The 57671-nt window shown below is 58.0% G+C and carries 51 protein-coding genes and 1 tRNA gene (2 of these 52 cut by a window edge); 28 read left to right on the plus strand and 24 right to left on the minus strand.

Translation table 11 applies throughout. The features are described 5' to 3' along the window. From L1A08_RS01885 to L1A08_RS01925, 9 genes are all read left to right on the plus strand, one after another. On the plus strand, positions 1-678 hold the 3' portion of the coding sequence (locus L1A08_RS01885) for a hypothetical protein (RefSeq protein ID WP_238753579.1). 63 nt of this gene lie to the left of the window's left edge; the window shows 678 of its 741 coding nt (coding positions 64-741); the start codon falls outside the window, past its left edge; its stop codon occupies positions 676-678. An 87-nt stretch (positions 679-765) separates the two neighbouring features. Beyond that, on the plus strand, positions 766-2325 hold the full coding sequence (locus L1A08_RS01890) for a bifunctional GNAT family N-acetyltransferase/carbon-nitrogen hydrolase family protein (protein WP_238753582.1): 1560 nt from the start codon (positions 766-768) through the stop codon (positions 2323-2325). Between the two features lie 12 nt (positions 2326-2337). Beyond that, on the plus strand, positions 2338-2823 hold the full coding sequence (locus L1A08_RS01895; protein ID WP_238753584.1) for a putative molybdenum carrier protein: 486 nt from the start codon (positions 2338-2340) through the stop codon (positions 2821-2823). Positions 2824-3085: 262 nt separating this feature from the next. Further along, positions 3086-4759 carry an energy-dependent translational throttle protein EttA gene (ettA, locus tag L1A08_RS01900; RefSeq protein WP_238753586.1) on the plus strand — a complete coding sequence of 558 codons (1674 nt, stop codon included), beginning with the start codon at positions 3086-3088 and terminating at the stop codon, positions 4757-4759. 122 nt (positions 4760-4881) lie between these two features. Beyond that, positions 4882-6273: a threonine synthase gene (thrC, locus tag L1A08_RS01905; RefSeq protein ID WP_238753589.1), complete on the plus strand. Its 1392-nt coding sequence runs from the start codon at positions 4882-4884 to the stop codon at positions 6271-6273. A gap of 150 nt (positions 6274-6423) precedes the next feature. Continuing rightward, positions 6424-6924: a hypothetical protein gene (locus L1A08_RS01910; RefSeq protein WP_238753591.1), complete on the plus strand. Its 501-nt coding sequence runs from the start codon at positions 6424-6426 to the stop codon at positions 6922-6924. A gap of 89 nt (positions 6925-7013) precedes the next feature. Further along, complete coding sequence (locus L1A08_RS01915) at positions 7014-8336, plus strand: alkaline phosphatase family protein (RefSeq protein ID WP_238753593.1); 1323 nt, start codon at positions 7014-7016, stop codon at positions 8334-8336. Between the two features lie 4 nt (positions 8337-8340). Continuing rightward, complete coding sequence (locus tag L1A08_RS01920; RefSeq protein ID WP_238753596.1) at positions 8341-8964, plus strand: hypothetical protein; 624 nt, start codon at positions 8341-8343, stop codon at positions 8962-8964. 178 nt (positions 8965-9142) lie between these two features. After that, positions 9143-9580, plus strand: a complete 438-nt coding sequence (locus L1A08_RS01925) for a hypothetical protein (RefSeq protein WP_238753599.1) — start codon at positions 9143-9145, stop codon at positions 9578-9580. Between the two features lie 19 nt (positions 9581-9599). Here the strand turns inward: L1A08_RS01925 and L1A08_RS01930 are convergent, their stop codons facing one another. Then, positions 9600-9944, minus strand: a complete 345-nt coding sequence (locus tag L1A08_RS01930; protein WP_238753601.1) for a YkgJ family cysteine cluster protein — start codon at positions 9942-9944, stop codon at positions 9600-9602. 162 nt (positions 9945-10106) lie between these two features. Between L1A08_RS01930 and L1A08_RS01935 the strand changes: the two genes are divergently transcribed. The 3 genes from L1A08_RS01935 to L1A08_RS01945 all read left to right on the plus strand — a co-directional run bounded on the left by L1A08_RS01935 (position 10107) and on the right by L1A08_RS01945 (position 13912). Then, a complete protein-coding gene (locus tag L1A08_RS01935) occupies positions 10107-11375 on the plus strand; it encodes a glutamate-5-semialdehyde dehydrogenase (protein ID WP_238753603.1) in 1269 nt (422 codons plus the stop codon). 90 nt (positions 11376-11465) lie between these two features. Then, on the plus strand, positions 11466-12572 hold the full coding sequence (gene fliM, locus L1A08_RS01940) for a flagellar motor switch protein FliM (RefSeq protein ID WP_238753605.1): 1107 nt from the start codon (positions 11466-11468) through the stop codon (positions 12570-12572). A 323-nt stretch (positions 12573-12895) separates the two neighbouring features. Continuing rightward, positions 12896-13912, plus strand: coding sequence for an RluA family pseudouridine synthase (locus tag L1A08_RS01945; protein WP_238753607.1), 1017 nt, complete (start codon positions 12896-12898; stop codon positions 13910-13912). Between the two features lie 53 nt (positions 13913-13965). On the opposite strand, the gene L1A08_RS01950 is transcribed toward L1A08_RS01945, so the two are convergent. Continuing rightward, a complete protein-coding gene (locus L1A08_RS01950) occupies positions 13966-14154 on the minus strand; it encodes a hypothetical protein (RefSeq protein WP_238753609.1) in 189 nt (62 codons plus the stop codon). 128 nt (positions 14155-14282) lie between these two features. Continuing rightward, a complete protein-coding gene (locus L1A08_RS01955) occupies positions 14283-14735 on the minus strand; it encodes a hypothetical protein (protein ID WP_238753611.1) in 453 nt (150 codons plus the stop codon). A gap of 375 nt (positions 14736-15110) precedes the next feature. Between L1A08_RS01955 and rpmF the strand changes: the two genes are divergently transcribed. The 7 genes from rpmF (at position 15111) to L1A08_RS01990 (ending at position 20553) form a co-directional block, all read left to right on the plus strand. Next, on the plus strand, positions 15111-15290 hold the full coding sequence (rpmF, locus tag L1A08_RS01960) for a 50S ribosomal protein L32 (protein ID WP_238753613.1): 180 nt from the start codon (positions 15111-15113) through the stop codon (positions 15288-15290). Between the two features lie 204 nt (positions 15291-15494). Then, positions 15495-16505: a phosphate acyltransferase PlsX gene (gene plsX / locus L1A08_RS01965; RefSeq protein ID WP_238753615.1), complete on the plus strand. Its 1011-nt coding sequence runs from the start codon at positions 15495-15497 to the stop codon at positions 16503-16505. Positions 16506-16575: 70 nt separating this feature from the next. After that, on the plus strand, positions 16576-17493 hold the full coding sequence (gene fabD / locus L1A08_RS01970) for an ACP S-malonyltransferase (protein WP_238753617.1): 918 nt from the start codon (positions 16576-16578) through the stop codon (positions 17491-17493). A gap of 278 nt (positions 17494-17771) precedes the next feature. Then, positions 17772-18002, plus strand: coding sequence for an acyl carrier protein (gene acpP, locus L1A08_RS01975; protein WP_238753619.1), 231 nt, complete (start codon positions 17772-17774; stop codon positions 18000-18002). 3 nt (positions 18003-18005) lie between these two features. Further along, entirely contained in the window at positions 18006-19253 is a 1248-nt protein-coding gene (gene fabF, locus L1A08_RS01980) for a beta-ketoacyl-ACP synthase II (protein WP_238753621.1), read from the plus strand. A 128-nt stretch (positions 19254-19381) separates the two neighbouring features. Continuing rightward, on the plus strand, positions 19382-19891 hold the full coding sequence (locus L1A08_RS01985; RefSeq protein ID WP_238753624.1) for a hypothetical protein: 510 nt from the start codon (positions 19382-19384) through the stop codon (positions 19889-19891). A 182-nt stretch (positions 19892-20073) separates the two neighbouring features. Continuing rightward, the gene (locus L1A08_RS01990; protein ID WP_238753625.1) at positions 20074-20553 is read left to right on the plus strand and encodes a hypothetical protein; all 480 of its coding nucleotides are present in this window, start codon (positions 20074-20076) and stop codon (positions 20551-20553) included. A gap of 13 nt (positions 20554-20566) precedes the next feature. Here the strand turns inward: L1A08_RS01990 and L1A08_RS01995 are convergent, their stop codons facing one another. From L1A08_RS01995 to L1A08_RS02010, 4 genes are all read right to left on the minus strand, one after another. Further along, complete coding sequence (locus L1A08_RS01995) at positions 20567-21877, minus strand: PQQ-binding-like beta-propeller repeat protein (RefSeq protein WP_238753626.1); 1311 nt, start codon at positions 21875-21877, stop codon at positions 20567-20569. 111 nt (positions 21878-21988) lie between these two features. Beyond that, positions 21989-23632 (minus strand): Kelch repeat-containing protein, encoded by a 1644-nt coding sequence (locus L1A08_RS02000; protein ID WP_238753627.1) that lies wholly within the window; start codon positions 23630-23632, stop codon positions 21989-21991. Between the two features lie 53 nt (positions 23633-23685). Then, positions 23686-24147 (minus strand): hypothetical protein, encoded by a 462-nt coding sequence (locus L1A08_RS02005; RefSeq protein WP_238753628.1) that lies wholly within the window; start codon positions 24145-24147, stop codon positions 23686-23688. Between the two features lie 127 nt (positions 24148-24274). Next, a complete protein-coding gene (locus tag L1A08_RS02010; RefSeq protein WP_238753629.1) occupies positions 24275-25141 on the minus strand; it encodes a DUF1559 domain-containing protein in 867 nt (288 codons plus the stop codon). Between the two features lie 283 nt (positions 25142-25424). On the opposite strand from L1A08_RS02010, the gene hemP reads away from it, so the two are divergent. Continuing rightward, positions 25425-25601 carry a hemin uptake protein HemP gene (gene hemP, locus L1A08_RS02015; protein WP_238753630.1) on the plus strand — a complete coding sequence of 59 codons (177 nt, stop codon included), beginning with the start codon at positions 25425-25427 and terminating at the stop codon, positions 25599-25601. A gap of 1 nt (position 25602) precedes the next feature. Here hemP and pdxA read toward each other — a convergent pair whose 3' ends face one another. Then, entirely contained in the window at positions 25603-26664 is a 1062-nt protein-coding gene (pdxA, locus tag L1A08_RS02020) for a 4-hydroxythreonine-4-phosphate dehydrogenase PdxA (protein ID WP_238753631.1), read from the minus strand. Positions 26665-26996: 332 nt separating this feature from the next. On the opposite strand from pdxA, the gene L1A08_RS02025 reads away from it, so the two are divergent. Next, positions 26997-28526, plus strand: a complete 1530-nt coding sequence (locus L1A08_RS02025) for a PP2C family protein-serine/threonine phosphatase (protein ID WP_238753632.1) — start codon at positions 26997-26999, stop codon at positions 28524-28526. A gap of 60 nt (positions 28527-28586) precedes the next feature. Here the strand turns inward: L1A08_RS02025 and L1A08_RS02030 are convergent, their stop codons facing one another. Next, a complete protein-coding gene (locus tag L1A08_RS02030; protein ID WP_238753633.1) occupies positions 28587-29150 on the minus strand; it encodes a response regulator in 564 nt (187 codons plus the stop codon). Between the two features lie 840 nt (positions 29151-29990). On the opposite strand from L1A08_RS02030, the gene gyrA reads away from it, so the two are divergent. Next, positions 29991-32834 (plus strand): DNA gyrase subunit A, encoded by a 2844-nt coding sequence (gene gyrA, locus L1A08_RS02035; protein ID WP_238753634.1) that lies wholly within the window; start codon positions 29991-29993, stop codon positions 32832-32834. A 76-nt stretch (positions 32835-32910) separates the two neighbouring features. Here gyrA and L1A08_RS02040 read toward each other — a convergent pair whose 3' ends face one another. From L1A08_RS02040 to L1A08_RS02055, 4 genes are all read right to left on the minus strand, one after another. Continuing rightward, positions 32911-33942: a DUF1559 domain-containing protein gene (locus L1A08_RS02040; RefSeq protein ID WP_238753635.1), complete on the minus strand. Its 1032-nt coding sequence runs from the start codon at positions 33940-33942 to the stop codon at positions 32911-32913. Between the two features lie 383 nt (positions 33943-34325). Then, a complete protein-coding gene (locus L1A08_RS02045) occupies positions 34326-35369 on the minus strand; it encodes a DUF1559 domain-containing protein (protein ID WP_238753636.1) in 1044 nt (347 codons plus the stop codon). A gap of 289 nt (positions 35370-35658) precedes the next feature. Further along, complete coding sequence (locus tag L1A08_RS02050; RefSeq protein WP_238753637.1) at positions 35659-36657, minus strand: DUF1559 domain-containing protein; 999 nt, start codon at positions 36655-36657, stop codon at positions 35659-35661. 501 nt (positions 36658-37158) lie between these two features. Beyond that, a tRNA-Cys gene (locus L1A08_RS02055) sits at positions 37159-37232 on the minus strand. 467 nt (positions 37233-37699) lie between these two features. On the opposite strand from L1A08_RS02055, the gene L1A08_RS02060 reads away from it, so the two are divergent. After that, positions 37700-38506 carry a hypothetical protein gene (locus tag L1A08_RS02060; RefSeq protein ID WP_238753638.1) on the plus strand — a complete coding sequence of 269 codons (807 nt, stop codon included), beginning with the start codon at positions 37700-37702 and terminating at the stop codon, positions 38504-38506. A 155-nt stretch (positions 38507-38661) separates the two neighbouring features. Then, on the plus strand, positions 38662-39831 hold the full coding sequence (locus L1A08_RS02065) for a S1C family serine protease (RefSeq protein ID WP_238753639.1): 1170 nt from the start codon (positions 38662-38664) through the stop codon (positions 39829-39831). 308 nt (positions 39832-40139) lie between these two features. Here L1A08_RS02065 and L1A08_RS02070 read toward each other — a convergent pair whose 3' ends face one another. Together L1A08_RS02070 and L1A08_RS02075 are read right to left on the minus strand one after the other, a co-directional pair. Then, positions 40140-40301 carry a hypothetical protein gene (locus L1A08_RS02070; protein WP_238753640.1) on the minus strand — a complete coding sequence of 54 codons (162 nt, stop codon included), beginning with the start codon at positions 40299-40301 and terminating at the stop codon, positions 40140-40142. Positions 40302-40756: 455 nt separating this feature from the next. Then, entirely contained in the window at positions 40757-42025 is a 1269-nt protein-coding gene (locus tag L1A08_RS02075) for a serine hydroxymethyltransferase (protein WP_238753641.1), read from the minus strand. Positions 42026-42333: 308 nt separating this feature from the next. On the opposite strand from L1A08_RS02075, the gene L1A08_RS02080 reads away from it, so the two are divergent. Continuing rightward, entirely contained in the window at positions 42334-43599 is a 1266-nt protein-coding gene (locus L1A08_RS02080) for a tetratricopeptide repeat protein (protein ID WP_238753653.1), read from the plus strand. 33 nt (positions 43600-43632) lie between these two features. Here L1A08_RS02080 and L1A08_RS02085 read toward each other — a convergent pair whose 3' ends face one another. After that, positions 43633-44487: a serine/threonine protein kinase gene (locus L1A08_RS02085; protein ID WP_315860535.1), complete on the minus strand. Its 855-nt coding sequence runs from the start codon at positions 44485-44487 to the stop codon at positions 43633-43635. Between the two features lie 469 nt (positions 44488-44956). Here L1A08_RS02085 and L1A08_RS02090 point away from each other — a divergent pair, with 469 nt between their 5' ends. From L1A08_RS02090 to L1A08_RS02100, 3 genes are all read left to right on the plus strand, one after another. Further along, on the plus strand, positions 44957-46276 hold the full coding sequence (locus L1A08_RS02090) for a sulfatase family protein (RefSeq protein WP_238753655.1): 1320 nt from the start codon (positions 44957-44959) through the stop codon (positions 46274-46276). A gap of 339 nt (positions 46277-46615) precedes the next feature. Further along, positions 46616-47509, plus strand: a complete 894-nt coding sequence (locus L1A08_RS02095; protein ID WP_238753657.1) for a carbon-nitrogen hydrolase — start codon at positions 46616-46618, stop codon at positions 47507-47509. Then, positions 47502-48542 (plus strand): agmatine deiminase family protein, encoded by a 1041-nt coding sequence (locus L1A08_RS02100; protein WP_238753659.1) that lies wholly within the window; start codon positions 47502-47504, stop codon positions 48540-48542. The genes L1A08_RS02095 and L1A08_RS02100 overlap by 8 nt, the downstream gene beginning before the upstream one ends. Before the next feature lie 136 nt (positions 48543-48678). Here the strand turns inward: L1A08_RS02100 and L1A08_RS02105 are convergent, their stop codons facing one another. The 8 genes from L1A08_RS02105 to L1A08_RS02140 all read right to left on the minus strand — a co-directional run. Then, positions 48679-49869, minus strand: coding sequence for a CvpA family protein (locus L1A08_RS02105; protein WP_238753661.1), 1191 nt, complete (start codon positions 49867-49869; stop codon positions 48679-48681). Positions 49870-49983: 114 nt separating this feature from the next. After that, positions 49984-51114 (minus strand): efflux RND transporter periplasmic adaptor subunit, encoded by a 1131-nt coding sequence (locus L1A08_RS02110; protein ID WP_238753663.1) that lies wholly within the window; start codon positions 51112-51114, stop codon positions 49984-49986. 186 nt (positions 51115-51300) lie between these two features. Further along, positions 51301-52461, minus strand: coding sequence for an aminotransferase class V-fold PLP-dependent enzyme (locus tag L1A08_RS02115; protein ID WP_238753665.1), 1161 nt, complete (start codon positions 52459-52461; stop codon positions 51301-51303). 103 nt (positions 52462-52564) lie between these two features. After that, positions 52565-52882, minus strand: a complete 318-nt coding sequence (locus L1A08_RS02120; protein WP_238753667.1) for a hypothetical protein — start codon at positions 52880-52882, stop codon at positions 52565-52567. A 652-nt stretch (positions 52883-53534) separates the two neighbouring features. Then, complete coding sequence (argC, locus tag L1A08_RS02125; protein ID WP_238753669.1) at positions 53535-54566, minus strand: N-acetyl-gamma-glutamyl-phosphate reductase; 1032 nt, start codon at positions 54564-54566, stop codon at positions 53535-53537. 103 nt (positions 54567-54669) lie between these two features. Next, entirely contained in the window at positions 54670-55323 is a 654-nt protein-coding gene (locus L1A08_RS02130) for a hypothetical protein (protein WP_238753671.1), read from the minus strand. 426 nt (positions 55324-55749) lie between these two features. After that, entirely contained in the window at positions 55750-56043 is a 294-nt protein-coding gene (locus L1A08_RS02135; RefSeq protein ID WP_238753673.1) for a hypothetical protein, read from the minus strand. Between the two features lie 134 nt (positions 56044-56177). Then, a protein-coding gene (locus L1A08_RS02140) for a hypothetical protein (RefSeq protein ID WP_238753675.1) crosses the window boundary here: on the minus strand, positions 56178-57671 show its 3' portion. It continues 210 nt past the right edge of the window; the window shows 1494 of its 1704 coding nt (coding positions 211-1704); its start codon lies beyond the right edge, outside the window; the stop codon is at positions 56178-56180.

The raw sequence follows: 57671 nt of genomic DNA on the forward strand, positions 1-57671 counted from the left end.
CATGCGGCGAACCGCAAAGCCTATATGAAGTGGCTCGCGCAGCGGCTCGGCTACAGAAAACTCCAGGACTGGTATCAGATCTCCAAACAGGATTTTCACGTCAACGCCGGCGGAGGGCTGCTCGCTAATTACTACCAGGATTCGCCGCAGAAAGCGGTGATGGCCCACTTCCCGGAATATCCGTGGCGACCGTGGTTGTTTCGCAGCACCTCTCAGGGGTACTGGCAGGACAAGAAGAACCGGCTCGCGTATGTCGACTGGCTGGGGGAAGAACTCGGGCTCGCCTCGCTGGACGACTGGTACCGGGTGAGTCGGTCTCATTTTCATACCAACCGTGGCGGTGGCATGCTGGCCAATTACTACGGTGATTCGGTATTTCGACTGCTCAAGGAATACGCTCCGCGAAAGAAATGGCTGCCCTGGTGCTTCCCGACGGTACCGCAGCGGTTCTGGCAGGATCAGAAGAATCGCCAGGCCTACATGCGATGGCTCGGCAAGGAGCTCGGTTTCGAGAAAATGACGGATTGGTACAAGCTCACCCGGCAGGATTTCGCCGAGCATCATGGCGAGGCGTTGTTTGCCACCTACTACAAGGGTTCAGTCCTGAGGGCCTTGAAAGATTTCCGTCCCTCGCATAAATGGAGCGCGGAACGCTTGCGACAGGCCAGACGCGAGTAAAATAGACACTCCCGTGTGGGCTTCTCCTCAGCTTCACGGCAACGCCAGCGGGGTTTGAGGACCTTTCAGAAAGAAAAATGACCGACTATGCCGGCTCTCGACCTCAGCGAATTTGAGTGGAAAACCATCCTGCGTCCTCTGCGCAAGGACGATTACGATGCGATTGTCGAGATGCAGAAGGTATGCTTCCCGGGGATGCATCCCTGGATGCGCGAGCAGATTGAGAGTCAGATCAACATCTTTCCCGAAGGACAGATCGCGGTCGAAATCGACGGTCAACTCGTCGCGACGTCCAGCAGTCTGATTCTGCAGTACGACCCGGATATGGCCTGGTACGACTGGAAGAAGGTTGCCGACGATGGCTACATCCGCAATCACAATATTCGCGGCGATACCCTGTACGGGATCGAGATCATGGTCCATCCCGATTTTCGGGGCATGAAGCTCGCCCGGCGCCTGTACGACGCCCGCAAGGAGCTTTGCCGCGAGCTGAATCTGCGTCGCATGATCATTGGCGGACGAATCCCCGGTTATGGCAAGCACGCCGAGCAGATGTCGGCCCGGCAGTACGTCGATCAGGTTTGTGCTAAACAGAAGTTCGACCCGGTGCTGACCGCTCAGATCGCCAATGGCTTCGCGCTGCAGGGGCTGCTGCCGAATTACTTTCCCAGCGATGAAGCCTCCCGCGGTTACGCCACCTTCCTGGAATGGCGAAACCTCGACTATATGCCGACGACGAAACGTCGCTCGAGCCATGTGATTGAGCCGATCCGCCTGGCCGTCGTTCAGTATGCCCTGCGGACAATTACGGGCTTCGACGAGTTTGCCCGGCAGTGTGAGTTCTTCATCGACACGGCTTCAGAATATCACAGCGACTTCGTCCTGTTTCCGGAGCTGTTCACGACTCAATTGCTTTCCTGCACGAACGTGACCCGCCCGGGGCATGCCGCCCGGCACCTCGCCGAATACACGCCGCAGTATCTCGATCTGTTCACGGAAATGGCCGTCCGCTACGACATTAATGTCATCGGCGGATCTCAATTCGTGGTGGAGAACGGGACCCTCTTCAACGTGTCGTATCTGTTCCGCCGCGATGGAACTCTCGGCAAGCAGTATAAAATTCACGTCACGCCGAGTGAGCGGAAATGGTGGGGCGTGGCTCCCGGCAGCAAGGTCGAAGTGTTCGACACCGACTGCGGCCGAGTCGCAATTCTCATCTGCTACGACATCGAATTCCCGGAACTCGTCCGCATCGCGGCCAACAAGGGAGCTCAGATTATTTTCGTGCCCTTCAATACCGATACCCGGCACGGATACCTGCGGATCCGTCACTGCTCGCTGGCCCGTTGCGTTGAAAATCACATGTACGTGGCGGTTTCGGGCTGTACCGGCAACCTGCCGTTCGTGGAGAACTCCGACATTCACTACGCCCAGTCGGCGATCTTTACACCGGCTGATGCCGAGTTCGCCCGCGATGCGATTGCCGCTGAGACGAACGCCAACATCGAAACGATGATCATTCACGACGTCGATCTGGAGCAGTCCCGTCGGCACAAGCTGATGGGAAGCGTGCAGAACTTCAACGACCGTCGTACGGACCTGTACAAGGTCGTCTACCAGGAAGACGGCGAGGAGCACAAGATCTGACGTGGGAGCGGCATGACTTCAACGTTCCCCCTGCAGAGGATTGTTTCCGGCGGTCAGACGGGTGTCGACCGGGCGGCTCTCGATGTTGCACTGGAACTCGGAATCCCCTGTGGCGGCTGGTGTCCTGCCGGCCGCCGTGCGGAAGACGGGGCAATTCCCGATCGCTATCCGCTGCAATGCACGGAAGAATGGCGGTACGATGTCCGGACGGAAGCCAATATCCGCGATACCGACGGGACGCTGATTATCGCCGCCTCTCCGCTGACTGGCGGCACGAAACTGACGCGCGACCTGGCTCGGAGGATGGATAAGCCGTTGCTGATCCTTCCGGCAAAGACATTATTCGCTGCGGAGATGATTGAACCGTGGCTGAAAGACCATAAAATCTCCCTGTTAAATGTTGCCGGGCCCCGCGAATCGACCTGTCCCGGCATCTACCGGCAGACAGTTCAGCTTCTGTTGCAGTGGCTTACACCCCGAAGTGATCAGGTCCGTTGAGGGCCTGACGCCGGAAGAGAGGGCTGCTGCGGACCTGCCCGGCAATGCCTGACGCAAGAGGCGTCGCGGAATGGGTAGCGGGTCTTCGGTCGAAGTCGTTGTGACCCTCGGTCAGCGCTGTCCTGCCGGAGAGTGGCTGGCTCCATTGGCGACGACATCAGGTTTACGAGTACGATGAGGTCCCGGATCGCGTTGAATCCGAGGAAAAGCAGACGATCCCCCCGCCTTCTGAAGGCGAAACCATTCACCACCGAACGGATCTATGGCACAGCAATACATCTTTCAGATTGAGAATCTGACCCGTATCTACGACGAAAAGGCCGTTCTCGAGAACATCTGGCTGGCCTTCTATCCTGGAGCGAAAATCGGCGTGCTTGGCCGAAACGGTTCCGGGAAAAGTACGCTGCTTCGCATTATGGCAGGCCGCGATAAGGACTACATGGGAACAGCCGAGCCCGCCAAGGGCATCAAAATCGGCTACTTCGAGCAGGAACCGCCGCTCGATCCCGAGAAAACGGTGGGCGAATGCGTGGAAGACGGCGTCGCCGAATCGCGGGCGATTCTCGACCGCTACAACGAAATCAACATGAAATTCGGCGAAGAGATGACGCCGGAAGAAATGGAAGCTCTTATCGAGGAGCAGGCCAAGGTTCAGGACAAGATCGACGCCGCAAACCTGTGGGAACTCGATCGTCAGCTCGAAATCGCAGCCGATGCTCTGCGTCTGCCGCCGGCAGAGGCGATGGTGAAGACTCTCTCCGGGGGGGAAAAACGCCGGGTGGCTCTCTGCCAGCTGTTGCTGCAGAACCCGGACATTCTCCTGCTGGACGAACCGACTAACCACCTCGACGCTGAGTCGGTTGCCTGGCTGGAACTGTTCCTCGACAAGTTCCCCGGGACTGTCGTCGCGGTGACCCACGATCGGTACTTCCTCGACAACGTGGCAGGCTGGATTCTCGAACTCGACCGCGGTCGCGGTCTTCCCTACGAGGGGAACTACTCGTCCTGGCTGGAGCAGAAACAGAAACGGCTCGCCGTCGAAGAGAAACGGGAGTCGCGTCGCCAGAAGGAGCTGAAGCAGGAACTCGAATGGGCGAAGATGTCGCCCAAGGCCCGGGCCACCAAGAACAAGGCTCGTCTGCAGCGTCTCGACGAACTGCAGAGTCAAGGTTACGACGAGCACGAAGGTGCAGCCGATATCCAGATCCCGATCACCAAACCGCTCGGCGATCTGGTCGTCAACTTCAAGGGTGTCTCGAAGGCCTTTGGCGATCGCGTGCTGTTCGAAGACCTCGAATTCAACCTGCCTCGCGGGGGAATTGTCGGCGTGATCGGCCCGAACGGAGCCGGCAAGACGACGCTGTTCAAGTTGATCAATGGCACCGAACAGCCGACGACCGGCGAGATTCGCATTGGCGAAACAGTCGACCTGGCTTATGTCGATCAGTCCCGCGATGCCCTCGAAGGCAAGAAGACCGTCTACGAAGAAATCAGCGGCGGTCACGATACGATCGATATCGGCAGAGCGAAGATCCACGCCCGCGCCTACTGCGGCCGCTTCAACTTCAAGGGAAGTGATCAGCAGAAGTTCGTTGGCGACCTGTCCGGCGGGGAACGCAACCGGGTTCACCTCGCCAAGCTGCTTCGTTCAGGTGGAAATCTCCTGCTGCTGGATGAACCGACTAACGATCTCGATGTCGAAACATTGCGGTCTCTCGAAGAAGGCCTCAGCAGTTTTGCCGGCTGTGCCATGGTCACCAGCCACGACCGCTGGTTCCTGGACCGGATCGCGACCCACATCCTGGCTTTCGAAGGCGACGGCAAGGTTTACTGGTTCGAAGGCAACTACAAGATGTACGAGATCCAGCGTAACGAACGCCTCGGCGAACAGACTGAAAAGCCGGCAAGAACCCAGTTCAAGCCGATTACGCGATAACCGCACGGGTGCCATGCCCACGCTTGCGTGGGCATGTTGTCAGGGACGTCGGTTGAGAAGAACCGGCCCGACGAGAATCCACTTTCCTCACGAATTCCGCAGGAGCCAGAGACATTTCCAGCTTGCAAGACTACTCCGAGGCAGCCTTTCAGGCATGTCTGCTCCCCGAGAATACCGAAACCTATTCCCTCTCCGAGGCTCGCACGAGCAGCGAGTCGGGCGATCTGCTCGATATCCGCTACGACTGGAACAAAATCCCGGTCCCCTCGAGCCTGAAGGAGTTCGAAAAGCGGTGGTCGACCCGGCAGAATCCGCTCGATTACAGCGGCGTCTGGCGATTCCGCGAGCTCTTTCCGTTCGCTCCCGAATCGCAGATCGTGACCATCGGAGAAGGGCAGACCGTTCTGCAGAAGAACGATGGCGTCGCCAAATACGCCGGCATCAACGCGGGTGGGCTCTTTCTGCAGTATGAGGGAATGAACCCGTCCGGCAGCTTCAAAGACAACGGCATGACGGCCGCTTCAACGCATGCCCGGATGATCGGTGCGAAGATCACCGCCTGTGCCTCAACTGGCAACACGAGTGCTTCGCTCGCCATCTACGGCGGCGTTACCGGTTTGTTTCAGGTGCTCGTCTTTGTCGGCTCCGGCAAGATTGCCTATGGGAAACTCTCCCAAGCCCTCGATTACGGGGCGCTCACGCTGCAGATCGAAGGGGACTTCGACGACGCTCTCAAACAGGTTCGCAGGGTCTGCGAAGAAGCCGGAATTTACCTGTGCAACAGCGTCAACCCGTTCCGTCTGGAAGGGCAGAAGTCGATCATGTATCGCGTCCTGGAAGGGCTCAACTGGGAAGTGCCCGACTGGATTGTTGTGCCCGGCGGCAATCTGGGGAATTCGAGTGCATTCGGCAAGGCGTTCATGGAACTGAAGGAACTCGGCCTGATCGACCGGATGCCGCGTCTGGCGGTTATCAACGCAGCCGGGGCTTCGACGCTGACACGCATGTACAACGACGAAGGTCTCCGCTGGAACAACGGACAGCCGGACAAACAGCTGATCTCGGAATACTTCCGCCGGATGGATGAACAGGATGGGCGTGCGGTGACCCTGGCTTCAGCAATCGAGATCAACCGCCCGGTCAACCTGACGAAATGTCTGCGGGCTCTCGACGCCTGCGATGGGGTTGTCCGCGATGTCTCCGATGAACAGATTCTGGACGGCAAGGCCCAGGTTGGCCGCCACGGATTCGGCTGCGAGCCGGCCAGTGGAGCCAGTGTCGCCGGAGCCAAACTGCTGCGGGAACAAGGCGTCATCGCGCCGAGTGATCGCGTCGTCTGCATTCTGACCGGGCATCAGCTCAAAGATCCCAATGCCACGGTCGCCTACCACTCCGGCGACAAGCAGTCGCTGGCCAGACATGCCGCCGTGGAGCCGCACTTCGGAAATGCTCCGATCGCCGTGCCCAATGATTTCTCGAAGATCATGGACGCAATCCGGCAGTATTCGAGCTAAGCGGTCGCTGATCATTGCCCCGTTCTGTTCGGGCGGCATAAAATTCGTCCATCGAGACCACGGAGGGTCCGGTCAACGAGCTGCAGGATGCAACGGGATGTTGCTCGCATGTTCTTCTGACTTGTCAGTTAAAGAGATCGGATCGCAGGGATGAACAATCCTTTTGAAGATTTGGAGTATCTGGCCGAGTTCCTTCCGGAGGAAGGTGAATCGGTCATCGTGAGTCGTCGTCGTGGTCGCCTGGTGTGTGAATCATACGCCGAGCCGGCGTCGACAACTCAGCCCACCGGGATCATCAACCGGGAGTTTTACGGGCGGCTGGTGTCAATCAACGCCAAGCTGCAGCAGTTCTGGGCTCTGCCGTTCGTGATTGCAGTCACGGCGTTTTTCGTGGCCAGCTTTCTGCTGCAGGAACTCATCGGGTTGGGTTGGGCCGACTGGGGAGTCTTCCTCGCCCTCGGCACGATTCTGGTGACGCTGCCCGTGTTCTATGTCCATTGGCGTCAGCGCCAGTTTTTCCGCACGGCAGTCTGTCCGACGTTGCAGCAGTTGATGAACGATCATCAGATCGACAAGTACTCGCTCATCGCCTACCTGTCGACTCAACGACAGTTGAGAGGGATCTATCAGGCCCTGACCCGCTGGACCTGATGTTCCGCCTGTTCTAAACACAATCGGCCGTTGCACGGAGTTGAATCCGGTCAGCGGCTTCTTTTTTGCCGATAAAGAAAGCCTCCCCGATGTCACACCGTCATGCCGCTCTCGTGTCGCTCCCCGGACTGCGGCCGCAGGATATCGCTTCCATGCCGAACCTGTCCCGCATCGCCGGGCAGGGGACGCAGACTCCACTCGTTCCGAGCTATCCTCCGGTGACGTGCCCGGTGCAGATTTCTCTCTCAACCGGAGTGGATGCCTCTCAGCACGGCGTCATCGCGAACGGCTTCTACTGGCGCGACAAGCACGAAGTCGAAATGTGGACCGCCTGGAACGAAGTCATCGAAGCTCCCCGCATCTGGGACCGGCTGCATGAGCACGATCCTGAACTGACCAGCGCCGTCTGGTTCCCGCTGCTGACCAAAGGGACAACGTCGGAATACGCCTGCACGTTCGCCCCGATTCACAACCCGGACGGTTCCGAATCGCTCTGGTGCTACACCAAGCCGACCGAACTGTATGGCGAATTGCGGGATACTCTCGGTCATTTCCCGCTGAAGCACTTCTGGGGACCGCTGTCGAACATCAAATCGAGTGAATGGATTATCAACTCAGCCATCATCGCGGCTGAGAAGTTCGCTCCCCGGTTTTACTTCATCTATCTGCCGCATCTCGATTACGCCGCACAGAAGTTCGGGCCCGACAGCCCGGAAGCTCAGCAGGCTCTCGCTGATATCGATGAACACATCGGCCGCCTGATCGACGGATTCAGCAAAGCCGGTCTTGAGGATGTCCTCTGGCTGTTCGCCGGCGAGTACGCCATCACTCCAGTGGACTCAGTGGCTTATCCGAACCGGCTGCTTCGGGAGGCCGATCTGCTGCAGGTCGAGAATCGTGAAGATGGCGAATGGATCGATTTCGCCAATACGCCGGTCTGGGCGATGGTCGATCACCAGCTGGCTCACGTTTTCGTCCGCGATCAGGAGCGGATCGAGGAAGTCGCCGATCTGTTCCGGAAGGATCCGCTGATTGAGAAGGTCCTCGTCGGTTCCGAACGCGGGCCATATAATCTCGACCATCCCCGCAGCGGCGAAGTTGTGCTGATCTCGAAACCGAACGCCTGGTTCGCCTATTACTACTGGCTCGACGATGCCAACGCTCCCGGTTTCGCCCGCACAATCGACATTCACCGCAAACCGGGCTACGACCCCTGCGAGATGTACATCAATATGCCGAGCATGCAGACCCCGCTCGACCCGACTTTGGTGAAAGGTTCCCACGGATACCCCGCGGACACGAACGAATTCCAGACGGTTCTCGTCTGTTCCGATGCAACCGCGGTTTCAGACGATCGCGTGAAAGACACGGACATCGCGGGGATCGTCTATCGAAACTTTGGCGTAAGGTAATCGCATGAATGAGTCCACCGAGCGATCAGATGAAGATTTACCGGAGTCCGTCGCCGGTCAACAATCGCCGCGTAAATCGATGTCTCCCTTCGTTCTGACCGCCTGGATCTGCGGCGGAACGATCATCGCGTGCGTGCTCGCTTGCGTGGTTCTTGGATTTGTCCGCAGTCACGCGCTCGTCAGCGTGAAATTGACGGCATTGGACCCGAACCAGGAGCCGCGTGATCACGACGTCCCACTCTTCAAGAAAACGGAGGCGCTGCCTGACTACCAGTTGCTCGTAATCCGCCGGGAAGGGGGCAGCGTGAATCTTGGGACACGCCCGAATACGTCTGCGAAGGACGGGTTGGTCTGGGATCTGACAGAGCCCGTTTCGACCGTGGAGATTGCGACCGTTCGACTGCAGGACCAGGACAAGTTGATGTCGGATGTTGTGGCGGAAGTGCCGCTGGCGTGGGAACCGGTTGAGGAGGGGAACTATCGATTTGAGTTCACCACCAGTCGATCATTCGCAGCCGGCGTCGACTCGTTCTTTCAGACCCCGGTCGGCATGGCCATCAAAGGGGCGATCTTTCTTGCCGTTTTCATCTGTATAGGCGGCATACTGCTTTCGGTGTTTCAGGGGTGACGGTCCGACCGATATCCGACTCCCCTTTCCCGTATGCGAAGCGACAATTACCGAGCCGAAGCGAACGAATTGCTGCTTACTGTTGTCTGTTCTTTGGGGACAGCGGTTTTGGACGACCGCATGAAGGATACGGACATCGCAGTGACTGTGTACCGAGACTTGGACGTGAGGTAAGACGATGAATAAGCCGGTTGAGCGATACTCGATTCCACAAATCCTCTTCGGCCTCCATGATGTCTTCCTTGATGCAACCGGAAGCGACAACATTTTTACCGCGGACACGCTCGTTGTTCACTATCTGCGTCCAGACGGCCCCCGGCAGAAGATCGACCTCGCCGAGTTGTCCGTCCAGATCGAAGAGTTCTTCGCGTTTCGATGTCGTCTCTCGGAATGGGAAGAACTCTTCGGTAAGTCGATCGCACTGCGAAGTCGGCGAAAATGGGAACGCGAGTTCGTGCCTGAGTTCACATTTCGCGTGCTGGCTGAATTCATTGCTGAGAAGACGTCGGCTCCGGCTTCTTTTCCTCTTGTGGAAATCGGTCCTTTCGACTTCGGTAACGGACGTTGCGTACCGTCTGGCCTGTCAATGAGCTCACTCGCGATATTGCAACGGTGAAATCTTCACGAGAGAGGTATCACTGCCTGTTCGCCCGCTCCTCTTCCCGCCGAATCAGGCAGGCCGTGCCGCCCAGTTCATAGTCTCGGCAGATTTGGGGACGCCATTCGTAGTGACGGCAGCGGCGGCGTTCGGGGTCAAACCACAGGCAGCGTTCTTGAGGTTCCTGGCCCCGATAGAGTCCGCCGAACGTCTCGTCGATTTCATTGATTAGCGGTTGCGGCAGTCCTTCGGGGCGGAATGGGTGGGGACCGATGTGGTTCCGGTGGGTCTGGTAGATGAGGACCGGAGAACCGATGCCTTCGCAGCACAGTCCGCACGAATCGCACGTCTCCGGATCAAGTTGTTCCAGTTCGATTGTCACGGCAAGTTGCGATGAGGGCTGGGGTTACGTCGCGAAGACAGTTTTGGATTCCCTGGAGTCTCCGTCGGGTGGCTCAATTCCTGCGTTGACTCAACTTATCTGTTTGCAGATACTTACGCCAGCCTTTCGCTTCTATTCCAGACAGACCACGATCGCAGTTCCATGGCCACGACGACAGAGAACCTCACCGATTACACCAGCCGCGTTGCCCGACAGGCGGCTGCCGCGACCACGCCGCTCGTTTCCGCGTCCGGGCAGCAGAAAATCGACTGGCTGCTCTCGACCGCCGATGCACTGGTGACTCGTCAGGATGAGCTTCTCGAAGCGAACGCTGAAGATCTGAAGTTCGCCGAAGAAAACGGCCTGACCGAAGCGATGATCGACCGCCTGCGGCTCAACGATTCCCGACTCAAAGGTATCGCTCAGGCTCTCCACGAAATCGCCGCTTTGCCGGAGCCGATCGGCGAAGTGATCGACAGCACGGTCCGTCCAAACGGACTGCTCGTCACCCGGGTTCGCGTTCCGCTGGGCGTCGTGTTCTTCATCTACGAATCCCGTCCGAATGTGACGATCGATGCGGCGGCTCTCTGCGTGAAGAGTGGCAATGCAGTCATTCTTCGCGGCGGCAAAGAAGCTTTCCACAGCAATCATGGATTCCATCGCATTCTCGTCGATGGTCTCAAAGCCCACAGCCTGCCCGAACACGCCGTGCAAATGGTCGAAACGACCGACCGGGATGCCGTCGGCATGTTTCTGAAGATGAACGGCCAGATTGACGTCACCATTCCCCGCGGCGGCAAGTCGCTGATTGAACGCGTCGCCCGCGAAGCCACGATGCCGGTTATCAAACACTTCGATGGCAACTGCCACGTTTACATTCATACCGATGCCGACCCCGAACTGGCCCGCAAGATTCTCTACAACAGCAAGTGCCACCGCACCGGCGTCTGCAACGCGGCGGAATCGCTCGTCGTTGATGCAGCGTTCGCGGAAAAGCATATGACGGATCTGTTGTCGGACCTCGTGGCCGCTGAGGTCGAGATCCGTGGCTGTGAGCGAACCCGTCAGCTGTTCCCGGACGCCAAACCGGCGACCGACCAGGACTTCGGCGAAGAGTATCTCGGGAAGATCATCTCGTCGAAGATCGTCGATTCGATTGATGAAGCGGTCGCTCACATTAATAGATACAGTTCGCGGCACACCGAGGCGATTGTCACGAAGGACCTGGCGGCGGCTCGTCAGTTCACGACGCAGATCGATTCCTCAGCCGTGATGGTGAACGCCTCGACCCGTTTCAACGACGGAGGCGAGTTCGGCCTCGGGGCAGAGATTGGCATCAGCACCGACAAGCTGCACGCACGTGGACCGTGCGGACTGCGGGAGCTGACAAGTTACAAATACGTGGTCCACGGAACCGGACAGGTGCGGTAAATCGCAAGAGCATTGCTGGGCAAGCCAGCAGTGGCCCCCGTCTGAATCACGGAGACAGGTTGGGCAAAGAATCGTCACGGAGGACGAAACATGGCAGATGTTCTCAGTCAGGGTGAAGTCGAGTCGCTGCTCGCGGCACTCGATGCTTCTCCATCCGATTCAGGCGGGTATAACCGGCCTTCGATGTCGGGCAGCTCTCACGAGATGATCGGCCAGATCAGCGTCTACGACTTCAAGCGGCCCGAACGCGTCAGTAAAGAACAGATGCGGGCCTTTCAGGCGCTGCATGAAGGCTTCAGTCGCGAGTTCGGGGCCTCCATCAGCGGCATGCTTCGCTCCATCGTCGAAGTGAAGCTGATCAGTGTCGACCAGCTGACCTACGGCGAGTTCGTCTTCAGTCTCGAAAACCCGACCTGCTTCAATCTCCTCTATTCCGACAAGCTCAGCGGCCACCTGATTCTGGATCTGAATCCATCGATCATTTACCCGATTGTCGACCGGCTGCTCGGCGGCGGAAAATCAGCCACCCAGTCGATTCCCACGCGTCCGTTGACGGAAATTGAACTCCGGCTCGTGTCGCGTATCACGAAGTCCGCCATCACTGCGCTCGAGAACTCCTGGCGGAACATCAGCGAACTCAAACTCCGGGTGACGCAGATCGAGAGCAACCCGCAGCTCGTGCAGATCGTCCCGCCGAACGAAGTCATTGTGCTCATCAGCTTTGAAATCACGATGGGCGAACTTCGCGGTATCATGAACCTCTGCATTCCGTTCAATACGATTGAACCGCTGGTCGGAAAACTCTCATCGGATACGTGGTCGGCTTACACCAAGCACGAAGTGAGCCCGGAACAGAAAGCCCAGCTTGAAGTTGGCCTGGGAGCCGCGGAAGTCGAAGTGGTCGCCGTGCTGGCGGAAACTTCGATCACGACCTCGGATCTGATGCAGCTGAACGTCGGCGATGTCATTCTCACCGAACGGGATGTGCGGGAAGGAGTGACGCTGCAGGTTGCCGGCCGGCCGACGTTCTCCGCCGATGTCGGTCAGCTGAAAGGCAACAAGGCACTCGAAATCCGTAAGCCACTCCGGCAGATGCGCGAAGTGATCCAGCAACACGTCGAGTCCCAGCAGCAGAAAAAGGGCGACGCACCGCCCGCCAAGCCAGCCGCCAAAGCAGAACCGGCGGCGAAGGGCTGAATCCAGGATGACTCAGAGATTCATCTCTGAGTCGCGTTGCGATAAGAGGCTGGGAAAAGACGAAGTTCTTCAAGCGGCGGCGTATGCCCTCTCGGTTTGCTCGAACCGGCTCAGGTCGCTGATTGCGCTTCCACACTCGACTTGTCAGCGTGAATTCTGACGGGTTTGCTTTGTTGAACGCGGAAGACAAGCCTCCTGTTGCTGAAGCAACACAGAGATGAATCTCTGTGCCATCCCGTATCGTTCGCTTGGTTCTCTTCTTCTACTCAGATCTTTAGAGTAGTCGCTCGTGTGTCCCTTGCCTCTCGCGTTGTCTGCTACTCATGCCGTTGGATCTGGAATTTGCTGTCGAGCCGTATCAGTCCGGGTTGCGGGTCGATGCTTTTCTGGCTCAGCAACTGCGGAATTATTCGCCGTGGCAGTTTCATCGGCTGGCCAGTTGGAAGGCCGTGCGGATTGATCATCAGCCGGCCGATTTGCTGCGGCGATTGCGGCCCGATAATCGGGTGCAGGTGAGACTGCTGGAACCGCCGGAGACTCTGTACGATCCCGAGCCGTTTCCGCTGAAGATCATTTACGAAGATGCCTGGATTGTGGTCGTCGACAAGCCGCCGGGGATCATCGCTCATCCGACCGGGAACATGCAGTGTGGGACGCTCTGCAATTTTCTCCAGGCCCATTTCGATGAGCAGACGCCCATTGCCGGACTATTGCGGCCGGGGATTGTGCATCGCATCGATCGCGAAACATCGGGCCTGATGGTCGTGGCGAAGACCCATCAGGCGCATCGCAATCTGGTCGATTCGTTCGAGCATTCGCGGGTCTCGAAGACCTATCTGGCGATCGTCGAAGGCGTTGTGGAGAAGCAAAGCGGCACGATCGATCTGCCCATCGGTCAGGATCATCGGGCTTCAAAGGTGCTGATGTCGACACGGGCGGGCACCACGAACGCCAAAGTCGCCAAGACGCACTGGACGTTGTTGAGGGCGTTGAACGGCTATTCGGTCGTCGAAGCGAAACCAGTCACCGGGCGGAATCATCAGATTCGCGTGCATTTTGCGGCGATCGGCCATCCACTCGCCGGGGATGAGTTTTACGGGCCGCACGGTCAATTCAAGGAAGCGGGTCGCGAATCGCTTGAAGAAGGACGCCGACTCACGGATGTCCGCTGCGAAATCACCGGCCTGAAACGCCATGCCCTCCACGCCGGTCGACTTGAATTCAGCCATCCCATCACGGGAGCATGGATGAAACTCGCGAGCCAGCTTCCAGCGGATCTACTGGCGGCGGTGCTGCGGATCGAAGAAGGCAACGAGGAGTCGCCAAGCCGAGAGGTTTGAAAGGCAAAACGGCCGCAATGCATCGTTACTAGCACTGCAGCCGCTGTTGGTTGCTACCGCTTCACATCCGGTGAACTCGGTGTTTTCATATCTTTCCGTCCGCCAGAAGCCGTTGTGCCTGTGTTGGCGGGGGGGTCGCTGGCGGGGAAGCTCTCTTCAATGGTTTCGTCCAGATCGGCTTCTTTTTGCGGCTTGGGGGCGGACATTCCTTTTTTATCCGGCTGCTGTTGATGCTGGGTCATTATTCGTCTCCTTTTCTCGGGTCCGTCTTTTCGGAAGGGCGGTCGGTCAGCGAGCCGAAGCACCGCGTGACTCGAGCCAGATTAAAAAGTGACGCAAGAATCATGCCGGAAAGAAGACGATTGCCCGGCTATTCCTGGACTCGAACGCATCGGATATTCCAGTTCTTCCCATCTCCATCGATGAACGTGCCGGAGCAGTTTCCGAATCGTTCGAATTTCAGAAGCAACGTGCCGCTGAGGCCGTCGTGCAAGTTCTTATTCCGGCCGAATGCGCGAAAATCTTCCAGTTCGACCCGCGTCTTGTCGCGTCCCTCACGCGACAGCTTTCCAACCGACTTGTCAAATTCCTTCGATTCCCGAGTCGTCTTCTGATAGAGCACGCCGTCGGAAACACGAAAGAAGCCTGTCAACATCGGTCCGCGTTCCCCTTTGGGAGTCAAATCGAACTTCCAGAGCGCCCCCTCAAGCTCTCCGGGTTCGATTTCGGCGGCAACGAGATCGACAGCCAATAGCGGCGGGGACAGCATGAACGCCAGGAGGAACAGCAGGGGGAGACGACGGAAAATCGACATGGCTTTCATGGCACGTTCCTGCAGCGAAAAGGGGGTGAATGGTGAACAGACTGTCTATGATGCCGGCTTCGCAGTCCCGCCGTCAGTATCGGTCGGAGTTTCGCGATACAAATTGTCGCAATCTCCTCAATCTGCGGACAACTTCAGCCGATCCACTCTCAATCGTCTGAAATGCTTGACACTGCGGGGGTTATCTTTTTACGATTCCGCCTTGCGCTTCGGAGCGATGGTCCGGCAGGGCTATCGGGCGTTTCATTCGGCTGAATGAGTTGCAAACGCCGTCAATTTTGCGAGAATGCGTCGCAAATCGCCTCCCAGGAAGACGTTGGAAGTGCGGACACCGTCCGCAATTAACGCGGCACCAGGCCGTGCAAGAGGACTATCATGGCAATTCCCAAGAGAAGACAGTCGAAATCCCGTTCCCGCAAGCGTCGTAGTCACGACGCCATCAAGCCGCTGAAGCTGCAGTACTGTGCTCAGTGCGGCCAGCCGACCAAAAGTCACGTCGCCTGTCCGACCTGTGGCCATTACATGGGCCGAACGGTCGTCGAAATCGAAGACTAGTCCGTCGCGAGAGCTTCGGCTGGCTTCCCCGATCAGTTTTTCCGACTGGTCGAATGTCCGACTGCAGGTGGTTTCACTGCCTGCAGGGACAAATGCTGAAATGAGGGTCTGCTGACCGCCGCTCCACGGCATGTGGTGAATTCTCAGGCATTCAGTGGTCCAAGGCGTTCCTCCCCCTGCGGTTTGCGGAAAGATGAAGTAACAATGCGGATTGCCCTCGATGCCATGGGCGGTGATGATGCGCCCGGAATCAATATCGATGGTGCGATCACGGCTCTGGAGCGGTGGGAGCAACTGGAGATCGATCTGGTTGGCCCCTCTGGCATGCTGAATGACCACCTGCAGCAGCGGGGCGGAAAGCCGGATCGGCTCAACGTCGTGCATGCCGACGAATACGTCGAAATGCACGAGAAGCCGACCGAAGCACTCCGCAAGAAGCCCGGCGCTTCGATTTCGGTCTGCTGGCGGCTCATGGCTGAGAAGAAGGTCGGAGCGGTTGTCAGCGCCGGCAATACCGGAGCGGTTGTCGCAGCTGGCCTGCGGACTCGTCTGTTTCTCAAGCAGGTGAAGCGTCCCGGAATCGCCGTCGTACTGCCGACGCTCAAAGGCGCCTGCGTGCTGATGGACGTGGGAGCCAATCCCGCTGCCCGTGCTGATCATCTCTATCAATACGCCGTGATGGGCAGTGTCTACGCTCGGGAAATGCTGGGCATCGAATCACCTCGCGTCGGCCTGCTGAACATTGGCAGCGAAGACGGCAAGGGGACCGAATTGGTCCGCGATGCCCGCAACATGGTGATCGGTTCGCATCTGAAGCCGAACTTCATCGGGAACATCGAAGGGCGGGGCATTTATCAGGGCGACGCGGATGTCGTCGTCTGTGAAGGCTTCGTCGGGAATGTCGTGCTCAAAGTGAGCGAAGGCATGGCCGACATGATGTTCAAGATCCTGTCCCGCGAGATCGTCGGTGCTCTCGATGTCGAGCAGGATAAAGCGAAGCAGGCCTTTCACGCAGCCGCCCAGCGGTACGAATACCGCGAAACCGGCGGAGCTCCGCTGCTCGGCGTCGATGGCCTGTGCATGATCAGCCATGGCTCCAGCGATGGCCGCGCCATGTGCAACGCTTTGGGAACCTGTATCAAAATGAGCGAACGCCAGATCAATCGCACGATCATCGACCGTCTGGCTGAAGACGCTGCCGCTGCCGCGAACTGATCGACTTCTGGAGTCGAATCCCGGTCCAGCCGCCGTTTCGTTGTCAAATCCTATTCGGAAAGATCCAGTCATGCCCAAGACCGCTCTACTTTTTCCCGGCCAGGGAGCTCAGCATGTCGGAATGGGAGTCAAGGTCGCGGAAAAGTATCCTGCGGCGAAACAGCTCTTCGATCAGGCCTCCGAGATTCTGGGGTTCGATCTCCTCGATGTCTGTGCAAATGGCCCGGAAGACCGCATCAACTCCACTGCAGTGAGTCAGCCGGCTCTGTATGTTTCGAGCCTGGCTTCGCTGGAGATCGTCAAAGATCAGGCCCCGGCTGTTCTCGACGAAGCCACCCACGCCGCCGGGCTGAGCCTGGGCGAATACACCGCGCTGGCCTTTGCCGAGGCTCTTTCGTTCGAAGATGGCCTGCGAGTCGTCAAAGTTCGGGGCGAAGCCATGCAGGCGGCTGCGGATGCGACTCCGTCCGGCATGGTCAGTCTGCTGCTGCTCGATGTCGATAAGGTTGAAGAAGTCTGTCAGCAGGCGAGTGAGCACGGCCTGATTCAGATTGCGAACTATCTCTGTCCGGGCAACCTCGTTGTCTCGGGGGATAAAGCGGCCTGTGAAGCTGTTGTCGGAATCGCCGAAGCGGCCGGCGGACGTCCGGTTCCGCTGAAAGTCGCCGGTGCGTTCCACACACCAATCATGCAGTCTGCCACCGAAAAACTGGCCGACATTCTCAATTCAGTCGATATTAAGTCGCCGCGGATTCCGGTGATTTCGAATGTCGATGCGGAGTCCCACTCCGATCCCGCGGAGATCCGGGAAATTCTCGTCCGTCAGGTCGTGCATCCGGTTCTGTGGGAGAAGTCAGTTCGCCGTCTGATGGAGCTGGGCGTGGTGCATTTCGTGGAAGTGGGTCCGGGCCGGGTGCTGAAAGGGCTGATGAAACGGATCGACCGCAAAGCCTCGATGGACAACTACAACGACGAATCGGTCGCTTGAACTTTTCGGGCTGGACAATCCTTCCGGCAAAGTTTTCGACATTAAAACGGCCGTGTCTGCGTAGAATTGCAGATCGAAGGAAAATCGGGGAATTCAGGTCGGGATTAGAGTTTACACACTATTTGAAAAGCGATATACAACGATCGCGGTATCCCTTGCGATGCCGAAGATCACCGTCCGTAGGGCTTGTCAGACGAGCTGAGAATCGCGATATTTGGCAAGGAATTCACGGACTGGCTTGCCAGGAAATAACAACCCGATACGAGGAGAGGGTTCGAGTGGACATCGAGGAAAAAGTCATCAACATCGTGAGTGAGCAGCTCAACTTCCCCAAGGAAGAGATCACTCTGGAAAGTTCGTTCCAGGAAGACCTGAAGGCCGACTCGCTCGATCTGGTCGAACTGGTGATGGAATTCGAGGAAGAATTCGATATCACCATTCCCGATGACGACTACGAGAAGATCCGCACCGTCGGAGACGCCGTGAAATATATCCAGGAGAAGTCCTGAGAAATGCGTCGTCGCGTTGTCGTAACTGGATGTGGAGTGGTGTCCTCACTCGGCTGTGAAGTCGCCGAGTTCTGGGACAAGATTTGTGCTGGAAAGAGCGGCATCGGACCGATTGAACGGTTCGACTGCTCTGAGTACAAAGTCACCTTCGGTGGGGAAGTCCGCCACTTCAAGCCTGAAGAGCATATGCCGCTCGATTCCAAAGAGCAGCGACGAATGGATCGATTCGTCCTGTTCGGACTCGTGGCGTCGCATAAGGCGATCACGGCATCCGGCATGGATTTCGAGCAGGGCGATCCGTACCGCCACGGTGTTCTCATCGGGAGCGGGATCGGTGGCCTGAACGAGATCGAAGACCAGCACGACACGCTGTATAACAAAGGGCCTTCCCGCGTTTCGCCGTTTATGATTCCCAAGCTGATGGTCAACGCCGCCAGCGGGAACGTGTCGGTGAACTGGAAGCTGAAGGGCCCGAACTCGGCTGTGGCCACCGCCTGTGCCTCAGCCACCAACGCCATCGGCGATGCGTACCGACTGATTCAGTACGGCGAAGCCGATGTGATGGTCACCGGCGGCAGCGAAGCCGCCATGACTCCCATGGGGTTGTCCGGCTTCGCCCGCATGAACGCTCTCTCCAAGCGGAACGACGATCCGGAACGGGCCAGCCGCCCGTTTGATACCGATCGCGATGGCTTCGTCCTCGCCGAAGGAGCCGGGGTCGTTATTCTCGAAGAACTCGAGCATGCGAAAGCCCGTGGCGCCAAGATCTATGCCGAGCTCGTTGGTTACGGCATGTCGGCCGACGGTTCCCACATGACTGCTCCTGATCCGGAAGGACGAGGAGCTGGTTACGCCATGAAGAAAGCTCTGATGGATGCCGATCTGTCTCCGGACAAGATCGACTACATCAACGCCCACGGCACCAGTACGCCGCTCGGCGATAAGGCCGAAACGACGGCCATCAAAACGATCTTCGGTGATCACGCCTACAAACTCGCCGTGTCGAGCACGAAGAGTCAACTGGGCCATCTGCTGGGAGCGTCCGGCGGTGTTGAGTTCGTGATCTGCTCGCTGGCCATGCAGGAACAGATTGCTCCTCCGACGATCAACCTGGAGAATCCGGACCCGGCCTGCGATCTCGATTACATTCCGAACGAAGCCCGGTCGATGAAGATGGACTACATTCTGACCAACAGCTTCGGCTTCGGCGGTCACAACGCCTGCCTCGTCCTCAAGAAGTACGACGAGTAAGGCAGACCAGCGATCGAATACAGGAACGGGCCCCACGAGGCCCGTTTTTTATTGCGCTGAATCGAAACGGGGTGCCATGCCCACGCTCGCGTAGGCATGAGTTACGGGGCTAACGAAAGAAACTTCGTATGGATCTTCGATCGATACCGGTCTCACACTTGGAATCACTGCCGATTCGTGGACTCGGGGCAGTCGTCCTCAGAGCAGCTATCCGCGTACGTTCACTCATCGAAGAAAGTGATGCGTCGGTCGCAGTCTCGATCGACATGGGGATCAGGGAGTGTTGCGGCCGATTGAATGACCCGGCTTCCGGGCCAAATCTGGACGAGTTGTCCGAAACGCTCTACCTGATGGCGAGCGGCAGAGCCGCGAAGTATCGCGCTGTCAAATCCCCGGATCTCCACGCAGTCACCTACGCGGCGGCCGCCTTTCATTCCGCCGTCGACTGCATAGCCGACCTCGACCACGATGCCCAGTCCGCCCTGTCGAGTGCAATGATGGTCATTCGATCCACCGCCAAAATTGGCGACAGCAATCTCGATCGAGCCGTGAGTGATGACCTCCGCCTCCTGGAGTCGTTGCGGGCAAACGAAAGCACCGACGAAGAGATTCTCGTCGCGTTTGAACTCAGCCTATAACCAAGCCCCGGCGAATCACATCGGGTGCCATGCCCACGCTTGCGTGGGCATGCTGACGCGACAATAGAGTATAATTTCCGTTCTTCACCTGTTGGATGCGGTCATCGTTTCAGGGAGTTATCCTGTTTGAACCTTCACGTGGAGCGGTTGTCTTGGGGTAAGTACCCGAAGGGGAAGTCTCAATGAATATGTGCTTCGCTCTAAAACGCTTGGCGGTGATGATAAGCCAAGGCGTTAATCCCTGGAAAATCGGTATCGCCGGCCTCGCACTCCCATCGGACTTTTCTTACCACTTACCAGCAAGGACTTATCTCCGGGCTTACGGGGGATTCAAGGTCAACAAGGGGTGGTGGCGTGTTGAAATGGCCCCTGGTGCTTGTAGGGATTACTTTCCAGAGTTAACCAATGTGAATGCGATTCTGATGGCAGAGTTTGCTCCAATCGGACTTTGTACGTGGGCAAATGAATCAGTCATCGTCGTAGCTGCGGATGGGGTGGCTTGGAATTTTTGTCCCGAAGATGGTTTTGCTGAGTTGTGGCCGATCTGCCTCGAACCTCAATCTCTGTTGAACTTCCTGTTGCGGGGAGAAGTTGAACAACATGTCGTCGAAGAGTTTGTTGGAAAGAAAGCCTTTCCCGTTAGTGTAATACTACATCGCTAGCACCCCGGGTGGATTACTTGGCCGATTCGAGGCAGGTCAGTTTGTTGCCGGTGCGGACGAGAATTTTGTCATCGACGGCGATCGCGGCGTAGAGCGTGGGGCCGGCGAAGCGGTTCGGGGCTTCGCCTTCGGCTGCTGGCTCGGCTTCCGGTTTGCTGATCAGCTCGACCGTCTGCACGAGTTCCGGCTTCTCGCCCAGCTTGAAGACTTCCAGCGTGCCCGACTTGCCGAAGAGCAGCAGATGATTCTCTGTCAGCAGCGGCGTTGCCCAGACGCTGCCGGCGGTTCGCTCGGCAATCTGCTGTTCACCCGAGTTGACATCGAGACCGAAGAGAATGCCGGTCTTGTTCACGAAGAAGGTCGTCGACTCATTGGCGACCGGGGTGCCGAAAGAGCTGGTCGCTTTCTTCGCCCGCCAGACGAAATCCGCAGCCCAGCTGCCGTCGTCCTGCTTCGTGATGGCGATGACGCCGTTCGAGTCCGCCGCACGGCCTTCATCGCCGTCTCCCTGTCCGGTCGTTGCTCCGATAAGGAAGCGGCCGTCCTTCAACGGGAAGGGCGTCGGCGTTGAGTTGCCGGAAATGCCGGTTAACTCCCACAGTTGTTTTCCGGTCGCCGGATCGTAGCCGGCGATCTTTCCGATTCCGCTCAGCAGCAGTTGATCTTCGCCGGCAACCTTCATCAGTCGTGGACTCGCCCAGCTGGTCACGCCGAGGCCAGCCGATTTCCAGGCCACATCCCCGGAACTCTTGTTGAGTGCCAGAATGTAGGGCTCGGTCTGTCCCTCCACCCAGATGAAAACGTTCTCGGCGTTCTGTTCGAGCGAGGAACTGAGTCCGTGACGGGCATCGATGGCACCGTATTCGGCAACAAGGTCCTTCTGCCACTGCAGGTTTCCCTCGTGCGAATAACTGGCGACGAGTCCGCCTTCGAAGAAGACAACGACTTGGTTGTCATCGACAACGGGAGTCGGGGCGGCCTTGCTGATGTAGAAGGTCGATTCTGCCGGCGTCGGATTGGCCAGCGACTGCTGCCACAGCTGTTGACCGTCTTTCAGGGCATAGGCGGTGGTCAGGCAGTTCTCTTTGTTCGGACCATCGACAGTCGTGACAAAGACACGATCGTTCCAGACGACTGGACTCGACTGGCCGTAGCCTGTCAGTTCGATCGTCCAGGTGGTCTTCGGTGCGGTTGACCAGTTCCAGCTTGCGTCGATTTGAACCTGCTGACGATTCTGAAATGCGGTCCAGTTGTCAGCGGCGGTAAGAGAAGTGGCGACACAGAGCAGGCCGAGTAGAGAGACGGCAATTCGCGGAGTTTTCATCACGGGAAGATCCATCAGTCAGAAAGTTGTGGACAGAAAAAACTCGACCCGGAAACTGGGATCCGGATCGAGCTGGCATCAACGGATGGTGATCGCAGAGTGCCCTGCAGGTTAGTTCTTCGAGAGGGCGTTCAGGTCGAACTCGTCGATCTGGTCGAACTTGCCGACCGACATGTTGGCGCCGCCGAGAAGAATCAGCTTACTGTCGACCGGAACCATCCGGTGGAAGAAGCGGGCGTTCTCGAAGTTGCCGACGACATCGAACGACTTGCCATCTTCGGAAAGAACCTGCAGATTGCCATCGTAGGTCGAGACATACAGGCGACCTTCGGCTGCAAATGCAGAGGTTCCGAAGCCGGTCATCGAGTGGCCGACCAGGTGCGGCCCTTCCGTCCAGGTCTGGGATTTCGGATCGTAAATCGAAACCGAGGTGGTTGGCTTTCCGCTCGACTGCATTCCGCCAATGGCGTAAACCTTGCCGTTGTAGACGGCGACCGAGAGAGCCCGTTTTTCGAACGGCGGTGACGGCAGCTGCTTCCATTCGGCGTTTTTGTCGTTCAGGTCGAACGTCCAGGCGGTTTTGTGCCATTCGTTCTCGCCTTCGCCTTCAAGGGACCAGCCGCCGATGACGTAGATTTTGCCATCGAGGACGGCGGCATCAAACGAAGAGCGTGGTTCCGGCAGTGCGGGCAGATCGGTCCACTTGCCCGTGGCGGGATCAAAACTGGCAAACGAATCCTGCGACCACAGGTCGTGATCTTCGCCTTCTTTGTTCTTCGCGGTGAACCCGCCGATGCGATAGAGTTTGCCATCGTGGGCGACCATGGCCAGTCCCTGCAGGTGCGGGCCTTTTGCCAGCGATTTCCATTCCGAGCGGCCATCCAGGTTCAACGCCCAGAGCGTATTGGCCTGTCCGTCGGTCGAGTAACTGTGAGCGCCGCCCATGTGGCCGCCATAGACGTAGAGCACGCCATCACTCGCCGCCGCTCCGAAACTGGTCACCGTTTCCGGAATGCTGGCGTAGGGCGTGTTGACAGGAAGCTTCTGATATCCGATTTCGGGGAAGGTCACTGTGGTGTAGTGCCGAGCTTCGTCGTATTTCTTGCCATCGTGCTCACCGGCTCCCGGCTGCACATACTTCACACGAACAGCGTGAACGGTTTGCTCGCTGATGTCGACCCGAGCTTTCCCGTTTTCATCGGTCTTCTGCGGATCCATCTCGGCCAGATCGTGGACGAAGTAAACCTCGGCTCCTTCCACCGGCTTGCCCTCGTAGCTGACTTCGACCGTCAGTTCGGCTTCTTCAACACTCGGAACGACGGTCAGGGCGACGATGTCATTCAGGCCTTTTGCACGATTCCAGGCCCAGGACTTCAATGAAGGCCCTGTGACACTGTAGTAGTGGATCAGAAAGCTCGTGTCGCCTCGGTCCATGACGCCGAGTTCGTGATTGAGCGCGAAGATCGACTCGGCCTGATCGGCTTCGATCTGATAGGCGAGCTGGTTTTCGGCGTCGGTCTTCTCGAGTTGAACCGGATCGTCTTTCCCGGCCAGGCGATAGACGCTGGCATCGGCGACGTACTTCAGGAGGGCGGGATCGTCGTCGGTCGGGGCTTCTGCGAAGTAGCATTGAACGACCGGTTTGTCGGACTGGCGTCCGGTGACATCCAGCCAGGGAAAGTGAGCCATGGCGGCAGCCGGCCATGCGGCGGCGAGCAGAGCCGCGATCACCGTGCGAGTGAGAGTCTTCTTCATTAGGGAGAACTTTCTCAGTGAAGGAGGGAAAAACGGAGTCGCCTCAATGTGTATTATTGAGGAGCGAGCTTGAATTCATAGTAGTTATCTGTTTCTGAAGGCGTCACGTCCGCCTCCAGATCCGAGCTTTCGGGATCCTGATAGACCTTCGGGATCTCCACGAGAATTGGAGAATACGCCGCGGTTCGCTTTCCTTTGCGTTCGGCTTCAAAAGCTTCGAGTTCCATCGCGGCCGGAACAATCGCGATCCGGTTTCTGCCGACAGCCGGGCCGTTCTCTGCACCAATACTGAAGGTGCCGCGAGAGATGAAACCGCGGGCTTTCACGACGGGCTCCCGGTCTTCACTCATGAAAATGATATGAGCCGATTCGACCGGGCTGCCGTCAATCGAGATGTATCCTGAAACCGCGCCGCGTTCTGCTGTCGTCGACTCGATTCCGCAGCCCGGGAAGAGCGTGAGGAGTCCGATCAGCGTGAGGCGGGAAAGCCTCCGGCGTAACGCGATCGTCTGCATGATTCGTCCTTTCTTTGAAGGTGATCAAAAACAGATCCGGGAACTGTGGGAGTCCGGACGGGCCAGACTGAGCAGGGGGATGCAAAGCCGGGCCCGTCCGGAAGGTGCGTTCCGAGAATGGTCGCGATTAGAATTCGCCGATCACTTCGCCATCGGCGATCGCGGCGAGATTGTCGAGCGTTTCGGCGCTGATGCTGTCGCCGATGAACCGAACCGAGCCGTCGGCCAGAGTGAACTGAGCTCCGCCGTCGTGATCGCTTCGCCAGGTTCCGGCTCCGTTGGCATAGGTGTGGACGTTGAAGTCTCCGCCGGTGTCACCGAGTCCGACACCCGGATAACCCGGAGCCCAGCGATGGGCTCCGTGGCGAATTTCCCCCGCGCGAGCCGGACAGCTGAAGGCACTCCAGAGGTAATCCTTCAACTGATAGTTGAACTCGCCGATCATAATGCTGTTCGAGGTTCCGTCGGTCACATCGCGGAACCGGCGGCACTTCGGTGCCGCGTAGCCGGTGTAGCCTGAGAACATTCCATCTTCGGCGGAACTGGTCGTTCCGAGAGATCCGCCGTAACTGCCGGGAGCACCCGGTTCGTTGCAGCTCAGATCTGGAACAGCACGTGGCAGGGTCATGGTCGGGCAGAGATAGATGGCGATCTGATGATTGATCGCATCCAGATTCGACGGATCGGTGTAATACTCGTCGAAGTTGTACAGGTCCTGCAGGCCGGCCTGCTCGATGTTCGGGAGGATGGCGACGAACGGGCCGTAGAACTGAGGGTTCATCCCCATCGGAAAACAGCTGTAGACGTCGTGGTAGTTGTGCATCGCCAGGCCGATCTGCTTCAGGTTGTTCTTGCAGCTCGATCGACGGGCGGCTTCGCGGGCCTGCTGGACGGCGGGGAGCAGAAGGGCGACCAGAATCGCAATGATGGCGATCACCACCAGCAGCTCAATCAAAGTGAAAGCGCGACGCAGGGAGGGAGACGAAAGTCTCATAGCGTGTCCTTGAAAAAGTGGCGTTCAAAAACGGCGAGGCGACTCGACATCGAGTCAGGCCCCGGGCTCTTCCAGGGAAGAAGCCGAATTTGAGCTGGCTGCTTTCTCAAGTGGCTGGCTGATTGAGTCAATTCCGTGCGGCAGTTGTGTTGAAATTGAGACTCAGTCTCAATATAGTAGCGGCCGTCAAACGGCCTAGCAAGCGTCACGGCAGCAATTTTCCGCCAGCCAGTCGTTGTGAGTAATTCTCTCCCCCGACCCCTATGTCACTGGCAAAAAATCTATGGAAGACCAGACCCCACCTCCGAAGACGCAGACGGCTTCGTCTGCTCCTCCCACCTCGATTGTGATTCCCTTCGCGCAGCTCTCGCAGGGATCTCGAGAAGTGATCATTGAGCATGAAGGACAGGTGTATCGGTTGCGGCTGACCCGCAATGGAAAGCTGATCCTCAACAAGTAGTTCAGGATCCGGAAGCCGGATTACTCTGCAGAAGAATGGCCAGATCGACGGCCTGTACCAGGCTGTTCACCTCGGCAATGCCCTGCCAGGCGATGTCGAATGCGGTCCCGTGATCGACGGACGTCCGGACGATCGGGAGTCCGAGGGTGACATTCACAGCGTCGTCGAACGAAAGGGCTTTCAAGGGAATCAGCCCCTGGTCGTGATACATGCAGATGTAGGCGTCGGTCTGTTCGCGTTTTCGTGGAACGAACGCGGTATCGGGCGGGAGTGGTCCGGTGATCTCGAACCTGCGTTCGCGAGCCCAGTCGATCGCAGGTTGAATGATCCGTTCTTCTTCCTGCTGCCCGAACAGGCCATGTTCGCCGGCGTGCGGATTGAGACCGCAAACGGTTAGTCGTGGTGCCCGGCCTCGCATCCGCTGCATCGCATCGTGAGTCAGTTGAATCGTTTCGCAAATCCGTTCCGTTGTGAGTTCCTCGATGACATCGCGATAGCCGATGTGCGTCGTCACCAGACTGCAGGTGATTTCCGGACTGGTGAGCATCATCACGATCGGCTCGGCCTGCGTTTTCTCGGCGAGGATTTCGGTATGGCCGGGGTAATGGTATCCCGCCGCGTGCAGAGCCTCCTTGTGCAGTGGCCCCGTAACAACTGCAGACGTGAAGCCTTGCAGACAGGCATCGATCGCCCGATCCAGATAATGGAAAGCGGCCCGACCAGCCGCCGCTGAAACTTCTCCCGGAGGAATCTCCGCAGTCTCGGGAAGCGTCAGATCAATTACCGCAGGGCCGGAATCAAGCTGCTCCCCGTTCTGCAATTCTGCCCAGCTGAGAATCGGGGCACTCAGTTGAAACTGTGGCCCGCGCTCCCGTGTTAACCGATCACTGACACGTCTCAGCAGAGCGGGATCTCCGAACATCAGAGGCTGGCAGCGGAGAGCAACATCTTCACGATTCAGCAGTTGCAAACAGAGCTCCGGACCAATCCCCGCTGGATCTCCCATCGTGATCGCCAGGCGTGGAACAGGTTTGACGTCGATGTTCTGATCAGAAGGAGGCATTCAACGGGCCAGTCGAGCGAGTTGTGCGGGATTTCGTGTTGGTGCTCATTATAACGGTCGCGCAGTTCCCGGAGATGCTGGTTCAGGCTTTTCCCGATTTCTCGGCGGGACCGGGTCACCGGTTGTGCCAGCGATGAACGACTGGCCGATTCCTCATTATGTCGGCACAGGAAGACGACAGAATTCTGCTCGAATCGAATTCTCTCAGTATCTGCTGAGATGGTGCCAGGGACGTTGGCTCACGAAAGGGAGACCGCGAATGGAATGGCCCCTTTGCGGGAGCGCAAAGGCGATGCTCGTTCCATTGCAGACTTAACGCATCCAGACGGGCCATGAAACAACCTCATTATCTCGAGAACTGGCTACGCAGTGCCTGCCGGCAACTGGTTGAGCCCGGCGTCCAGCTGGAGTTCGTTGCGGACGTCGCTGAAACGGACGCGGCAAAGAGTCAGCCGCGTTTGACCGGAGAAGTCGCCTGGCAGCGGGAGTTCCGGCTGGGAGCTGCCCGTCAGGGGGCTTTGCGAATTCGAGTCGATCATTCGGTTGCTCTCCAGGAGAGCTTTCTAACGCTCTGTCATTTTGGCGAACATCTCGCTCATGTTGCCGAGGAGCAGTCCGAACGACATCCGGTCGAGTTGATGCGGCTCGACGCTGAGCACGGCAATTCGAGAGCTGCGGAACAGCCGGGACAGGAACTCATCGACCGGACGCTCTCCTCGATCGTGGAAATGAGCGGGTATCGAGGAGCCGCGTGCTTCCTGCTTGACGGCAGCGGGCGGCAGTTGAGTCTGAAGTCCTATCGGCATCAATCACTCGAGCCGATCCTACGTGCCGAGCGACTGCTTGAAGAATCTCCCTTTGATCTTCAGGCTTTCAGCACCGGAACCACGCCCTGTCGCCGCGACGACCCTGTGGCCCGGGAATGGCTGCCCGCCAATGTGGATACGGGGCTCTGTCTGCCGTTGAAAGTTCGCACCGGAGCTGTGGGGACGGTCTGGGTTTACGACAGACGCCGCCGTGGTCTTCACGATCGGGATTATCATCTGATTCAGTCTCTGGTTTCGCAGCTCGGCAAATCGCTGGAAGAACAACTGCTGCAAATTCAGTCGTCGACTCATCGTCGGCTCAAAGCAGAGTTGCGTCTCGCGGCGTCGACACAACCAACCGGTCACCTTCATTACGCGAATCCCGACGTCGGCCTCGAAGCCTACGGCTGCTGTCTGAGTCGATACGAACTCGGTGGTGATCTGTGTGAGATCTGTCCTCTCCCGGGCGACCGGCTTTTTGTAGCCGTGGGGGATGCTTCGGGAAACAGCCTCCCGGCTGCCATGGTCATGACAGCCGTCCGCGGGGCGCTGTACGCGCTGCTTCAGCGATTCCAGTCTCAGCCAGAGGTCGAGTTCGCACCGGCTCAATTTGTTGGGGAACTCAATGGAATGCTCGCCCGCCTGACCGAAGCCAACCAGTTCATGAGTTTCATCTGCGGAATCATCGATCCCGGTCAGCGGACATTCACCTACTGCAACGCCGGCCATCCACAGCCGATCCATCTGAGTGAGGGACGTCTGGAGTATCTCCACTCGAGTGGGCTCCTGATGGGCATCGATGGAGACGTGATCTACTCGCAGAATCAAGTGACGTTGAATTCCGACGACGTGCTCGTCATCTATTCCGATGGAGTCAGCGAAGCTCTGAACGAATCGAACCGGCTCTTTCGGCAGGACGGAATTGCGGAAGCGGCTCTGTCTTCAGAGTCTCAGTCGGCGCGGGGAATCTTCGAGGCAATCTGGTCCGGGATGCACACTCATCTCGATCGCGATCACAGCAGCGATGATGCGACGACCCTGGTCATCAAACTGTAATCGCCGGGTGAGGGACTTCCTTAAAGCCCGGGCGATCGCGAGGTCCGTTCGCTTTGCAGCTTATTCCCACTCGTCCATCATGTATTCGACTTCGACATCACTCTCGGACTCTTCATCCGAGAACGGTTCGTCGAGCGTCTCTGACGCGGTCGCTGTCGATGAGGAATCTGAGCCGTTGGCTGAAGCCGCGACTGATTCCGCCGGAGCGTAGCCGACCTTCCGAGCTGTGGGGACGATGGCCTTCACGAGCGTTGGGGCGAGCAGGCGATTGATCTTGCCGATGAACATGTCCTTCGAGAACGAAGACTTAATGACATAGTCGTCGGTGCCTGCCTGGATCGCGGCCAGAACCGTCTCTTTTGTGGCGTCGCCGGTCAGCATCACGAACTTTGTGCCGTGGAAGACCGGATTTTTGCGGAACTCTTTCAGCGTCGTCACACCATCCCAGCCGGGCATTTGATGATCGAGAATGACCAGATCCGGCCGATGCCCGATCGCTTTCTCAAGCCCGCTCTTCCCGTTGCTGGCAACAGCAATCAGGTAGTCTTTTCTCAGCAGCGAGACGACAAGGCTGCGAAACATCGGGTCGTCTTCGATGACGAGTATCCGTGACCGTCCTTGCATGGTGTCTTCTCCGCCGAATTCAGCGACAATTTCAGTATGAGCGAAGACCGCATTTGCGGCCGTAACAGGTCGTTCCGGTCCCTGGGGAAACCGGACAGACTCAGGATAGTATCGGCAAGGCTTCAGGCAGCAGTACCACCAAAGTACGAGCGTATTGAACGATTTTCCGAGTTTTTAACCCTGGGGGGGCACGTTGTAAGGGTTTCGCCTGACGCGACCGTGTTTTACGACGAACAAATTGCCCGCTCCTCCGGGAATCACCTGGTTCCTCAATCACGTAACCAGATCCACTGCAGGCCTTTGCAACAATCCTGTTCAGATCACGCAGGATGTCCAAGTGTTCCTCGGAAAGTTGAGGTCGTTCTGAATTGATCGCCGTCATTAGAGTTCCCGCTAACTATGCACCATTCGTTTTTGTCTCTTGTAGAGAGTAGTTTGCGACGGCATCGGGTGCGGCGTTCTGCGGCGATTCACCGACACTTTCTCCCCTTTCAGCGGCCCAAGTCAGCAGAATTGGCACAACCGGCCCCTCTGCATTTTTTCCGGATAAGGGTCCCGGGGAGGCTCAAGATCGGCGGCCTGTTCGGCGAGGAATCCATCCGGAGTCCGGAGTCGCGCGAGCCGGTTTTGCTTCGCTCCGTAACTTGTTGCAGGAAAAGAAGATGGAGTCGCGTCTGCCGGGCTCCTTCGTTTGCTGAACTGGCTCGAATTCGTTAAACTTTCAAGACGATCGGGATCAACCGCCGAGGGCGCTGGGAACCGTGGTCTCCGCTCTCTTCCAACCGGGCTCCGATCGGCGAGTTTTGTGATCAGGCGAATAGTACCTTCAGGAGTTTTCCTTTGGCTAACGGAATTGACGACGGCAACGACCTCCCTTCGCGACCTGCAGTTCCGGGGGACGATCGGATCCGCCAGCTCGACATTCAGGACGAAATGCGGAACAGCTACCTGACGTACGCGATGAGCGTCATCATCAGTCGGGCACTGCCGGATGTTCGCGATGGGTTGAAGCCGTCTCAGCGTCGAATCCTGGTCGCCATGAATGACCTGAATCTGGGGCCTGCGAGCAGTCGAACAAAGTGCTCAAAGATCACTGGGGAAACGATGGGTAACTACCATCCCCACGGTGACCAGGCGATTTATCCGACGCTCGTTCGCTTGGCCCAGGACTGGGTGATGCGGGAGACGCTGGTGGATAAACAGGGGAACTTCGGCTCACTGGCCGGACTTCCCCCTGCTGCTCACCGATACACGGAAGCTCGGCTGTCGAACGTCGCCGCCGACATGCTGGCCGATATCAATCGCGAAACCGTCGACTATGTGCCGACTTACGATCAGGTTCGCGTCGAACCGACCGTTCTTCCTTCCCGATTTCCGAACCTGCTGGTCAACGGATCCAGCGGAATTGCCGTGGGGATGGCGACCAGCATTCCGCCTCACAACCTCCGGGAAGTCTCAGAAGCCGTCAAGCTGATCATCGACGAACCGGATTGCACCGTCGACGAGATCATTCAGATTCTGCCTGGTCCGGACTTTCCGACCGGCGGTGTGATCTGCGGCCGCTATGGGATTCGTCAGGGGTATCTCACCGGTCGCTCGACCATCACACTCCGTGCCCGCACGCACTTCGAGACCGAAAAGCAGTCCGATGTGATCGTCGTCACCGAGATTCCCTACATGGAAACACGCGACCGCATTCGAGAGAAACTCGAAGCGCTGGTGAAAGACGAACGGGTGAAGGGGATCTCCCGTGTTGTCGACCTGACCGACCGTAAAGTGCCCAGCTGGCAGGTTCGGCTGCACATCGTGTTGAAGCGGGAAGCTGATAAGGAAGTCGTGCTCGCCCAACTCTTCAAGTACTCGCCGCTGCAGTCGACGATCAGCGTGATTCTGCTGGCTCTGGCGGGAAATCGGCCGCAAATGCTGTCGATCAAAGACATGCTGCTGGAATTCATTCGGCACCGCGTGGTTGTCATTCGCCGTCGTACCGAATTCCTCCTGGCGGAGGCTCGGAAGCGGAAGCACACCGTGGAAGGTCTGCTGATCGCTCAGCTCGATATCGATCAGGTGATCAACACGATTCGCCAGTCGCCGTCTCGAGCCGAAGCGAAGAACAGACTGCGTGAGATCAAGGTTCCGGGTGAGATGATTGCCAGGGCTCTGGGAGATCGTGGCTTCCAGGACTTCGTCCGCGAGCATGGCGAGCAGACCGATTATTCGCTCTCGCTCAATCAGACCGAAGCCATCGTTTCGATGCAGCTGGGTTCGCTGGCGAATCTTGAGCGGGAGAAACTCAGTGAGGAGCACAACACTCTTCTCGATGAAATCACCGAGTGCCTGCATTTGCTTTCCGATGAAGCCCATATCCGTGCCGCGGTGCGGGAAGAGATGGAAGAGCTGCAGAAGAAGTATCCCAGCAAGCGACGGACTGAGATCAGCGATGAAGAGCTGACGGACGTCGATCGTGACAACCTCATCGCGGAAGCTCCGATGGTCGTCACGCTGTCCCGACGCGGGTACATCAAACGGACGGAGCTCTCCGCATATCGGGCTCAGCATCGTGGAGGGAAGGGAATCACCGGAGCAAAGCAGGACGACGAAGATCCAATCCAGCACGTCTTCGTGGCCAGCACGCACTCCTATCTCCTGTTCTTCACGAATCTAGGGAAAGTGTACTGGCAGAAGGTGTACGATCTTCCGCTTCAGAACCGCACCGCGAAGGGGCGGGCGCTGGTGAATCTGCTTTCGCTGGCCGAGGGAGAATATGTGGCGAACTGCGTCGACGTCCGCGAGTTCGACGACGAGCGGTTCCTGCTCATGGCAACGCGAAAAGGGATTGTGAAGAAGACTGCCCTCTCCGCTTATTCCCGTCCGCTGCGTGGTGGTCTGATCGCTATCAAGCTCGACGAAGACGATCGACTGATCGAAGTCGTCAAAGTTTCGCCGGACGACGACATCATTCTCTCCACCGCTCAGGGCATGTCGATTCGTTTTCATCACCAGGATGCCCGGGCCATGGGCCGCAATACTCGCGGCGTGAAGGGGATCAATCTTGGCAAAGGCGATCACGTGATCGGCATGGTTGTCGCCGACGAATCGCAGGCTCTGCTCACGGCCTGCGAGAATGGCTACGGAAAACGGACGCTGTTCGGGCCGGCCGAGGTGGCGGAAGCTGAAGAGGTGGACGAAGTCGATGAAAGCGCCGATGTCGTGGTGGTCGAAGAGGGCGATGAAGCCTCCAAGCCGGAATTGCGTGGCAACATGCGTTATCGCCGACAGCGCCGCGGCGGTAAGGGGTTGCGGGACATCCGCACCACCGAGCGGAATGGAGAAGCCATCGGGATTCTGGCTGTCGACGACGATGACGACGTTCTGATCATCAGCACCGGAGGCAAGATTCAGCGGATTCGAGCCGCCGATATCAGCCTGGTCGGCCGCAACACGCAGGGCGTCCGCATCATGCGATTGTCTGAAGGCGATCAGCTGGCTGCTCTGGCCCGGATTCCCGCTGTAATCGCCGCCAGTATCGCCGCCGAGGAAGCAGAAGAAGAGGCCGCCGCCGCCGCAGCAGCAGCAGGTGTTGCTGAGTCCGCCGCTCCATCAGAAGAAGCGGGTGGCGAAGCCCCGGCGACCGAAGCGACCGCTGAAGGCGATACCGAGCCGACATCCGATGAACAGGAATAAGATTCATCTTTAAATCGCTAAAAGAAAAACCCCGGAGAGTGATCTCCGGGGTTTCTGTCTTTCGCACGGTGCGTGATCAGAACTCGCCGACGACCTGACCATCTTTCCGGTCGGCCAGTCGCTCGTAAGTACTGTCGACTGTGTTCGTGTTATCGGCTTCGTTGTCGATGTTCTCGCTCAGGAAGCGAACCGAACCATCGAGCAGCAGAAACTGAGCTCCGCCGCTGTGGAGACTGCTGAACGTGATCGCGCACTGGTTCTGATTCTGTGCCATCGCCGCGGTGTTTGAGCCGTCGCCAAACACATCGACGAAGTTGATGCCACCCCCGGTCACACCGAGCACGGCCACCGCCTGAGCATCGTTCTGATCGACGTTCATCCGGTTTCCGTTCGAAGCGGCCCAGATGGCCGCACGACAGCGGGCCTTGTTACCGAACTGCGGGTTGTTGAGTTCCCATGCCCGCTCACCAATGGCAATCGTGTTCGACGTTCCGTCGGTCACATCCCGCATACGAACTTTGCTGTTGCGGCGGAACAGCCCGCTCCGGTCGGCATTGGCATCCGGAGACCGAGGGGTCGTCTTTGCACCCGACGTGCCGATGTCGGCGTCATCCGGGCCGAGCATGCCGACGTAGTTTGAGATCGTTCGATTTCCGCGGCGGTTGTTGAGGTCCGGAGCCGCATCGGAAGGACAGCGATAGGTGTCGATCATTGATGTTCTCAACAGCTGGTTAGCCCCGGCGAAGTCGTCCGCATCCGTACTGCCATCGGAGATTTCGAGAGCGTCGTAGAGTGAGCCCTGTTCGATGAAGGGAAGGATGTAAGCTCCCCAGGCCCACTTCACCTGATTACCGGAAAGCGTGTTGGCTGGGGGTGTTCCTGGACCTTGTCCCAGAACGTAACCCGGCGGGAAGACACGGTGGGTGTCGTGATAGTTATGAAGCGCCAGGCCGATCTGCTTGAGGTTGTTCTTGCAGGAGCTGCGGCGGGCGGCTTCGCGAGCCTGCTGCACGGCTGGAAGCAGCAAGGCAACCAGAATGGCGATGATCGCGATGACCACCAGGAGTTCGATGAGGGTGAAGGCGTAACGCTGCCTGGGATGAGCCATGGGAATTCCTTTCGACGTCGGAGCAATGAAGGTCGCGCATTCGGGGCAATAAAGGGTGACCAAGGCACAAACGAATGCGGTCGCGACGGGGGGGTGTCGCTCGACCTTAGTACATCTGGATGCAGGATTCAAGATCGCTTATTCGAATGGAGAACGATTCGCAGTTGCCTGACAAGGACTCTCAATCGAGGTCTCGAGAGGCAAACAGAACGTCGGCTCCCTGATGTGGAGCGGATCATTCTCCGAGGCCAGCGTACAAACGTCTTTCGACCGGAAGCGATCTGGAGCAAATTCAAAATCCGACAGCTGGCGCTTGCAGGAGCAAACTCTTAGCGGCAGTGATTGCAGCCCGCGAGACTGCAGGAGAGAAGCACGAAAACGCTCTAGAAGTCTCCGACAACCTGACCATCCGACCGATGGGACAGACGTTCGAAGGTACTGTCGACGGTGTTCGTGGTGTCGGGCAGGTTGTGAATGTTCTCGCTCAGGAAGTGAACCGAGCCATCGAGGAACAGGAACTGGGCTCCGCCGGAATGCCGACTGCTGAAAGCGATGGCACACTGATTCTGGTCCTGTGACTGAATCGCGGTGTTCGCTCCGTCGCCGAAAACATCGACAACGTTGATTCCGCCGCCAGTTGTTCCCAGAACCGCAGCCGCCTCGGCGTCGTTCTGATCGACGTTCATCCTGTTCCCGTTCGAAGCCGCCCAGATCGCTGCGCGACAACGAGCTTTGTTCCCGAACTCTGGATTATGCAATTCCCAGGCCCGCTCGCCGATCGCGATGGTGTTGGAGGTCCCATCCGTCACATCCCGCATCTGTGTTCTGCTGTTGGCGCGAAAGATGCCACCCCGGTCACTGAATGCATCCGGCGCTCGGGGCGTCACCATCGTTCCCGTCGGACCGATATCGCCATCGTCCGGACCATACATACCGACGTAATTAGAAAGCGTACGGCTGGCCCGTGATGTATTCAGGTCCGGAGCCGTATCCGACGGGCAGCGGTACGTCTCGACAGAAGACGTTCTGAGTAACTGATTGGCGCCAGCGAAATCATCGACGTCAGTCCGTGCGTCCGCAATTTCGAGAGCGTCGTACAGCGAGCCCTTCTCGACGAAGGGCAGAATATGAGCTCCCCAGGCCCACTTCCCCTGATCGACGAGCGGCGCATTCGCCGGCGGAGTGCCGGGACCACGCCCCAGAACGTAACCAGGAGGAAAGACGCCGTGCGTGTCGTGATAGTTGTGAAGCGCCAGGCCGATCTGCTTGAGGTTGTTCTTGCACGAACTCCGCCGAGCCGCCTCGCGCGCCTGCTGAACCGCAGGGAGCAGCAGCGCGACCAGGACTGCGATGATCGCAATGACGACCAGCAGTTCAATCAGGGTGAACGCAGGGCGGTGCCCGCGGGGCCGCTTGGATAGTCTCATGGTTTTGGAGGCTGATTTCAGCCGTCGCTGAGAGGGATGGCGAGTGTACGGATTCTCGGCCGGGCTCGGAGGCTCGTCGACCTTAGTTCATCTCGAAATCTGGTTCAAGACGATTGTGGAGCGCGGCCTGCGACGCAAACCGAGCGTCGTGGCGGCTCTTTACTCGACATGAGAACATCCGGAACAGCGGTAAGCAAGAAAAAAAACGCACCGGCCGGTGACCGATGCGTTCTCACGTTATTCAGACGAACATGCGCTTCCACGCCGAGAGATCGGAGAACGATCCGCTTCAGAACTCCCCGACGACCTGTCCATCCGACCGATGAGCCAGCCGCTCGAAGGTGCTGTCGATGGTGTTGCTGGCGTCTGGTTTGTGGTCCAGGTTCTCCGAAAGGAAACGAACGGAGCCGTCCATCAGAAGGAATTGAGCTCCCCCTGAATGCATGCTGTTGTAGCCGATGGCGCAGACGTTTTCCGTGGTCTGAGTGGCACCGAAGGTATCCACCTTGTTGATCCCGGTTGCGGTCACGGCCATGACGGCGGATCCCTTGGCGCGGTTCGAAGTCGAATTGAAGTTGTGGTTGCCGTTGGCGTTGCCGGCATTCACTCCGGCCCAGACGCCGGCATCACAACGGGCCTTGCCGTTGTTGATGTTCAGTTCCCAGGCCCGCTCGCCAATCCCGATGGTATTCGAGGTGCCATCGGTGATGTCGCGCATTTTCGTTTTTGTGTTGGCGGCGAACATGCCGTCGCGGTCGGTGTGAGAGGTTGGCGAATCAGGCTGTGTCGGCGTGAGTGCCGTGTTGACGTCTCCATTGTCAGCCATGTAGTTGGCGACATAGTTGGACGTGGAACGGTTGCCCCGGCGGTTGTTCATATCGGGAGCGGGATCTGAAGGGCACCGATACGTGCTGATAATGCTGGTCCCGGCCAGCCCGGAGGGGCCGTCGAAGTCATCGAGGTCGTTATTGCCGTTGGAAACCTCCATGGCGTCATACAACGTGCCCTGTTCAACGAAGGGAAGCAGGTGTGTTGCCCAGCCCCATTTGTTCTCCTGCCCCACTGCTCCAACCCGGTGGATGTACCCCGGCGGGAAGACACGATAGGTCTCGTGATAGTTGTGCAGAGCCAGGCCGATCTGCTTCAGATTGTTCTTGCAGGAGCTCCTTCTGGCGGCTTCCCGAGCCTGCTGGACCGCTGGGAGGAGCAGGGCAACTAGGATCGCAATAATTGCGATCACGACAAGAAGTTCAATCAGCGTGAACCCTCGCCTTGTCTTGAGAATCATCGTGGTGTCCTTTGCAGAATGTGAAAGAATGGAGATCACCAGGCCCCGGCGCGGAATCACGCCGGGAGACACGCCGCCGATGAAAGTTGCGATTGCAGGAAGAGAGTCAATACTCGGACGAGCGGTCGATTTCCAGTAATTTAACGACCGCTGTTTTGGTTGTGTCTGGAAATCTGTACGCTGGGTGCAAATTTTCATGAAATTCGTCGCGTATGGGAAATCGGTCAGCTCTTGAGTAAATTCAAAATTCGACCGCAGGCGTTTGCAGGAGCAAACGCAGCATGGCAAGAGACTGGCGCCGATGCGACTGCAGGAGACGCATGAAAATGCTCCAAACGGAATCTGGGCGGGCTCCAAAGGCAGAGAGAATTTTGCCGAGAGCGAAGGTGGTCTCACCGAAGCAGTGTGGACCAATGGAAAGCAGGTCGCTGGCGAAGCGGAGAATGGGCATCTACCAACAAAAAAAGACCCCAGGAAAAATCCTGAGGTCTTAAGATGCAGAGGTGCGAGCGGGATTCGAACCCGCGAATAATGGATTTGCAATCCATCGCCTTAGGCCACTTGGCTACCGCACCGTTTTCTTCTTAACTCCGTCGTCCCTCTGGGTTTCTGGAGTCAGTCACCGTTGTTAGCGGGACAATATAGTTATCGGAGATCTTCCCTTCCGACACCAGCGATTTCGTCTGGTTCTCTCAAAAAAGTCGACTCGCTTCTCTGGGAGCGGAGGCGGCTTTCAAGGAGGGACGCCGTAACTGACCGGCACGCGTTTTATAGCACAGAGAAGTTGGTCAAGGCAAGCAAACTATTCCGTCATTTGAACAGTCAGATGAGAGCGGCAGAATGCCTCGGTCAGCGGCCATGGAAAATCTTGTCGGACGCGGGTACCATCAGACATTGGATCCCGGCATCGATGGACACGAGCAGCCGGTCGATCCCGCTTTCTGCTCACCGTGGAGCCTGAAAATCGCCTTCATCAGCCTGACCCCGTCATCGAACTGGCGGTCAGGGCTGCCTCTCTTACAGTATCAGGACAACTTATTTCATGATCGATGTCGATTCCACAAACCCTGCTCTGGATGCTGCTGACAACGAACAAACTCTGGTCGACCGTGCTCGCGGAGCTCTGTCGAACTGCAACTGGGTCGTCGGGGAATGCGCGGGGCAGTGGACGGAGAAATATGCGCGTGGTCGGACCGATGCCGACTTCGGAAATCTGATCGGGCTGTCTGCGGACCAGGTCTATCAGCGGCGTCGGGTCTGGGAAACGTTTCACGACGTCCAGGCTGAATATCCCGCTCTGAAATGGTCCCACTTTTATGTCGCACTGAACTGGGATGACGCCCCGGAGTGTCTGTCCTGGGCGCAAGAGAATGAAGCCACCGTGGCGGAGATGCGGGCCTGGCGACGTTCTGTGCATGGCGAAGATCTGACCGCCGAACCCGATCCCAATTCGCTGCAGTTGCTCGACTACAATCCGACGGATGTCCGGCACCCTTCCGAGTTTGCCGGTGTCGCCGGCGGCGGCGAGTCGGATGCACCGTTCGAAGCGACTGGTTCTTATTCCGGCGAGCGTGAGCAGACGCCTTATTCGCCGTATCGCAAGGACGCCCGGGGAGATTTTCAGGGAGCCGAAGGGGAAGAGCATGCGACAGCAGCACGTCCAGCCGCTCCGGCGGAGCAGGATTCTCCCTTGAGAACCGTGAAGCGGGCCCTGAGTTCACTGCGACGGGCTGAGCAGCAGCTTTCAGAGCTGACCGAAGAGGATTACCAGGAGCTCTCTCCGGAAACGATCAATCAACTTTGGGATCTCTACGATGATCTCGGTCGCGCGATCAAGCGACGGGACTAAGTAGCACGAGGGGGCAGCTGATCCCGCGTTTTGCGTTGCCGCGAGGTGATGACTGGTATCTGAGCGGGAACCGTCTATCTTGAGAGATGGAAACTCCTCCATCGACTTTTGCGAGCCGCTCAACCAGAAACGGAATCAGACCGGGAAACGCCGCCATGTCAGGGGAAGAATACAGACAACCGCCAGCAAACGGCTCGCGGAATGAAAAGCCGTCCGCGCTGCAGGTGAATGGCTGGCTTGTTCTGGCGCTGCTGATCTGTGGTGGGGCGTTCGCCATGCGCGAAATCTATCGCGGTCCGCTGCCACTCTTCAGTCCCGACGCGGAGTCACGCCCAGTCACGCCTCGCGGGGATCTCGCGGAAGATGAGAAGACGACGATCGAGATCTTCAATGAGGCCTCGCGGTCGGTCGTGCATGTGATGACCGCTGATGTGGCCATGAATCGCAGCACATTGGCGATTATGGAATCTCCCAAAGGCTCCGGCACCGGTTTCATCTGGGACGATCGGGGTTACATCATCACGAATTATCATGTCGTGCATGAAGCGTCGCGGTTTCGCGTGACCATGGCTGATAATACGTCGCATACCGCGGTGCTGGTCGGGGCGGATCCTTCCCAGGACATCGCCGTGATGCGCATCGACCCGCGACGTCTTCGCCTGGCCCCTTTGAAGCTGGGGAAGTCGTCCGATCTTCAGGTCGGGCAGAAAGTTTTCGCGATCGGAAGCCCGTTCGGACTCGATCAGACGCTCACAGTGGGGGTGATCAGCGGATTGGGCCGGGAGATTCAGGCACTCAATGGCCGGATGATCCGGGACGTGATTCAGACCGACGCCGCGATTAATCCGGGGAACTCTGGCGGACCTCTGCTCGACAGCGCCGGGCTACTGATCGGCATCAACACAGCAATCTACAGTCCGACGGGAACGTCTGCGGGAATTGGCTTCGCGGTTCCGGCGGACATTCTCAATCGCATCGTTCCCCAGCTGATTCGGGATGGCAAAGTTGTCCGGGCGGGGCTGGGGATCTATATCTACGATGATTCCACCGTTCGCCGACGCCTCGAACGGGAAGGGGTTCTCATTCGTGGCGTGGCGCCCGGCAGTGTGGCCGAGCAAGCCGGGCTGCAGGGAACACGATACGATGAGAATGGAGATCTTGTGCTGGGAGACTTGATCGTGCGGATCGATGAAACGCCAATCGCCTCTCAGAACGACCTGTTTGATCTGCTTGATCAGCACGAGATCGGTGAGACCGTCGAAGTTGAGATCGTCCGTGACGGAAAGTCGTTGACCCGAGAGGTCGAACTTCAGCTGATTCAATAAGCGCGGAGAATCGGCCGGCCGACACGCATCCGCATCGGCGCTGGAAGAGAAGTTCTCTCTGGTGCCGAACGTTGCTGCGACCTGGGCCAAATCCAAAGTTCGAGTGCAGGCGTTTGCAGGAGCCAACTCAGCATGACGGGGAATTGGCAACCGTGCGACTGCAGGGGAGGCATGGAGTGCTTTAAAGCGGCAATCCAGCCCGCGAGAACCTGGGCCGTTCGCGGGATGGTGTCGCCGTTCTCTCCGCAGAGGCCTGCGTTTCGAACCGGAACTAGCTCGTCCAGGAACAGTCGGTCAAGCGATCCGTTCTAGCGAGGGAGGCGGTAAAACCCGTCGTTAGCGGTCACGCACTCCTCAGTCGGGGTGTCGTCGACCTGGACGTAAACTTCGCCGTCTTGAACATCGAGAATAGTGACTGTGTAGCCGTCGATCTGAACGGTCTGTCCTACCTCTAATTCGATATGCAGCACTGAATGGCTCCCGATGACAACTTGTCGATAGTGTGTGTGAGAGAGGGATTCAGAGGATCTGAAAGGTAGAGGACAGCGTTTGTCCGCCATCGATCAGTCGAGATTGCGGAGCGGATGGTAGCACCAGCTTTGCGGTTTGACAATTCCAATTCGATGATTGGCGAATCATCGACGAAAGTTATCTGCGGGCAATGCGATCACTCTCCGTGAACGCCTAAAAAACAGGGAGAAACACTCCATTGCGGGCAAACCAACAGTCGTTGAAACGTCTGTTGGTTTGCCGCGTTCGAGAGGGCTTCGAGCGGTTGCTGGAGCCGTTTCCGGGTGGAGCCCTCCCGTCCGCGGGAGGTTCTGCTTGTCGCTGAGAACCTCGTGCGCGGACATCCGGTCGGGCGATGGCTCGAGAGCAATCAAAATTCGACTGCAGGCTTTCGCAGGAGCAGCATGAAAATGTTCTAGCGCTCAATTCCCGGCACCGGGAAGGCGGAAGCGAACTCCCGGATCTCCTGTTGAACATCATTGATGACTTTGTCGTCCTCAACATTCTTCAACACCTTCAGGATCCATTCACCGACTTTCTTCATGTCGTCGGTTCCCATCCCACGGGTGGTCAGGGCAGCGGTCCCGATGCGGATCCCGCTGGGGTCGAGCGGTTTGCGGGGATCGTAAGGAATCATGTTCTTGTTGACCGTGATTCCAGCTCGGTCCAGTGCTTTCTCGGCCACCTTGCCGGTCGTTCCGATGGAAGTCACGTCGGTCAGCATCAGGTGATTGTCGGTCCCGCCGGAAGCGAGCTTCAATCCGCCGGCCATCAGTGTTTCGGCCAGCGTTTTAGCGTTGGCCACGATCTGTTTCGCATAAGTCTTGAAGTTGTCTTCCAGGGCTTCGCCGAAGCAGACAGCTTTGGCGGCCACAACGTGCATCAGTGGCCCACCCTGCAGACCCGGGAAGACAGTCCGGTTGATGTCCTTGGCGTACTCTTCACGACAGAGAATGAATCCGGAACGGGGACCACGCAGTGTCTTGTGCGATGTCGACGTGACAAAGTCGGCGTGCGGGACGGGGCTGTTATGAATGCCGCCGGCGACGAGACCAGAGTAGTGGGCCATGTCGACCATCAGCTTGGCGCCGACTTCTTTAGCGATCTCTCCGAAGCGGGCATGATCGATTTCCCGCGGGTAAGCACTGGCCCCGGCGATGATCATTTTCGGCTTATGCTCGCGGGCCAGCTTGGCGACCTGATCGTAATCGATGCGATGATCCGATTCGCGGACGCCGTAATGAACGGGATTATACAGCGTTCCGGAGAAGTTCAGGTGCATCCCGTGAGTCAGGTGACCGCCGTGAGCGAGGTCCATCGCCAGGAAGGTGTCACCCGGCTGCAGGACGGTCATGAAGACGCCCATATTGGCCTGGGAACCAGCGTGCGGCTGGACGTTGACGTGCTCGGCTCCGAACAGCTTTTTGGCCCGTTCGATGGCCAGGGTTTCCACGTCGTCGACGTATTCGCAGCCACCGTAGTAGCGGCGACCCGGGTAACCTTCGGCGTATTTGTTCGTCAGGACGCTGCCCACAATTTCCTGAATCGCAGCCGAGGTGTAGTTCTCGGAGGCGATCAGCTCCAGCCCGTCTTTCTGGCGTCCCATTTCATGTTCGAGACACTGGAAAACCTGGGAGTCCTGCTGCTGCAGTTTGGAAAATCGAGGGAGATCATTTTCGTGCATCGTGGCGTCCAGAGCGTAAGCGTCTTTGTCAAATGGAGAATGATTGGCGACTCGGAGTTTAATGATTGGGCCGCCGTGCCCGCTCCGCGAAGGATGCCATCGGGAGCGATCTTCAAATCTTAGCGAAACGGGCAGGAAATCGAAACTTGCTTGCCTTATACTAGGGGCGTCAATGAAAAGACTCCACTCTGCAGATTGTCGCAGGGCAAACGTCCACTTCTAAAAACCCTCAGTTGCCGCCGGGCACCTTACGCATGGCTGATTCCGCGGAAAAGATAACGAGCGAAAGCGGGATCTCTACGGACCCCGTGCGTTCCGAACTTGCCGCCCTCAGCGAGCATCAGCCTCAGGCTCTCACCGGAGAAACAGTCACATTCACCGGCACGCTCGCCTCGATGACGCACGAACAGGCGTCGGCCCAGGTGGTTGCCCACGGGGGGCAGGCCGTGCCGCACATGTCGCGGCAGGTGACGCTGCTCGTGGTCGGTGAAGAAGGTTGGCCGCTTGAGGCCGACGGTCGCCCATCGGTTAAACTGCAACAGGCAGAGGCGCTGATCCTTGAAGCGCATCCGCTGCGAATTATCTCGGAGTCGGACTGGCTGCAGATTATCCAGCTCTCGGTGGAGAACCCCGAGGTCAAGCGGCTCTACACGCCCGCCATGCTGAGCCAACTGCTCAAGCTGCCTGTGCATCTCATTCGCAGTTGGGAACGGGCAGGACTGATTCGAGCCGAGAAGCGGGTTTTTCGGTTGCCCTATTTCTCGTATCAGGAAGTGACGACGGCCCGCCGCCTTTCGGAGCTGATGCAGGCCGGGGCGACTCAGCAGCAGCTGGCTCGCAGTCTGAGACTTGTTCAGAAATACGTTGGCGAGCCCGGCCGGGCCTTCGAACAGCTTGAAATGCTTTCCGACCATCGCAGTCTGGTGGTCCGGGATCAGAAAGGGTACTTCGATCCCCAGTCGCGTCAGCGGCTGTTTTCTTTCTCTGCGTCTCCGAAAACAGATGAAGAGCAGGATGGAGCTACTCTGGCGGCTGAAGAAGAATCCGATGCGGAAGATCATCGCTTTCTCAGATTCGAAATGCCCCCGAACACAGCAGTCAGTTCAACCGATTGGATGGTCGAAGGCTGCCGACGAGCCGAAGTCGCCGACACTTCAGGAGCGATTCGCTGCTTCCGTCGAGCATTGCGTGCCCGCCCCGAAGACGCCGAAGCCCATTTCTATCTGGCCGATTCACTTTATCGACTCGGGAAACAGGAAGCTTCGCTGGAGCGGTATCTCTGTGCGATCGAGCACGATCCGGAGTACCTCGAAGCCTGGACGCAGATTGGTTGCCTCTACGCCGAATTGCGAAAGTGGTCGGAAGCCATCGAGGCCTTCGACGCCGCGATCGAAATCCATCCGACCTTTGCCGAAGCTCACCTGCACAAGGCCGAAACGCTCTACCAGATGCATCAGCCGGAGGATGCCATCCGCCATTGGCAACTCTATCTGCAGAATGACGACCGGGGCCCGTGGGTCGAACTTGCCTACCAGCGCCTCGAACAATTCGGCGTGCCGATCAGCGGCGAGTGATTCGTAAGGCCGGTTTCCGAACCGGCTTTACCTTCAGGCGGCTCGGTTTGTCACCACGTTGCGGGGCGTTGTCGCCGGGAGTTGATGTTTGCGGAGGACTTCCAGGCGGACGCGGCGGAAGACGTTCTGCATGTGCATTGCATCGCGGAATCGGCCGCGGGGACGCGGGTCGATCGAGCGTTCAAGAAACTCGACGAAGCCCGACGTGACCCGTTTGCGGACCCGGGCGATACCGGGAGCCGGCCAGTCGTACGGGTATTCCGGCCAGACGCCGCTCACCATCCGGTAAATGATCAGCCCCAGCGAAAAGACATCCGAGCGGAATGACGGTTTTCCCATCGCCTGTTCGGGGGCCATATAGCCGATTGTACCAGTGCCGGCTCCACGAACGGTCTTCTGCGCAATCTTTGCGATGCCGAAGTCGGTCAGCTTCAACACGTTCCCGGGGAACATGAGCATGTTTTCCGGCTTGATATCGCAGTGAATAATCTTCTGCGAATGGGCATAGGCCGACGCTTCGAGCATCTGGGAAGTCAGGTCGAGAATCGTCGCGATCGACATTCGGCTGCGCAGGCGTTCGGACAGCGTCTTTTCGCCCAGCGGGTAGACGATGACGAACTGATCATCGATGAAGCTGGCATCTTTGAGAGCTAGGATGTTCGGATGGCTGAGCCGGCTCAGCATGCGGACTTCGCGGCGGAAGTCGTTCAGGCTCTGGTCGTTGACATATCCCGGATGCGGAGCCTTGAGGGCGACGCGAATCCCTTCGATCGTATCAAAAGCCTGATAGACCGAAGCGAAGCCGCCTTCAGCCAGCTTTCGCTCGATGCGATATTTTCCCAGCAGTTGTCGAGTTCTCAGCGTGGCGATGACATTGCTCCCAGTCAGAGTTCGTCAGAAGATTGCCGAGCCCCAGGGCGTCAACCAATCATCTCAGACGTTGAGCCGATCGTTCCTCCCGTCGCAAAGATGCCTGGCAACGATGCTGCGGAGTGTGCGCAAGGAATCGGCGGATTCGTCTCTGATGATTTATCGGACGAAGCGGAAAAGTCGCCTTAATGGAATCCGGGCCCGCGTTTGACACATTCGCTAAACGAGCGACATAATGAGTCGCTGATTCGTCCTGGCGAATTGGGGCTGATTTTGCGGCTTCGGCAAGCTGTTACCGAGTCTGTCGAACGTGCCGGTCAGACCTGGAATCCAGACGTTTCTGAACGGTAGAGGTGATTTCCGCGGAAGATTTTCATCGTTCGCGGAACGACTCTCGGTGAGAATACCCCACCAGACGCACATCAAACTCCCAGCGCGGACACGTCATTCCATTGCGTCCGTGTGTCGTCCATGAGGATCAAAAGTCGTGAAACTATACGCACTCATTTTCACAACTGCATTGCTGTTTTCAACGACATTGCAGGCTGCTCCCCCAAATATCGTCATGATTATTTCTGACGATCAGGCCTGGGGCGACTACAGCTTCATGGGCCACGAGCACATTCGGACTCCCAACCTCGACACGCTGGCCGCAAATTCGCTGACTTTCACCCGCGGCTACGTGCCCGACAGTCTCTGTCGGCCGTCTCTGGTGACGATGATCACCGGCTTGTATCCGCATCAGCACGGCGTTGTCGGTAACGATCCTCCCCCGCCGGCGGAACTGGCCGACAAGCCCAAGAGAGTCCAGTTTTCCTCACCGGAATATCTTGCCATTCGCAACGAATACCTTAAGCACATCGACGACGATCCCAAGCTGCCCGAGATTCTCAAGGAAAAGGGATACGTGAGTCATCAGTCGGGAAAATGGTGGGAAGGCCACTACACTCGCGGCGGCTTCACGCACGGCATGACCCACGGTGATCGTACCAAGGGAGGCCGTCATGGCGATGAGGGCCTGAAGATCGGTCGGCAGGGCAATAAAGAGGTCGAAGACTTCATCGATATGGCGGTCGAACAGGAGAAGCCATTCTTCGTCTGGTACGCTCCGTTCCTGCCCCACACGCCCCACAATCCGCCGGAGCGAATTCTGCAGAAGTACCGTTCCAAGACCCCGCACGAATCGATCGCCAAGTACTGGGCAATGTGCGAATGGTTCGACGAATGCTGCGGCGAGCTGATCAACTACGTCGATGGGAAGGGCCTGGCCGACGAGACGATCTTCGTGTACGTCACCGACAACGGCTGGATCACCGAAGAGGACTCGAGCCGTTACGCCCCGCGTTCCAAGCGGTCTCAGTACGAAGGCGGAACCCGGACGCCGATCATGATCCGCTGGTCGGGCCACGTGACGCCCGACATGAACGAAACCGATCTGGCCAGCTCCATCGATCTGGTGCCGACGCTGCTGCATGCCGTGGGGCTTGAAGATCAGATCACTCCCGAGATGCAGGGCATCAATCTGCTCGATGCGGATGCCGTGACGGCTCGCAAGCAGATTTATGGCGAGATCCTGAAACACGACATTCAGCACATGACCGACCCGGTCGCCTCTCTCCGCTTCCGCTGGATCATTGAAGGGGACTGGAAGCTGATCGTTCCTCACGACGGCCGCGAACCAGACGCCGATGTCGAACTGTTCAACCTTGCAGAAGATCCGCACGAGAATAAGGATCTGGCCGACAAGAAACCACAGCTGGTCGAACGGCTCACCAAAGAGCTCAACGACTGGTGGTCGGTCGAATAGGGGACGACGGGAATCGAGGGCCATGCCCACGCACGTGTGGGCGGGCTCAGTTCCTGCAAAGTGCTCAGTTCATGAACGAGAGAGTAACCCGGCCGACATCTGGCCGGGTCGCGGCTTCTGGACGCCGCTGGCGTTGGTCACTTCCCCTCTATTTTCTGCAAAACTCCCGCCGGGTCTTTTCGTGGCTGGGGCTTTGAATATGATTACGACGCCTGCAACCGCTGTTGCCGGCCCGTGTCGCCGCTTCTCCCGGCAACGTCTCGCAGACGTCGAATGACCACGGTTTGTTTCTCTTGAGCGAACTGGTTTTCAGTCGCTTCCCGGTTCATGAGTTTGCTGATGAAAAACAAGAACGCCCGTTCCTTCAACGCCGCCGCTCTGCAGATGTCCTGCAGCGATGACAAGCAGGCCAACATCGATAAAGCCGAGCAGCAGATCCGCGAAGCCGCCGCTGCCGGGGCGAACCTCGTCTGTCTGCAGGAGCTGTTTCACGGGCTCTATCCGTGTCAGTCGGAAGACCACGATCGCTTCGACGAAGCCGAGCCGATTCCGGGGCCAATCACTGACCACATGCAGGGCCTGGCGAAGGAACTCGGTATCGTCCTGGTCGTTTCGATGTTCGAACGCCGGGCGGCTGGCCTCTATCACAACACGGCTGTCGTTTTCGATGTCGATGGTCGCCAGTGCGGCATTTACCGGAAGATGCACATTCCGGATGACCCGCTGTATTACGAGAAGTTCTACTTCACGCCGGGCGATCTCGGCTTCCGCAGTTTCGAAACGAGTCTCGGTCGCGTGGGCGTCTGCGTCTGCTGGGATCAATGGTTTCCCGAAGCGGCTCGCATGACGGCTCTGACCGGAGCCGAAGTGCTCGTTTACCCGACCGCGATCGGCTGGCATCCCAGCGAGAAGGAAGAGTTCGGAGCCAGCCAGTACTCGGCGTGGCAGACGATGATGCGGTCGCATTCAATCGCCAACGGCATTCATGTCGTCGCTCCCAACCGCGTCGGGATGGAAGGGGAGATTCAGTTCTGGGGCGGCTCGTTCATCAGCGACCCGTACGGCAACGTCCTCTGCCAGGCGGCTCACGACAAAGAACAGATTCTGTACGCTGATCTCGATCTGTCCCTTATGAACACGGCTCGCACGCACTGGCCGTTCCTGCGGGATCGGCGGATCGATGCCTACGCCGGACTCTGCAAACGCTTCATCGACGAGACAACCAATGGCTGAGCCGATGACGCCTGCTGAACTCGGATACCGCTGGCCGGCCGAATGGGAGCCGCACGCCGGAACGTGGCTTTCGTGGGCTCATAACCAGGATTCGTGGCCCGGAAAGTTTGAACCGGTTCCCGCCATCTTTGCCGAGTTTGCTCGACAGGTCGCGCGGTTCGAGCCAGTCAACATTCTGGCGACGGGCGATGTGCTCAGGCAGGCTCGCGAACTCCTCGACGGGGTTGAGAACATCCATTTTCACGACGTCCCGACGAATGACTGCTGGATTCGTGATCACGGTCCGTGGGTTCTGACGCACCCGGAACGGGGCTCGCTGCTCGTCGACTGGGAATACAACGCCTGGGGCGGGAAGTATCCTCCGTTCGATTCCGATAACGCTGTTCCGGACAGGATCGCCCGCATTCTCGATCTGCCCACCATTAAGCCCGGGTTGATCATGGAAGGGGGAAGCGTCGAGAACAACGGGGGAGGGACTCTGCTCGTGACGAGCCAGTGTCTGCTCAACCCGAACCGCAATGCAGACAGCAGCCGGGAGGAAATCGAAGACGCTCTCTGCGAGATGACCGGAGCGGAACAGGTCCTGTGGCTGTTCGACGCCGACGATGAATCGCTGTCCGGCGACGACACCGACGCCCACATCGACCAGCTGGCCCGCTTTGTCTCGCCGACGAAGATCCTGGCCATGTGGACCGACGACGAAAACGATCCGAATTCTCCGCTGCTCAAACAGATGCACGAGCAGCTGGCTGGTTTTCGTGATCTGGAAGACCGTCCCTTCGAGATCGTCAAACTCCCGCTGCCCGAACCGGTGATCTACGACAACCAGCAACTCCCTGCGTCCTACGCCAACTTTTACATCGCCAACGGCGTCGTGATCGTTCCGACCTTCCGCTGCGAACAGGACCAGACCGCTCTGCGAATCATCAGCGAAGCCTTCCCCGACCGCGAGATCATCGGCATCGATGCCGTGGATTTGGTCTGGGGACTGGGAGCATTCCACTGCGCCAGCATGCAACAAACCGCCGGGTAGAAGCAGACGACGGGTGCCATGCCCACGCTCGCGTGGGCATGCTTCAGCAGAACGTGGACGTGTGCCAGTGGCTCCGCCAGTGCTTTTTGAAGCCGACTCTCAGTGGAGCCTCGGGCCCTGAAGGCCTCCGACATGATTACCGGACGCTGCTGAGGCGGTCGCGGAGGTCGGAGGGGAGGGAACCCAGCGAGATGCGGGCTTTGGCCAGTTGGTTGACGACCCGGCGGTCGAGCGTTGTTCGTATGTCGGTTGCCGGATCCGGATCGGGTTCCTTGTTCTTCAAATCGGCGTGCCAGTCTTCGAGGACGGACACCGTGACGGCGTCCGGCACCCCATGCAGGGCGTAAACGACTTCTTCCATGATGGAGCGTTGGGCGTCGGTGTGTTCGGTGTAGATCGCGGCGATTTCGCGGAGCAGGTAGGCCCGATGCTGACGCCAGTCGGTGACCAGAGGTTCGGCTGCGTTTGTTGGTTTACCGTTCTGCCACTGCTCGGCGACCTGGCGGACGACGCCCGGCATGCCGGAACTCAGCTTTTCTACCAGTTCCGGGCGGTCCTTCGGATCGGTGCTCTGCAGAGTCTCGTAAACGATTTGCTGCAGTTCCGGACTGAAAAGGCCGGGGATCTTCTTTACCAGGTCGTTGATGGAGTTATCGACAACCGTTTCGCCAAACGGGCTCTTGCTCGCATTGCCGCCGGAGCTGATCGGGGAAACATTGTGCCCATCGTCATCGTCGTGATCATGATCGTGTCCGTCATGATCGCCATGAACGTCGAACAGGTCCGGGCCTTCTTCAACCTGGTGATGTCGACGATGTTCGGCCATCGTTTCCCGGTCGAAGCCGTCCATGTAGGGTTCAAGCAGAGCTTCGAGTTCAGCGGGCATGACGGGCTGGATTTGCTCGAAGAGAACGGCGGAGGCATAGCCGGAATTCGAGTGAATCACCAGTTCGCGGGACTGCTCCGACAGCGTGAACAGAAAGAACGTGGCGATCAGACAGATGACGGCTCCTTTGATCCCGCCAAAAATGGCGCCCAGGTGCCGGTCGTAGTCTTCGAACTTGGCTTTCTCCAGGCCGGCCTGAATGGATCGGGCGATGGCGAAGGCGAAGAAGGAGCCGACCACATAGAGTCCGAGAATGGCTACCCAGCGGCTGAGAGGAGGCTCCAGTCCGGTCAGCGGAGCCACGGCAATGGAGACCGTTTCAGCGAAAATGAAACAGAGAACGATCCCGGCGATCGACGCCAGTTGCCACACGAAACCCTTTGCCATTCCTCGCCAGACCGAGAGCGCGAGAATGACCAGGCAAACGATATCGTACCACATCAGCAGCATCCTTGCAGAAGAAGTGTTCAGCCCGAACGGATTGTCGCGAGAGTATAAACGTGTCCAATTTTCACGAAAAGGCGAGTTTCTTCCTCACGAAACCCGGCGGTTCGCTTACAGGTCCGGATTGAACGTTCGTCGCTGCGGCGTGTTGGAGGGCGTGGCTGGGGCAGTCTGGGTATTGGCCTGTGTGGCAGGCATTACGACCGTGCTGTCGAGAAGGACCTGGCTGCTCTCGGTGATCAACTCGTCGTCGCTCTGGAACGGACCGGCGACATAGGAGCGGGAGTCGCCAATTGCTCCCAGGAGTTCCACTTCAATGTCTCGGACCAGATTGTCTCTCAGGACTTGAACGAGGCGCGTCCCTGTCTCTGAGTTCTTCAGAGCCGTATTCGGAATCTCAATCACGGACTGACGCGGGACAATTGACGAGTAGACGGTCTGACCATCTTCGAAGCGGCGATCCTTGTTATCGATCACGACAACGGCAATAGCGGCCGTATCGATCAGCTGGCGAAGCGACTGCCATTCGTTGGTCAGCGGCAAAACGGTCTGCACGGTGCCCTTGGCCACCCCGTTGTCGAGCTGGACTTCCAGTGTATCTCCCTGTTTGACCTTCTGGCGATCGACCGGAATGCGGGCACTGAGTTCCGTCGAGTCCCGAAGTACCATCAGCAGGTCGCCCTCGTTAACGAAGGTCCCCACAGTCACGGCGATGTTCAGGATTTCCCCCGCGAATGGTGCCCGAATTGAGGTGTTGTCATGGTTGAGCTGGGCCAGATCGAGATCAGCTTCCGCGACATCGAGCTCTGCTTCAGCCAGATCGAGATTGGCCTGAGCTTGTGGACCCGTTTGCCCCCGCGCCAGGTCACGACGGATCGTCGCGACTTTGAGATTGGCTTTGGCCCGGTCTAGCTGTTTAATCGCTTTGGCCGACTCGATTCGCAAGACTTCTTCCTGCCCGCTGACCTTTCCTCCCGGCTGAACACGAATGTTCTGCACGATGCCCTCGTTGAGCGATCGGATATCGAGCTGACGGGTGGGCGCGAGGCTGATTGGGACGCGAAACTTGTCTGGGGAAATTGGATGGATCGCTTCCCGCTTGATGATCAACTGAGTTGCGGCTGGTTGAGCGTTCGGATCGGGCCGCTGCGCGTGAAGGTCCGGGGCGTTCGCGCAGAACAATCCCAGAGTGCAAAGTGTCACGAACAGAGCAGAACGCAAACGCTTGGACAGAAACAACATCAATAACTCTCCGGATGATAAACTCACCAGGTCAGGCGACCGAGAAAGTGAAAGAGTAGTCAGAAGATCATCGCCAGAAAACAGTTTGGCAAATCTTAACAGAATTTCCATGTCATGCGATGTTTCCAATCGGATTGGACGGAAATCCACTTTGATTCGACGGGCCTCTTGTCTCCCACTTCTGACTCAGCCGAGTTCGGTTCTCAACGCCTGGAGCAGTCGGTCGATCTCCTCCTGCGAATTATACAGATGGCAAGAGACCCGAATGTTCATGCGATGATTCCATTTGATGATCGGAATCTCAATTCGATGCTTCTTCCAGAGATTCTCCTGCAGAGGATGGGGTTTGCCGGTCCACGAATCCGGAACTTCGACAGTTTCGGGAAGCGGCACGGTGACCATGGAGCCATACCAGTCGATCGAATCGGTGGAGAGGGGAGCGGTTTCCAGCTGATCGAGAAGTTGCTGACGCGCTCGGGCGGCCAGTTCATGAGTTTCGTGGCGAAAGCGGTCGATGCCGAATTCCTGCAGGAAATCGAGAGCAGCAGAGATACTGAGAAAGGGAGCCGGGTCATCGGTGCCGAGCCAGAGGTATTCATCCTGCCACGTCCGCGGGCGTCCGTAGGGAGTGCCGCCCCAGCTGACAATCGGCGGATCAAGTTTGTGCTGCCAGCGCGGATGCACGTACAGAAACCCGCTGCCAAAACCGGCCGACAGCCATTTGTGACAGCTCACCGTGTAGAAGTCGCAGCCGAGCTGCTGCAGTCGCAGGGGACGCATTGCAATGGCATGCGGTCCATCGATGACGACGGGAATCTTTTCTTTGCGAGCGCGGCGGCAGATCTGCTCCACCGGCAGAACCAGAGCCGTCGACGAGGTCACATGGCTGACGACGATGAGCCGCGTTCGTTCGGTGACGCGGCTGAAGATCGCCTCGACAATCGTGTCGGCGTCCTGAAAAACGGCGGGCAGTGAGGCGATGGTGATCTTCGCTCCAGCGGCGGCTGTCCGTTTTTGCCAGAGTCGCTGCACGGCTCCATACTCGTGGTCGGTCAGCAGGATCTCGTCGTTCTCAGCGAGTGGCAGCGAATTGGCGACGATGTTCATGCCGACGGTCGCATTGCGAACCGGGACAAGATCGGTTGCTCGCGCTCCGACGAACTCGGCGAGCTGCTGCAGCGTGTTGTCGATGCATGTTTCCCGCTCGCGAACGAGAAAATTCATTGGGTTGGCTTCGAGCTTCTGCATCCACTCACGTTGAGCCTGCTGGACGGGAAGTGGAGAGGGGCCGAACGATCCGTGGTTGAGATACGTGATGTTCGGGTCGAGAGTCCAGAGTGATTTCATAGCGGGCCGAGCAGAGTGGGGGAGTGAAACATGATCAGAGCGTTCTGAGCATTTTCGTTCCCCGCGGCGGTCAGCGTCAAACGCACGACCGTTTCCAGATCGGTTACGGACGAAACTCGACCGTGCCCTGATAGCGGTATTCGGAATCGAGGCTGTTCCCGCTCCGCAGATGGACGCGGTTGATGCGGAAGCTGGAGTTGACCGTAAAGCCGGGGTAGTTGAACTTCGTCGGCAGTCGATAGGCCGACCGGTAGTAGGGCTCCGGCGTGATGGCGGCTGTCTTTGGCGTCAACTCATGGCTGTAGTACGATCGCTGGAACGCCCAGTTCTCCGCCTGTGCGGACGCGGAGCAGAGAAGAATCAGAATGATCGCCAGTACAACAGCCTGGGGCGTGAGTGATTGGCGGTTAGAGTCTCTCATCGTTCGTCACCGTTTAGATTCCATCGGCCCCGAGTTGATGTTGCCGAGTTGCAACATCGAGGCGGCCGATGTTGCGAGTCCGCATCAAATCAGGCGGAAACTCGCAGGAACAGGTACGAAAGAGAGATAAAGCAACGGCAATGCCGATCGTCGGCAAATGTTCGCCAGTGGGTGTGCCAGAGGGAAAGGCGGCGATAACGCCTTCAAGGGTGGCCCGGCCGCTGTCGGCCGGGTCGCGCGGGATGCGGGATTTAAGACTCAAAGAGTTTTGAACAGATGACGCAACAACCTGTCCACTTCAAGTTGCGAGGCGAATCATGTCCCTTCGCCCCCTTCAGGGGGAGAAGGTGCCCGAAGGGCGGATGAGGGGGCGGTCAACCAGCGATACTCCATACAAATGAGAATCAACGGCCCGTGGAGCATGTCACCCGCATTCCCCCCCCTCACCCTAACCCTCTCCCCCCCCCGAGGGGGCGAGGGAACTTGCTTACTGGTGCTTCCCCTCAGAGTCGTTCATTGAAAACCCTCTGACCAATAGACCCCGCGTTCCCAGCGACAAGAAGCTGAGCCATCATCGTAGTTTGCTCCTCAGGCCGAACGGTGTCTCCAATGCCGCGCACAAGACGCACCCTACTCGGCACGATTTGCAAACCTACGGCAAAAGCCCGGTGGTTTCGTCGTAGCCGCACATCAGGTTGAAGTTCTGCACGGCGACGCCGGAGGCTCCCTTGATCAGGTTGTCGAGCACGGAAAAGACCTGAACGACGCCGCGGGAGGCTCGTACGGTGATGTCACAGAAGTTGGTGTAAGTGACATCCTTCGTCCGGGGCAGGTTCTCCGTGATGCGGACGAAGGGCTGATCGGCGTAGAACGAGCGGAAGACTTCCAGCAGATCGGCTTCCGAAGCCTCGGTGGCGGCTCGGGCGTAGATCGAGCATTGCAAGCCGCGATCCATCGGGATCAGGTGCGGCGTGAAGACGACTTCAACCTCTTTACCGCTGACGTCTGACAGGACCTGATCGATCTCGGGCGTGTGTCGATGGTTGCCGACGGAGTAAGCCATCACGCTCTCGTTACATTCCGGAAAGAGCGTGGTCATCTTCGGCGTACGGCCCGCACCGGAGACGCCGCTTTTCCCATCGATGCAGATCCCGCCCGGTTCGATCAATCCTTCGCAGAGCAGGGGAGCGAGGCCCAGAATCGACGTGCTGGTGTAACAGCCGGGATTGGCAATGAGATCGTGGCCGGCAATCTGACTGCGATAGAGTTCCGGCAAGCCGTAAACACAGGTGCCGAGGCGAGTGGGGTCCGTGTGCACATGTCCGTACCACTGCTCATACACCTGAGGATCGATGAGGCGATAGTCTGCACTCAAATCGACGACTTTGACTCCTTCTGCCAGGAGACTCGGAATCGCTTCCATGCTGGCTGTGTGCGGCAGGCAGGTGAACGCAACATCCGCTTTCTGAGCAACTTCGCGGGCGTCGAGCAGCGTGCAGGCCAGATCAATCCGGCTTCTGAGCGACGGATGAATATCGCTGAGCCTGGGAGCATCCGTCTGTCGGGTCGTGGCGACCGTAATTTCGACGTTGGGATGTCTGAGCAGGATGAGAATCAGCTCGAGAGCGGTGTAACCGGTGGCGCCGATGACGGCGACGCGGGTTTTGGAGGCGGACGAAGGCATTCGCGAAACTTTGCACGCAGGAGGGTCAACTGTCTGTTTAGTCGGGGCTCGACTCTATGTCAGACACGCCGGCGTTGCAAGCCGTTCGCCTTTTCCCAGCTGCTCAGGACTTCATCCGTGCGCTGTTGACCTTTTGCCGCATCATTTCGTGGGTCCGAGCCGCCTCGGCTTCGGTCAGCAGCGACTCACAGCGCGTCTCAAAATTCGGCGAAATGTGCCAGCGGGAGAGGACGTCGAACATCGCCTCGGCCCGAGCGGTGTCGAAGCCAAATTTCTCTTTGAGACGATCGGCTTCTTCAGGCGGCAGATCGGAGAACTGACCGATGAGCAGAAAATCACCGTCGTTGGAGAGCTTCAGGTGCATGCTTCGCAGTTCGGTCGCCAGAGCCTGGTTCACTTCGGCCTCGGCTTCAAGCGGGCCTCGAGCGAGCATCCGCTTCACAACATCCGGCTCTTCTTCGCAAACGCGGGCGGCCAGCTCGCAGGCGGAGTAAACCACGGCTTCATCGACGAGCGTCGCCTCGAAGGTATCGGGGCTGACATGCTTCCACCAGGTGGTCGCCAGGATATCCATTTGGATATGCGGCGGGACCGCCTTGAGAAACGGGACCTCGGTCAGGTAGCCGAAGCCGGTATCTTCCAGCGAGTCGAATTGCAGAGTCCAGGAAACACGTTCCATCGTATCAAGCATCGCCACGCGGAAAGCGATGTAGCTGAGGAACGTCTGCGGCAGGGTGTCTTTTGCGATGGTGATCATGCTGCGCATCGTCCCCTCGCGCTCGGGCAGTCGCAAGAGCGAACTTGAGGATATTTGGAGAAAACGTTGTCGTCTTTCGTCAACGGATCGAACCATTCCCCAGAATGTTAATCTCGATGTATTTTGCCTGAATTACGCCTGCGATTCAGGTTGCCAACCGGGGAATTGTTGGAATCCCGAGGAGAGCGAAGGCGATGCGAAAAGGGGCTCTGAACATGCCTGCAGTGGCGTTGCAAAAGTAGACGGCACAGACGTTCCTGTCTGTGCGTGAATGGACGTTCCTTATTCCGCGGCTGCGTTTTCTGTCCACAGACAGGAATGTCTGTGCCACTGACTGAGGGTGACGAAAACGGTTAGGGGGCGATTGAATGCACTCTCACGGCAGGCGAGAGTCTACCCTACTACTGTTGACCAGCTTCGAGGGGCTCAGTTGCCTTCCTGGATGCGGTTGACGTCGCCGTCGATGGCGACAAGAAGCGCGCCGATTTTTTCGTAGAGGCGTTCAGAAAAGCGGTTGTCGTCGATGATCTCGGCGGCCTGCTGGCGGACGGTCATGTCGGTCAGCGATTCCGGGTCGCTGCCGGCTTCCTGGAGCTTGCGGCTGAGGTTGCGGGTTTTGGGGATGAAGCCGTTGTCGAGGTGGTCGATCAGTTCCCGCATCAGCCGATCGGCTTCGCTCAACTTTTCGCGAAGCGTCATTTTCTCGATGGAATCGTTCATCGTCACTCTCACGAAAAGAATAAGGGGCCGCCGCCAGGTGGACAGTAGCAGCTTCGAAGGATTCTGCGAAGACAGGACCGCTTCGATTCACTCATTCTTTATGATGAATCGAGCAAAAGCCATCTGTCAAATCCTTACCCGATGATTTCCCGTTTTCGAGAAACGTAATCCCAGACGACGAATCGATCGAGATCGTCGCCAGCCGTGAAAATCACGCGGCCTTTGGTCGTCTCGGCCAGCTTGCGGGCAAAGTGGATATCCTCTTCCGTCTGCGACCAGCTCGGCACAAGGAAGATATTGATCGTGATTCCCTCCCGCTGGCAGAGCATCGCTTCGCGGAACGTGAACTCTTCGGTTCGTTCGTGCGGAGGGTACAGCAGGTACAGCCAGCTCTCTTCAAAGTGTGCGGTCGGGAGGCCGTCGGTGATGACGATTACCTGCCGGTTCGGCGTGTCCTGCGTGGCGAGAAACCGTCGAGCAGTCTGCAGCCCGTGTTGAATGTTGGTGAAGTGCGGCGGGATCATCGGCTCGCTGACATCGGTCCGGCTCATGTCGACTTTCAGCTGGACGACCGGATCGGAGATCGTGACTGGCTTTGGAAGCAGATTGATGATCTCTCCCCGCGGCACGGGCTTGGCGAAGGACGCCATCTCGACGAATTGCAGATAGTCTCCCGGATATTCCTTGCGGATGAGACCATCGAGAGCGAGCGCCATTCGCTTCACGTTGACGTACTGTCCGTTGTAGCGCGTGGAGCCAGAGAGGTCCATCACGACCACGGTGGCGCACTTGGGGCTGTTCCGGGTGCGGTGCACTTCGATGTCGTCGTTGCGGAACTTCAGCGGCTGCGAGGAAGCATCGCGGAGCAGCATATTGATGATCGACTGCGGCATGTCCATATGCGTGAGCGAATCGCCGAATTCGTACGTCTTGGTCTGCTGCATTTCGACAGAGCCTTCGCCGATGATCGGCCCCTGATGCCGCCCGGTCCGCGAAGCCTGCAGCTGCGAGAAGATGCGTGAGAGCAGCTTGCCCTGAAAGATGCGGTACGCTTCCGGCGTGAGCTGAAAGGCTCCGTTCGCATCGAGATCGAGCCCCTGCCGCTCGGCCATTTCACGGAGATAATCTTCGACCTGCTGCTGCAGTTTCTGCAGTTCTTCCATCTGAGCGGAGTCGGCGAACTCCTGCAGTTCCTCCATGTCGATCACGCCGATCGTGGCGTTCTCCATCGCTTCCTGCACCTGATCGAGCAGCTCGTCGATCTTCTCCAGCAGCTCTTTGATTTCGAGAGCTTCGGGGATCGTCATCGATTCTCGTCCGGTGAACTCGTACTTCGCGGCGAGTTCGTCGACCTGATACTTATCACCCATGACCTGCATCACCTGCAGTAAATGATGCGCGAACGGGCTGTGGTCATCGTCGTTGGCGTACCAGAGTCGTTCGAGATCGTAAATCTGTTCGTGATGAATCGCCTGACGGTAGCGATCGGCCAGCTTCTTCGGTGGCTTCATCTCGCGGCTCTTCTGCACGAGCTGTTTCGCGGCGAGATCCTGGACGGTGTCGGTTTCGTATTTCTCAAGGATCTTGCGTTTGCGTTCTTCGAGCATCGCGCGAACCGCATCCAGACT

The organism is Rubinisphaera margarita, from assembly GCF_022267515.1.
GTDB lineage: Bacteria > Planctomycetota > Planctomycetia > Planctomycetales > Planctomycetaceae > Rubinisphaera > Rubinisphaera margarita.

Coding starts and splice junctions, on each gene's coding strand:
- L1A08_RS01890 (WP_238753582.1), top strand. CDS start 766: ATGCCGGCTCTCGACCTCAGCGAATTTGAGTGGAAAACCATCCTGCGT.
- L1A08_RS01895 (WP_238753584.1), top strand. CDS start 2,338: ATGACTTCAACGTTCCCCCTGCAGAGGATTGTTTCCGGCGGTCAGACG.
- ettA (WP_238753586.1), top strand. CDS start 3,086: ATGGCACAGCAATACATCTTTCAGATTGAGAATCTGACCCGTATCTAC.
- L1A08_RS01910 (WP_238753591.1), top strand. CDS start 6,424: ATGAACAATCCTTTTGAAGATTTGGAGTATCTGGCCGAGTTCCTTCCG.
- L1A08_RS01915 (WP_238753593.1), top strand. CDS start 7,014: ATGTCACACCGTCATGCCGCTCTCGTGTCGCTCCCCGGACTGCGGCCG.
- L1A08_RS01920 (WP_238753596.1), top strand. CDS start 8,341: ATGAATGAGTCCACCGAGCGATCAGATGAAGATTTACCGGAGTCCGTC.
- L1A08_RS01925 (WP_238753599.1), top strand. CDS start 9,143: ATGAATAAGCCGGTTGAGCGATACTCGATTCCACAAATCCTCTTCGGC.
- L1A08_RS01935 (WP_238753603.1), top strand. CDS start 10,107: ATGGCCACGACGACAGAGAACCTCACCGATTACACCAGCCGCGTTGCC.
- fliM (WP_238753605.1), top strand. CDS start 11,466: ATGGCAGATGTTCTCAGTCAGGGTGAAGTCGAGTCGCTGCTCGCGGCA.
- L1A08_RS01945 (WP_238753607.1), top strand. CDS start 12,896: ATGCCGTTGGATCTGGAATTTGCTGTCGAGCCGTATCAGTCCGGGTTG.
- L1A08_RS01950 (WP_238753609.1), bottom strand. CDS start 14,154: ATGACCCAGCATCAACAGCAGCCGGATAAAAAAGGAATGTCCGCCCCC.
- L1A08_RS01955 (WP_238753611.1), bottom strand. CDS start 14,735: ATGAAAGCCATGTCGATTTTCCGTCGTCTCCCCCTGCTGTTCCTCCTG.
- rpmF (WP_238753613.1), top strand. CDS start 15,111: ATGGCAATTCCCAAGAGAAGACAGTCGAAATCCCGTTCCCGCAAGCGT.
- plsX (WP_238753615.1), top strand. CDS start 15,495: ATGCGGATTGCCCTCGATGCCATGGGCGGTGATGATGCGCCCGGAATC.
- fabD (WP_238753617.1), top strand. CDS start 16,576: ATGCCCAAGACCGCTCTACTTTTTCCCGGCCAGGGAGCTCAGCATGTC.
- fabF (WP_238753621.1), top strand. CDS start 18,006: ATGCGTCGTCGCGTTGTCGTAACTGGATGTGGAGTGGTGTCCTCACTC.
- L1A08_RS01985 (WP_238753624.1), top strand. CDS start 19,382: ATGGATCTTCGATCGATACCGGTCTCACACTTGGAATCACTGCCGATT.
- L1A08_RS01990 (WP_238753625.1), top strand. CDS start 20,074: ATGAATATGTGCTTCGCTCTAAAACGCTTGGCGGTGATGATAAGCCAA.
- L1A08_RS01995 (WP_238753626.1), bottom strand. CDS start 21,877: ATGAAAACTCCGCGAATTGCCGTCTCTCTACTCGGCCTGCTCTGTGTC.
- L1A08_RS02000 (WP_238753627.1), bottom strand. CDS start 23,632: ATGAAGAAGACTCTCACTCGCACGGTGATCGCGGCTCTGCTCGCCGCC.
- L1A08_RS02005 (WP_238753628.1), bottom strand. CDS start 24,147: ATGCAGACGATCGCGTTACGCCGGAGGCTTTCCCGCCTCACGCTGATC.
- L1A08_RS02010 (WP_238753629.1), bottom strand. CDS start 25,141: ATGAGACTTTCGTCTCCCTCCCTGCGTCGCGCTTTCACTTTGATTGAG.
- hemP (WP_238753630.1), top strand. CDS start 25,425: ATGGAAGACCAGACCCCACCTCCGAAGACGCAGACGGCTTCGTCTGCT.
- pdxA (WP_238753631.1), bottom strand. CDS start 26,664: ATGCCTCCTTCTGATCAGAACATCGACGTCAAACCTGTTCCACGCCTG.
- L1A08_RS02025 (WP_238753632.1), top strand. CDS start 26,997: ATGAAACAACCTCATTATCTCGAGAACTGGCTACGCAGTGCCTGCCGG.
- L1A08_RS02030 (WP_238753633.1), bottom strand. CDS start 29,150: ATGCAAGGACGGTCACGGATACTCGTCATCGAAGACGACCCGATGTTT.
- L1A08_RS02040 (WP_238753635.1), bottom strand. CDS start 33,942: ATGGCTCATCCCAGGCAGCGTTACGCCTTCACCCTCATCGAACTCCTG.
- L1A08_RS02045 (WP_238753636.1), bottom strand. CDS start 35,369: ATGAGACTATCCAAGCGGCCCCGCGGGCACCGCCCTGCGTTCACCCTG.
- L1A08_RS02050 (WP_238753637.1), bottom strand. CDS start 36,657: ATGATTCTCAAGACAAGGCGAGGGTTCACGCTGATTGAACTTCTTGTC.
- L1A08_RS02060 (WP_238753638.1), top strand. CDS start 37,700: ATGATCGATGTCGATTCCACAAACCCTGCTCTGGATGCTGCTGACAAC.
- L1A08_RS02065 (WP_238753639.1), top strand. CDS start 38,662: ATGTCAGGGGAAGAATACAGACAACCGCCAGCAAACGGCTCGCGGAAT.
- L1A08_RS02075 (WP_238753641.1), bottom strand. CDS start 42,025: ATGCACGAAAATGATCTCCCTCGATTTTCCAAACTGCAGCAGCAGGAC.
- L1A08_RS02095 (WP_238753657.1), top strand. CDS start 46,616: ATGAAAAACAAGAACGCCCGTTCCTTCAACGCCGCCGCTCTGCAGATG.
- L1A08_RS02100 (WP_238753659.1), top strand. CDS start 47,502: ATGGCTGAGCCGATGACGCCTGCTGAACTCGGATACCGCTGGCCGGCC.
- L1A08_RS02105 (WP_238753661.1), bottom strand. CDS start 49,869: ATGTGGTACGATATCGTTTGCCTGGTCATTCTCGCGCTCTCGGTCTGG.
- L1A08_RS02110 (WP_238753663.1), bottom strand. CDS start 51,114: ATGTTGTTTCTGTCCAAGCGTTTGCGTTCTGCTCTGTTCGTGACACTT.
- L1A08_RS02115 (WP_238753665.1), bottom strand. CDS start 52,461: ATGAAATCACTCTGGACTCTCGACCCGAACATCACGTATCTCAACCAC.
- L1A08_RS02120 (WP_238753667.1), bottom strand. CDS start 52,882: ATGAGAGACTCTAACCGCCAATCACTCACGCCCCAGGCTGTTGTACTG.
- argC (WP_238753669.1), bottom strand. CDS start 54,566: ATGCCTTCGTCCGCCTCCAAAACCCGCGTCGCCGTCATCGGCGCCACC.
- L1A08_RS02130 (WP_238753671.1), bottom strand. CDS start 55,323: ATGATCACCATCGCAAAAGACACCCTGCCGCAGACGTTCCTCAGCTAC.
- L1A08_RS02135 (WP_238753673.1), bottom strand. CDS start 56,043: ATGAACGATTCCATCGAGAAAATGACGCTTCGCGAAAAGTTGAGCGAA.